Annotated in this window: 37 protein-coding genes; 9 read left to right on the top strand and 28 right to left on the bottom strand. The window is 56.0% G+C overall.

The genetic code is table 11. From position 1 onward, the window contains the following. Positions 1–305: 305 nt before the first annotated feature. The 7 genes from VMY05_00895 to VMY05_00865 all read right to left on the bottom strand — a co-directional run bounded on the left by VMY05_00895 (position 306) and on the right by VMY05_00865 (position 8,862). Complete coding sequence (locus tag VMY05_00895; GenBank protein HUV29634.1) at positions 306–830, bottom strand: T9SS type A sorting domain-containing protein; 525 nt, start codon at positions 828–830, stop codon at positions 306–308. A 152-nt stretch (positions 831–982) separates the two neighbouring features. Then, positions 983–1,828, bottom strand: coding sequence for a type II CAAX endopeptidase family protein (locus VMY05_00890; GenBank protein HUV29633.1), 846 nt, complete (start codon positions 1,826–1,828; stop codon positions 983–985). Positions 1,829–1,963: 135 nt separating this feature from the next. Then, positions 1,964–2,302, bottom strand: a complete 339-nt coding sequence (locus VMY05_00885; protein HUV29632.1) for a helix-turn-helix domain-containing protein — start codon at positions 2,300–2,302, stop codon at positions 1,964–1,966. Positions 2,303–2,631: 329 nt separating this feature from the next. After that, positions 2,632–3,777 carry a C45 family peptidase gene (locus VMY05_00880; GenBank protein HUV29631.1) on the bottom strand — a complete coding sequence of 382 codons (1,146 nt, stop codon included), beginning with the start codon at positions 3,775–3,777 and terminating at the stop codon, positions 2,632–2,634. 585 nt (positions 3,778–4,362) lie between these two features. Then, the gene (locus tag VMY05_00875) at positions 4,363–5,526 is read right to left on the bottom strand and encodes a VCBS repeat-containing protein (protein HUV29630.1); all 1,164 of its coding nucleotides are present in this window, start codon (positions 5,524–5,526) and stop codon (positions 4,363–4,365) included. 304 nt (positions 5,527–5,830) lie between these two features. Further along, the gene (locus VMY05_00870; GenBank protein HUV29629.1) at positions 5,831–6,904 is read right to left on the bottom strand and encodes a hypothetical protein; all 1,074 of its coding nucleotides are present in this window, start codon (positions 6,902–6,904) and stop codon (positions 5,831–5,833) included. Between the two features lie 578 nt (positions 6,905–7,482). Continuing rightward, positions 7,483–8,862: a right-handed parallel beta-helix repeat-containing protein gene (locus tag VMY05_00865; GenBank protein HUV29628.1), complete on the bottom strand. Its 1,380-nt coding sequence runs from the start codon at positions 8,860–8,862 to the stop codon at positions 7,483–7,485. 553 nt (positions 8,863–9,415) lie between these two features. Here VMY05_00865 and VMY05_00860 point away from each other — a divergent pair. Beyond that, positions 9,416–11,932, top strand: coding sequence for a CRTAC1 family protein (locus tag VMY05_00860; protein HUV29627.1), 2,517 nt, complete (start codon positions 9,416–9,418; stop codon positions 11,930–11,932). A 194-nt stretch (positions 11,933–12,126) separates the two neighbouring features. Here the strand turns inward: VMY05_00860 and VMY05_00855 are convergent, their stop codons facing one another. From VMY05_00855 to VMY05_00830, 6 genes are all read right to left on the bottom strand, one after another. Then, a complete protein-coding gene (locus VMY05_00855) occupies positions 12,127–13,875 on the bottom strand; it encodes a T9SS type A sorting domain-containing protein (GenBank protein ID HUV29626.1) in 1,749 nt (582 codons plus the stop codon). A 346-nt stretch (positions 13,876–14,221) separates the two neighbouring features. Then, the gene (locus VMY05_00850; GenBank protein HUV29625.1) at positions 14,222–14,830 is read right to left on the bottom strand and encodes an L-2-amino-thiazoline-4-carboxylic acid hydrolase; all 609 of its coding nucleotides are present in this window, start codon (positions 14,828–14,830) and stop codon (positions 14,222–14,224) included. Positions 14,831–14,906: 76 nt separating this feature from the next. Next, positions 14,907–15,350: a MarR family transcriptional regulator gene (locus VMY05_00845; protein HUV29624.1), complete on the bottom strand. Its 444-nt coding sequence runs from the start codon at positions 15,348–15,350 to the stop codon at positions 14,907–14,909. After that, positions 15,347–15,820, bottom strand: a complete 474-nt coding sequence (locus tag VMY05_00840; protein HUV29623.1) for a pyridoxamine 5'-phosphate oxidase family protein — start codon at positions 15,818–15,820, stop codon at positions 15,347–15,349. Before VMY05_00840 ends, VMY05_00845 begins: the two co-directional genes overlap by 4 nt. 597 nt (positions 15,821–16,417) lie before the next feature. Then, positions 16,418–17,410, bottom strand: coding sequence for a hypothetical protein (locus VMY05_00835; GenBank protein ID HUV29622.1), 993 nt, complete (start codon positions 17,408–17,410; stop codon positions 16,418–16,420). Between the two features lie 201 nt (positions 17,411–17,611). After that, positions 17,612–17,869 carry a hypothetical protein gene (locus tag VMY05_00830; GenBank protein ID HUV29621.1) on the bottom strand — a complete coding sequence of 86 codons (258 nt, stop codon included), beginning with the start codon at positions 17,867–17,869 and terminating at the stop codon, positions 17,612–17,614. Positions 17,870–18,519: 650 nt separating this feature from the next. On the opposite strand from VMY05_00830, the gene VMY05_00825 reads away from it, so the two are divergent. Further along, a complete protein-coding gene (locus tag VMY05_00825; protein ID HUV29620.1) occupies positions 18,520–21,012 on the top strand; it encodes an FG-GAP-like repeat-containing protein in 2,493 nt (830 codons plus the stop codon). 108 nt (positions 21,013–21,120) lie between these two features. Beyond that, the gene (locus VMY05_00820; protein HUV29619.1) at positions 21,121–21,447 is read left to right on the top strand and encodes an MGMT family protein; all 327 of its coding nucleotides are present in this window, start codon (positions 21,121–21,123) and stop codon (positions 21,445–21,447) included. On the opposite strand, the gene VMY05_00815 is transcribed toward VMY05_00820, so the two are convergent. Genes VMY05_00815 through VMY05_00805 form a run of 3 tightly spaced genes read right to left on the bottom strand, consistent with a single transcriptional unit; the run spans position 21,444 to position 22,831 of the window. Next, entirely contained in the window at positions 21,444–21,842 is a 399-nt protein-coding gene (locus VMY05_00815; protein HUV29618.1) for a DUF3795 domain-containing protein, read from the bottom strand. The two genes, VMY05_00820 and VMY05_00815, sit on opposite strands and share 4 nt — an antisense overlap. A 52-nt stretch (positions 21,843–21,894) precedes the next feature. Beyond that, positions 21,895–22,224, bottom strand: a complete 330-nt coding sequence (locus VMY05_00810) for a transcriptional regulator (protein HUV29617.1) — start codon at positions 22,222–22,224, stop codon at positions 21,895–21,897. Next, positions 22,211–22,831, bottom strand: a complete 621-nt coding sequence (locus VMY05_00805) for a hypothetical protein (protein ID HUV29616.1) — start codon at positions 22,829–22,831, stop codon at positions 22,211–22,213. The genes VMY05_00810 and VMY05_00805 overlap by 14 nt, the downstream gene beginning before the upstream one ends. Positions 22,832–23,290: 459 nt before the next feature. On the opposite strand from VMY05_00805, the gene VMY05_00800 reads away from it, so the two are divergent. Beyond that, a complete protein-coding gene (locus tag VMY05_00800) occupies positions 23,291–23,485 on the top strand; it encodes a hypothetical protein (protein HUV29615.1) in 195 nt (64 codons plus the stop codon). A 99-nt stretch (positions 23,486–23,584) separates the two neighbouring features. On the opposite strand, the gene VMY05_00795 is transcribed toward VMY05_00800, so the two are convergent. Then, on the bottom strand, positions 23,585–26,329 hold the full coding sequence (locus tag VMY05_00795; GenBank protein ID HUV29614.1) for a prenyltransferase/squalene oxidase repeat-containing protein: 2,745 nt from the start codon (positions 26,327–26,329) through the stop codon (positions 23,585–23,587). Between the two features lie 905 nt (positions 26,330–27,234). Between VMY05_00795 and VMY05_00790 the strand changes: the two genes are divergently transcribed. Continuing rightward, a complete protein-coding gene (locus tag VMY05_00790) occupies positions 27,235–27,840 on the top strand; it encodes an SCO family protein (GenBank protein ID HUV29613.1) in 606 nt (201 codons plus the stop codon). A 219-nt stretch (positions 27,841–28,059) separates the two neighbouring features. Here the strand turns inward: VMY05_00790 and VMY05_00785 are convergent, their stop codons facing one another. The 11 genes from VMY05_00785 to VMY05_00735 all read right to left on the bottom strand — a co-directional run bounded on the left by VMY05_00785 (position 28,060) and on the right by VMY05_00735 (position 44,748). Further along, on the bottom strand, positions 28,060–28,281 hold the full coding sequence (locus VMY05_00785) for a DUF378 domain-containing protein (GenBank protein ID HUV29612.1): 222 nt from the start codon (positions 28,279–28,281) through the stop codon (positions 28,060–28,062). Between the two features lie 483 nt (positions 28,282–28,764). After that, the gene (locus VMY05_00780) at positions 28,765–29,739 is read right to left on the bottom strand and encodes a DUF523 and DUF1722 domain-containing protein (GenBank protein ID HUV29611.1); all 975 of its coding nucleotides are present in this window, start codon (positions 29,737–29,739) and stop codon (positions 28,765–28,767) included. Positions 29,740–29,747: 8 nt separating this feature from the next. Then, positions 29,748–30,257: an SRPBCC family protein gene (locus VMY05_00775; GenBank protein HUV29610.1), complete on the bottom strand. Its 510-nt coding sequence runs from the start codon at positions 30,255–30,257 to the stop codon at positions 29,748–29,750. A 4-nt stretch (positions 30,258–30,261) separates the two neighbouring features. Continuing rightward, positions 30,262–31,626, bottom strand: coding sequence for a deoxyribodipyrimidine photo-lyase (locus tag VMY05_00770; GenBank protein HUV29609.1), 1,365 nt, complete (start codon positions 31,624–31,626; stop codon positions 30,262–30,264). A gap of 206 nt (positions 31,627–31,832) precedes the next feature. Further along, positions 31,833–34,136: an Ig-like domain-containing protein gene (locus tag VMY05_00765; GenBank protein HUV29608.1), complete on the bottom strand. Its 2,304-nt coding sequence runs from the start codon at positions 34,134–34,136 to the stop codon at positions 31,833–31,835. A gap of 272 nt (positions 34,137–34,408) precedes the next feature. Further along, the gene (locus VMY05_00760; GenBank protein HUV29607.1) at positions 34,409–36,709 is read right to left on the bottom strand and encodes an Ig-like domain-containing protein; all 2,301 of its coding nucleotides are present in this window, start codon (positions 36,707–36,709) and stop codon (positions 34,409–34,411) included. 307 nt (positions 36,710–37,016) lie between these two features. Next, the gene (locus VMY05_00755) at positions 37,017–38,126 is read right to left on the bottom strand and encodes a hypothetical protein (GenBank protein ID HUV29606.1); all 1,110 of its coding nucleotides are present in this window, start codon (positions 38,124–38,126) and stop codon (positions 37,017–37,019) included. Positions 38,127–38,214: 88 nt separating this feature from the next. Beyond that, positions 38,215–39,780, bottom strand: coding sequence for a hypothetical protein (locus VMY05_00750; GenBank protein HUV29605.1), 1,566 nt, complete (start codon positions 39,778–39,780; stop codon positions 38,215–38,217). 11 nt (positions 39,781–39,791) lie between these two features. Continuing rightward, positions 39,792–40,742, bottom strand: a complete 951-nt coding sequence (locus tag VMY05_00745) for a cytochrome c3 family protein (protein ID HUV29604.1) — start codon at positions 40,740–40,742, stop codon at positions 39,792–39,794. Positions 40,743–41,187: 445 nt separating this feature from the next. Beyond that, positions 41,188–43,386 (bottom strand): ATP-binding protein, encoded by a 2,199-nt coding sequence (locus VMY05_00740; protein HUV29603.1) that lies wholly within the window; start codon positions 43,384–43,386, stop codon positions 41,188–41,190. A 552-nt stretch (positions 43,387–43,938) separates the two neighbouring features. After that, positions 43,939–44,748 carry a ZIP family metal transporter gene (locus tag VMY05_00735; protein HUV29602.1) on the bottom strand — a complete coding sequence of 270 codons (810 nt, stop codon included), beginning with the start codon at positions 44,746–44,748 and terminating at the stop codon, positions 43,939–43,941. A gap of 186 nt (positions 44,749–44,934) precedes the next feature. Here VMY05_00735 and VMY05_00730 point away from each other — a divergent pair, with 186 nt between their 5' ends. The 4 genes from VMY05_00730 to VMY05_00715 form a co-directional block, all read left to right on the top strand. Then, positions 44,935–46,071, top strand: a complete 1,137-nt coding sequence (locus VMY05_00730; protein ID HUV29601.1) for a dipeptidase — start codon at positions 44,935–44,937, stop codon at positions 46,069–46,071. A gap of 690 nt (positions 46,072–46,761) precedes the next feature. Then, positions 46,762–50,262 carry a hypothetical protein gene (locus tag VMY05_00725; GenBank protein ID HUV29600.1) on the top strand — a complete coding sequence of 1,167 codons (3,501 nt, stop codon included), beginning with the start codon at positions 46,762–46,764 and terminating at the stop codon, positions 50,260–50,262. 678 nt (positions 50,263–50,940) lie between these two features. Continuing rightward, positions 50,941–54,447 (top strand): hypothetical protein, encoded by a 3,507-nt coding sequence (locus VMY05_00720; GenBank protein HUV29599.1) that lies wholly within the window; start codon positions 50,941–50,943, stop codon positions 54,445–54,447. Between the two features lie 699 nt (positions 54,448–55,146). Continuing rightward, positions 55,147–55,515 (top strand): hypothetical protein (locus tag VMY05_00715; protein HUV29598.1); only part of this gene is annotated, 369 nt, incomplete at its 3' end.

The raw sequence follows: 55,515 nt of genomic DNA, 5'->3' as shown, positions 1-55,515 counted from the left end.
TGACAGCTCCACTTCCGCTTCCCGAAGCTTGCGGACGATACTTTCTACTGTAAATCGTTGCCTGCCCATTAGATCCTCCTTCCTCGATCCAGTCCAACATAATAACTCTCAAACTGGAACGAAATATGGGGGGCAGGTCACCCGCTACCAAATTATTACACCGCAATAGATTACAGACCTATTGTGGTGTTCATATATCCACGAATAATTGACTTTCTAACAGAATTAGTTCAGAGTAGTCTGGTGGATAATAAGAAAGGGACAAGTTTCATAACCTGTCCCTTTTGATTTGCTGCTAATAGTCACTATTTCAACAGAAGCATCTTCTTCGTCTCGACATGGTCTCCGGCCTGGAATCGGTAGAAGTATAAACCTGTCGCCACTGACTTGCCGTTCGTATCGGTTCCATTCCATGTGATAGTGTAGGAACCAGCCGGCTCTTCTCTGTTGACCAATGTCCGCACTTTCTGTCCGAGGACATTGAACACGTCGATCGTGACATGACCTCGTTTCCGCAAGCTGTACTCAATTGTCGTCGCCGGGTTGAATGGGTTGGGGTAGTTCTGCGAGAGCTCAAACCGGTATGGTAGAGCATCACCATACTCATCCTCAACATCAACCGAAGCATCGGTTGTGAAAGCAGCATATACACCAGGCTCAGTGATCGTTTCAACAACTTGATTTAGTACGGTATCAACTGTCCCTCCTTCTTCCCTCAACGATCTCTTCCACTCATAAAATGTTGACATAGGAACATCAAAATCACGATATGACTTTGCATCACTTCCAATCAAATCATCGTATTCCAACACTAACTTCTTGTATGCCACTTTCCACTTACGACCCCCACAAAAACCTCCTTGTCTTCCCATATAATGTGATCAATCTGTCCAAGGAGGCCTGGTGTATCTACAAGCAGGGGAGCGTTTGCCCATCCACAGAAAAGCAGCTTATGCATTGATTACTCAAGTTGAATGACTAGTTATGCAGCGCATTGCCTGGAGCACATCCGGGTTCGGTTAAGAGCTACGACGAAAACTGCTGCAACAACTGCTGAAAGCACACCCACGATGTAAGGCACCCAAGTACCTCCCGCCACAGGTTGTGTGAAAGCTGCAATAGTGTTACCACTGGTTGTGAACGCTGCGTGCATTAGTACAAGTAACCATAAACTCCTATCCGTGGCGTTATATACCCAGGTGAATATTACAGAAAAGGCCGTCAGGACCAACACATATAGCCCGAACTCAACAAGGAAAAGCAAGCCGGTTTGATGCGAGTACCAGCAGATTATTGGTAAGTGCCATAATCCCCAGAAGGCACCGACGATAAGGCTTGATATGAGTGGACTCTTGGTCATCTGCAGTCTTGTCAGAGCATACCCCCTCCATCCCATCTCTTCACCTAAACCGCTGATAAAGATAGCAGAGACGAATAGTAGCAATAAACCCAAGATGCTGAAGCCTGCAATATTTCCCCCGAGAAGCGCGTAAACAATAAGTCCGGGGAGTAGCATTCCAACAGGCAGAAGCAAAACGACAATATACCAAATCAAACTTGCGGGATGAGGGAGTAACCGTCTAAATGCGTCTCTGAGTTCAGTGCGTTTCCCCGAGAAGATCCAAAGCAGAACTGCAGCTATTGCAGGTCCAAAGTTGCCGAGAACCTGCAACAACATAAAGGGTGAGCCTCTCAAATCCGGGTTTGAAGCGATGGCTGTTGAGGAAGGGCCAAAGATCACGAATGGTATCCAGAATGCCCATGTGCTCAGATAGGCCAATGCAAAAAAAGACACAATCGAGTGCTTCTTTTCAGAGATTTCTGACATAATGTGTATTATCCTCTCAGAAGTAAATGATTGTTAAGTCAAGTATCGTTCAGTACACATGATTCTTAACGAATTAGTATTCAGGTGAACCGATGTCACTCATACTTCGGCATAAACTTGCTCAACTGTCTTCAATTAATATATCCTTTGATCGTTTTCTATCAGTGGCAAATCAGCAATTGCATCCGCCAAATTATTCTTACGCTGGTTAAACTTCTTCTCCAGTATATTCAGGACTTCATCAATTGGTATGGCACGATACCGATTATTATCCCCTTTCTCGGCCAACACATATCCTTTTTTCTCCAGAGATTTTAAGATCTTATATGCGTTCGAATATGATGTCCCTATGCCCTTGGCAACTTTATAACCTGTGGAGGGCGAGTGTTGTAATAAGAAAATAAAAGTAGCGGCTTCAAACTTCGAAAATTCGATTTCGATCAGAGTATCTTCACTCTTTCTAATCTGATTCATGTTATATCACTATTCTTCTTCATGTAGTGAAACCACATAAGTAATTACCGCAGTTTTGTCAAGAGTTTTGACATACACCCCGTTCTAACAGTTTTCTAACAAAACGAGCAGGAACAACAGATAATAAGAAAAAACACCAGGCACCTAGTCTGTCGTAACTTATTACCATTATAACAGGTTAGTGTCTGGTGCTTTCTGTTGGTCGGACTATTGAACAGGCTCATAAGCCGAAGGTCGCAGGTTCAAATCCTGCCCCCGCTACCAAATCATGAAACTGGCGCAAGCCGGTTTCTTGTATCGGCCAATCAATAAAAGTGGGCCGGTAGCTGTCACCCTTGCGACACAGAATCACTGAACAAACCTTGTTTGTCTGGGAATATCGCTTCATACTCCCTTACTTCACCCACATTTTCTAACGTAAATGTCCGCCAAGGATTATAACCAGGTGCACCAAAACAAATCTCAACTTCACCAGCGGTCAGATCGAAAATCATCGACCATAGGGTTCCAAATCCGTCAGAGTAGTAAGGGCCAAAACAGCCATTTGGAATCTCTGTGGTCAGTATTCCACGCAGGGTTTCACGAGTAACTGAAGGTTGAGCTCCTTCAATACCAGAGCGAATAGCCTCGGCTCGCGGAGGAGAAGTATCAAGAATGATCTGGTGGTGATTGCGTTCAGCCATACCAGGCAATGTGAAGTGATTAGTAGATACCAAACAGGGCCAATCTGAGGCGTCGTTTATCTCCTTTACTTGCATCTCTCCAGCGTAGATTTCTACTAAAGCGGCTTTGCCATTACGCTCAGCTAATAATATATTGGTATTTGAGGTCGGGGGACACATTCGGAGTTTTTCCAAGGCATCTTTTACATCTCTGCAGTTATCTAAAATTCCACGTTGAATTACCCAATAACCCAGTCCCGTCTTTTTGTTCCATTCGCTTGGATATCCTGCTGCCATACCGGCAGACATAGTAAGGCTCAATCCGTACTCATTCATGCCCTCCTGCCGTCCAAAAAGGAAGACTGAAAAACCGATGTGGCGGGCCTTTCCCTTAACCTGGGTCGTGCATAAACGCAAATCTTCTTCCTCTGGAATCTGTTCATAGCTTCGGCCTACCAGTAAATGTTTATTGAGGGTGAGAGACGGCAATACAACCATATGCGAGCAATTAGCCTGCACAAGATAACTTGCGTCATAGAACATGATCTTTTCAATTGGCGATCCCAACTCGTCAGCAAATCCTTGAATTTCATCATTGATACCTGGACAAACTACTTCGTATTCATTTTGAACTTGCTTGAATGTAGCAAATCCGTACTTTTTGGGATGAACTTCTTCTGATGTGAAGCTGTTCAGCGAGCTTTCATTCGTTGATTTCAGAATCTCTGCCTGCTTACGGCCAATTTCGTAGCTTGTTCCTTCTAACGTAATATGTTGGAAAACACCTTCTCGAATGATGTATTGTTCTGTCACATGTACTCCCTTTGTAACGATGATGTTTTCGATTTATGACATTCCCTTTCAATCCAGTCCTGAACGTTTTCAGGATCATCACGAATCAATATCTGTTTTGCGATTTCGACACCTCCGCTGGGAATTTTTGATATCAACGATATCATTTTATCCCACCGGTTGTCAATCACATACTTGGTTTTCTAACAGTTCTCTAACAAAACTAGCCAAGACAGGCTAAAACAAAAAGAAACACCAGACAACAGGCTCAAGCTAAGTTATTGCTATTATTACCTGTTAGTGTCTGGTGCTTTCCACTGTTTGGACTATTGAACAGGCTCATAACCCGAAGCACCTGTCAGGTGGTTGTCGGCGGTTTACTTCGCTTTGCTCAGCATCTTCGATCCTTCGGCTCGCTCAGGACCTGCGGCAAATCCTCCCCCCGCTACCAAATTTAAGTCCCTGAAGCCGAGAGGCTTCGGGGATTTTTTTTGGGTGGGTTTTCCTTCAGCCGCCAAGTAGCGGCATCGACAATGGGCTCTTCCCTGCAAGTGGCTAATCGACCGGGTTTCCTCTAAGTATATTACTCCCGGATGTACAAACACATTAATACTCGTAAGCATCCTTCACAATCTGATTATACCAGATACTTGCACTGCCTCTTTGGTAGAATATCATGAAAATATCCTGATCGCCATCATTGTCGATATCTTTAATTGTGCAACCTTGGCTCAGGGAGTTTCCCTCCAATCTAATTCCGGAATCATAAAACCTGCCCTTGCGATCATTTATCCAAATCTGAGCCGGCTCGTTCCTATTAGTAATGACGAGGTCTATGTATTCATCATTATTCAAATCTCCGGTGCCGATTTTCCCGTATGTTACCGTGGTCAAACTCTGTCCGATCCTCAGGTTACCTTTTCCGTCATTTTCCAATATACGGGCTAAATGGCTTTCCCGATCGGAGAATACAATATCCATGTCTCCGTCATTATCAAAATCAAAAAACCAAGTCCATCGATTTCCACTTCGAACCAGTTCGGGGACCGAAACGAACGAAAAGTCTTCAAACCTTCCATTGCCATCATTTAAATATAATCGATATCCAACATCGCCCTCTCGATCCGACCACTTTTCTACGCCGCCTGTCTTAACCAACTGCTTTTTGCTCTCCCGAACAATGCAATCAATCGCCCTATCGTTATTTAGATCGCAAAACGACGCATTTGCAGGAAGCTTGAACATACCTTCTTTGAACTGACCACTCCCGTCATTTATCCAACTGATTAGCTGCCCGGTTACACTCTCCGTTACGACATCAAGATCGTCATCATTATCAAGATCAACCAAATGAGCACAATAATCTAGCTGTTCGCTCTTCCTTACAGCAGCATTATCAATGTTTTTGAATTCCCCGCGGCCATTATTCAGGTATATCATCGTGCTTGGGTAAGAAAGCAAGTCGTCCTTTCCATCCATATTAATATCACCGACCAAAACACCATGTAACGATTCAACTTGCTGAACTTCTACGAATCGACCAGCCCCATCATTTTTCAGGACTAACGACTGGCCGAAATTTGAAATTACTGCATCAAAATCCCTGTCGGCATCAATATCCTCCAAAAATACTCCAGTGCTGGCCATGGCAGAAAAAGTCTGATCACTTTTCACGAATCTCAGATCATTGATTGTTTCCTGAGCCTGGCCCGTTGCTGACACTATGATAATCACTATTGCTGGGACGATTATTGATCGTAGAGACACCATACTTTCTATTCCTCCTGTTGGTGTTTGTGATTTATTAATTCCGTCAATATTCTCTTTAAGAGACGCAAATAACCAGGCCTTGTTAAATCGGTAAATGTGATGCCAGTCTTTGGAATCAAGACTTGGATTAAATGGCGCTAATCAAGTCACCAATCTCTTTATCTTACGGCGTGTTTTCTGTAAGCCCGAATAACACCTCTTTCTAACATTTTTCTAACAGAATCAGCCAAAACAGCAGGCCAGAGGATTTAGAATGTGCCAATCTGGCGTTAGAGGATGCATGACCTCTAATGTCAGCGCCAGCTTAATCGCCAAGATATTCTGACCGGAGTCCACGCAGCACATCCTGGTACTGTTTCATCCACAGACTGTCTCTTCTTAACGCTTCCAGATAATACTCCTCGTTCTCAACAACTTCCGGCATCAGGCGGGAATAACTAAGCAAACTACTTGGCCCCATCCACAATACCGCATCGTGTGTTTCTTCCAGCGCCCGCGGGCCGAATGTTTTCAGACTCCCGATCTTTGTGCTTTTCAGATGGACCAGAGAGGGTGTCGGCCATGACAATACTTCGGGGTGTCTGAATTCGAGGCTATCAACGTTTATTATGGAAGTGATACTGACGACCGATCCGGGATGCATGCGCTCCAACTGGTGAACGAAATTCCCCGTGAAATAGGCCCCCATAAACCCCGGCATTTCCGGGTTGAAAGTCGCCCGGTTAAAATGCGCGTCACCGGCAATGGCCAGCGCCTTTCTGCTTTTTGCCAGAACTTCGCGTTCCACGACATCAACTGCATAGCCATCTCGTGCATTAACCTTGCCCCATGCCCTGCTCGGCATGTGATCATAATACCACTGCTCTAATTCTTCTCGTGTTCTTATCCGGCTCCAGTCTATCGGAGGGTCAGCCAGCAGCACACGCAGCCGCTTCCCAGGCGCAAGAGATTGATTCAGATCGCGTACGGCTGCGAAAAACTCAGCATAGACGGGCGCATCCCAGATGACCGGTTGGGTTGTCTCTCTCCAGCAAAGCCGGACACTGTCCATCGGAACCGTTTCCCCGGAAACATAACGATCCATTATGTCCTGATAGCGGCCGGTTCCGAACTCAACGACAATGTCATTGACCTTCTCAGAAAAACGAGGATGCCTGATAAGCTCCAGTCGAAACGTGGCCCCCTGCCAATTCGCGTGAGGTCCCTCCCCAAGCGCAACAATTGAGTAACTGTCGAACAAACCCAGAATAGCGTCGATGGGGTCTAACGGAACGGCATCCTGTTGCATTTCAGTTGCAGCCTGCCCGGCCACAACTGAAACCGACAACATGACGATTAGAACCAGAGCTGAAGCACATTTGAAAGCATCACGGGGCATTTGGTCTTTCTCCTTTGATTAACCTGGGTTGAGATATGTCCTCATGTGTATAGACCAGCTTGTGTCCTTGTGACTACTAATGACGGGCGGGGTCGTTCTTTAGACAAGAATTTCTCAAGACTGTTTGGAGAATTTCGACTCCCTGGCACGGTGGTCCGATCCATGTTTCGCGGTTCTCATACAACCCTGTAAACCTTCTCCTGACAGAGTTCGCCAAGATCACGGTCAGCAATACGAAGCGCCGGGTACGTGGTTTCATGTAGTTTACGGCACCACTGCCGGTTAGTATCTGGCAGTTTCCGCTGTTCGGACGAGCTCGCAGGCTCATGCCCCGAAGGTCAGGGGTTTACTTCGCTGCGCTCAGCATCTGCGATCCTTCTCTGCGCTCAGGACCTGCGGCAAATCCGCCCCCCGCTGCCGAGTTCAAGCTCCTGAAGTTCAAAAGCTTCGGGAGTTTGTTTTTGGGTGGAATTTGCTTTGAAAACGGGATGTTCTAACAACAGATTATATTTGTCTTTTCAAGTAAACAAGAGAAGGACGGACCCACCGTCCATCATCTCAGTCTCCTCGACACCTTCTTATTTCAAAAGCAACATTTTCTTTGTTTCGACAAAATCCCCAGCCCGGAAACGGTATAGGTAAACATCGGCAGCAACCTGCTGGCCATTCTCGTCTTCGCCATTCCAACTCACCCTATATGATCCTGCCGGCTTCACTTCATCTACCAACAATCTAACCCTTTGACCCAGGACATTGAAAATAGAGATCCTGACATGCGATAGGGTTTGAACCGAGTATTCGATCAGAGTTGTGGGATTGAATGGATTGGGGTGGTTTTGATTCAATTCAAAGGTATATGGTAGCGGACCCTCTTCTTCTTCAACATCTACCAGACCACACTCAGCTTCCAGGGCGCCGATAAGCACTCCGCAATTGTTGTTAGTCGGTGCGCACGGCGATGAACCTGAAACTCCAAGATTCCCCAAAGCCGTATCACAAAACTCCGGATTGGCGACAATGTTGCCGTATGCATCGCCATCGTAGTAGTCCAAACCGGCCCAGTCGAGTGTACTATTCCCGTACGAATTATTGCAGAGAAACTCGTATTCCGAATAGCCGAAAGCGTTTTCAAAACCATTCCTGAGATTATAGGCCGCCAGGCAGTTGGAAACGGTAGATGTTCCTACTAAGTCTTCCGGGCTTTTCTTGGGAGGCGTCCACTCGAAATACATCCCGTCACGATTGTTGTAAAAAGTGCTGTTTTCAACGTGGAATTCCATCGGATACATAACAGTAAGACCAGCATTGCCGTTATTGACTATGACGCACCCGGATATTTCTAGAGAATGTGCTCCCCATCCCCAATCTGCGGCAAAGATACCGATATAACCATTCCCATCAATAACCGAACCGGCGATCTTGGCTGATGCACCCTCCACTTGAATACCGAATACACCGTTGTCTTTAAACATGCAGTTCATTATGCGAAGCGGCATGGTATCACAGTCTTGAATTAGCAGACCGGATTGAGAATTCCCGGTTATAATACAGTTTTGCAGCGCCATACCGGCACTATCAAGAAAAACAGCGGCTCCTCCCGTGTAGGTGCCATCATCCCAATATGCCCCCGTGATTGTAAAACCGTCGATGATAGCTGTTGTGTCTTCTCCATTATGAATATCAAACGCTCGGTGCTGATCCAGTTCACTGCCCTGGCAGTCGATAGTCGTAAAGTCTGGTCCTTCTTCGGACATGAGCAGGATGCTCTTGCCTCCAAAGTCGATATCGCGGTTGCCATCGCCGGTGTAAATCCCGGCTGCCACCAAAACGGTATCGCCCTCGGTAGCGCCATTTATTCCGGCCTGGATGGCTGAAGAATCAGCCGGCACATGGATTGTTGTTGCATGGATCGGGATAGCCGGAAATATAATGATGAGTGCGAAAACGAATCTCATCATGGTCCCTCCCGTATCATGGTTTTCTTATCTCAATATAGACAATCAAGTGATTCTGTCAATGGCATCACGTCCTCCCCGTCAGAAGGTCTGCCGCCTCACCTGGTAGAACTATTGACTTTCCGAACCGTTACTTCACACACTCTTACATATACCCCTTTCTAACGTTTTTCTAACATAATTAGCCAAAACAGGAGATAATAAGGGAAAAACACCAGACACTGTGTTTCCCGTAAGTAATTGCTATTACTACAGGTTAGTGTCTGGTGCTTTCTGTTGGTCGGACGATAGAACAGGCTCATGCCCCGAAGCACCTGCGAGGTGGTTGTCAGGGGTTTCCTTCGCTGCACTCAGCATCTGCGATCCTTCTCTGCGCTCAGGACCTGCGGCAGATCCTCCCCCCGCTATCAAGATCTTAGGGCCATCTAATAAACTGGCCTTTTTGTGTCCGTGACACCCGCCGTAAGCGGATGGGCCACCCCGTCAAAAAACCTGAAGAAAAAACTTTATGAGGCGCCCCTTCGTAACGTCATAGTACAAAAGTCATCGAATGCTGATGCGCGAGAAAGAAGGGACCGTAATCATGAGACTTGGATGGTTTCTGCCGATCCTGGCACTAGCGGTGTGCGGAAATCTGCAGGCTGCGACAATTCACGAAGCGATCGGCCAGGCAGACAGCGCGGCAGTGACCCCGGTGCTCAATGCCAAGCTGACAGCAGACCCTTTCACCAGAGTCACCGAAGGACCGCATGTAAATACCAACGCTTCTACCTGGGGCGTATGCTGGGTCGATTATGATCAGGACAATTATCTCGATCTTCTGAATATCGATTACTGGGCAGTTTCGGAAGATCCGCCCCCGGCCTATCACAATCTCTATCATAATAACGGTGATGGTTCTTTTACCGTTGTCGACAAACTGGAAGTTGTTGGAACTGCCCTGGAGTGTTATGCCGCCAGTTGGGCAGATTACAATAGTGACGGCGGTCTGGATTTGCTGTTAGCGAATTTCAAGGCTGATCCGAACTTCCTATACATCAACGATGGCTCCGGCAACTTCGTCATAGACACCGAGAACGTTATAAGCGGTGAGAACGCCGGCTCGACCTCACCGAACTGGGTTGATATTGACCTCGACGGAGATCTGGATTTGTTTATCGGTAATTCGACCGACGACAATGTTCAGGGGTACGATCCCTTTCCCAACTACCTGTATATCAATAACAATGGCGTCTTCACTAAAGTTGACTCTGGAGAAATCGTGACCGATGCAAAGCATACTTACAGCGCTACCTGGTGTGATTATGACAATGACCGTGATCCGGATTTATTCACTTCGAGCATTCAGCGGGAAGGCAACGATTTGTATCGTAACGATGGAAATGGTAATTTTACTTTGATGGCCGAGAGTGTTTTGGGCAGCGACTCGGGTTATTGCTTCTGTAGCAGTTGGGGAGACTACGACAATGACGGTGATCAGGATCTATTTGTGGCGAATAGAGACGGCGAGCCATTCTTGTATCGCAACAACGGCGACGGTACTTTTACAAGCGTAGTAGGACATGGCCTGCAATCGAGTGATGGTTTTGCGTATCAGGGCATCTGGGGTGATTATGATAATGATGGTGACCTGGATATTTTCATCACGCGAATGAATTGGGATTATCCCGTACTTTCGGAAGGGAATCTCTTTGAGAATCTTAGCGATCATACCTTCAATAAGATAACCGAGGGAATCATTGCGGCCGATACTCATATTGTAGTGTCCGCAGTTTGGGGTGATTATGATCGAGACGGCGACGTTGATCTTTATACTTGCCGGTATGATCCCAGTTGGAACAATAACAGCGTATATGCGGTAAACAGACTATACCGCAACAACGGTAATCTCAACCGCTGGATTACAATTAAACCCTATGGTACTATTTCAAATCGCTCAGCCATTGGTGCGAAAGTCCGTCTAAAAGCGAATATCGGCGGAAGTTCAGTCTGGCAAATGCGAGAAATTGTCAGCCAAACAGGAACTAACGCGCAACCTCCGCTCGAGGCGCATTTCGGTCTTGGTGACGCGACCGCCGTCGACTCGATCCTGGTGGAGTGGCCAAGCGGCCTGACCGATGTGCTGGTGAATGTTGATGTGAATCAATTCCTGGTCGTCACGGAGGGTCTTACGCTTGACCAGGATGGAGATGGTGTTCCAGAGGGCGTCGATAACTGCCCGCTCGACTACAATCCCGACCAGAGCGATACCGACGGGGATGACATTGGCGACGCCTGTTGTTGTGTCGGCATCCGGGGGAACATTGATGGTGACCCCGAAGGAATCGTCGATATTGGCGATCTGACGGCTTTGATCAGCTATCTCTTCATCCCGCCAAACGAAGCTCCAGGATGCAAGAAAGAGGCGAACATTGATGGCGACGAGGAAGGCATTGTCGATATTGGCGATCTGACGGCCCTGATCGGCTACCTGTTCATACCGCCTAATCCGTTGCCGGCGGCGTGTCCAACTCCGCTCGGCTCAGTTCTTGAGATACCGTTCGGCGCACCGGTTGTAATGGACGGCACTCTCGACCCCGGCGAATGGAGTGACGCCGTCCTGAGGCAGTTTACTGTCGACAACTGGGTGGATGTCACGGTCATGATCAAGCATGATGGCACTAATCTGCTTGCGGCTTACCACTATGTCTTTCGGCAGGAAGAGAACTTGTGTTTGCCCGAAATGCTGATCGATGTGGGGAATGACAAGACAGAGCATTGGATGAGTGACGATTGGTGGTTCCATGTGTCGGCGTCAGATTGCGAAGCGCACGGTACTTACGACCTCTATAACGACTGCAGCGTTGTTCAGCCCGACTGGGAGGGAATACCGAATTTCCCAATGGTCCCGGACCCGCCGCCACTCGATACCTTTGAGATCCGGATACCGCTGACGAAGATCGGGGTCGCGGTGGGAGACGCGATCGGTCTGGCATTCCGAGCCGAGTGGGTCCCGACAATCTATGGTTACTGGCCTGCGGACGCGGCGGTTGAGTCACCCGCTACCTGGGGAACGGCGATACTGAAACCGTAGACGTCAATAGGGACCAGCTGTAAGATTGCCTTTAACATTCTTGAAACGGGAAACGTCCAATAGTCACAATGTGGCCCACTGCCGGTTAGTGTAAGGTCCCTCCCCAGGGGCGACAGTTGAGTAACTGTCGAACAAATCCGGAATAGCATCGCTGACACATAGTGGAACAGCATCCGGCTGGGTCACAACCCGGACTACTTCAGTAGCAGCATTTTTTTCGTCTCGACATAATCGTCGGACCGGAAGCGATAGAAATAAATGCCGCTTGACACCGTGCTGCCGTGGCAATCAGCACCGTTCCAATAGACGGAATGGCTACCGGCCGTCAGTTCCCGGCTAACCAGAGTATTGATCTGTTGGCCAAGCAGGTTGTAAATCGAAATAGCCACGTTGGACCGGCGGGGCAAATAGAACTCTATCCAGGTTCCCGGGTTGAACGGATTCGGGTAGTTCTGGGACAAATAGTATTGATCAGGTACTGAATTCCCATACTCCCCGCGAACATTTGTATTGTCAGCGGGAACTTTGGCCCATGAAAAATCGAGCAGATTGGAAGTATATTGAAAGGCCGAAGTAATCTCCAATTCCTCCCCTATAACACGTATTGTATCAGTCAACTCTGACACAACCAAGCACATCCCGTGCATCTCAGTGGCGCTTAGAAAGCCGGTGGGTAATGGCTGACGATAAATCGTTTTGATCTCCCAGTCTCCATCCCTAAAAACTCCATACCTTATATTGCCCACATTAAGGCGCTGATAGCCCCAGTGCGACGACGCGATATCCGAGAAGACTAAATGAGGTGTGTTTTCATCGTCGAAAACCAGATGAGATAAGGCACCTGTAAAGTTCCTTCCATCAGTCCCGTAATACCCATCATCGTGTTCCGCGATTACCTCGCACTGCCAGTTGTTGCTACCCAGCCTCTTGAGCAAGAGAAGCTTACAATACACAGCAGAATACGTATGAACGCGATTAACATACATGCAAGAGATATGCGGTACACCATCATTATCCAGGCATAAAGAAGGAAACCATCCGGCATCATCTCTGGGTCCGTAATCATTATTCAAGGCCACCTCTATGTCCCAGGTTCCCGATTTGTTCGTTGCATAAAGCAACCGGGAAGGATCGTCGCTTGCATTTATCTGCTGCGAAAAAGTCACGTGTACGTAGCCGTCGTTATCGACTTTTATATCCTGACGACCGGAGGATTTGATATAGTGATCATAGGTATAGGCCATATCATAATTATGAATGAGCTGCCTTTGCCAGGTACCGTTTGAATTTGTCATATGGTACAAATATGAATTTATCCAAGCATTCCAATAATCATCCGAATCAATATCGGAACGTGTTTTCAAAATCAACAGGTGAAATGAATGATCGGGGCCTGTGTCTGCAGAAAGTTCGTATATGAACCTTCCTCCCAGATTGTTGAAATGCGTAATTGTCTCGCTTTGCCACTTATCAAAATCGTTCTTATAATGATGATCAATGACTTGATCAAGATCATCCGACCGGGCGACAAAAATATGGGGGGAGAACAAGGAATCATACAGCAGGACGGATTTCTCCAGGCGTTGGCCGGTCGTTACTGAGTCTACATCTCCGGAACCGTCAAGATTGATCGTCTTGTAAATCAAAGTCCCTTCATCAGAACTGCCTTCGAACTGCTGAAAGTAAGTGATACCAATGACCCGGTCGCCGTTCGTTTGCACCCAGTTTCTACTGTGACTTTCGTTTAGACCATAAAAGATCTCGTAGTCTATCGGTGAATCATTAGCGAGACTTTCGTTGTTACAACCAGGCCTCTGGCCACTCGAAGCGGTATTTTCAGCGTCGTTTAATGTCTCACAATTACCCGTAAGTGATACGTCCCCTGCAACCAACTGGCTTTGAACAATAAACAGGCAGGCAGTTATGGAATTGATGCTCTTCACGGCCTCTCTCCCAGGTAGCAAGGCTTATGTATCATTACTTATGTTTACTAATATCAGTGACGAGACAACACCGTTTCTTGTTCATATGCACAGTAGCTCTTTTCTAACAGTTTTCTAACAAAACGAGCAGGAACAACAGATAATAAGAAAAAACACCAGGCACCTGGTCTGTCGTAACTTATTACCATTATGGCAGGTTAGTGTCTGGTGCTTTCTGTTGGTCGGACTATTGAACAGGCTCATAAGCCGACACTCGACGGCCTGAATTAGATAATCCGTGATCTGTATTCCAGGCAAATCACTATCGCATCGGCCGCTAATCAATATGGTCTCCTTCGATTGAAACTCAGCCCTCAAAGATCCAGCGATGGTTGCAGTAGCCGTCTCCGTTCATCAGTGTCTTGGTGTGTTTCATACTCAATTTCGGATGAACCGAGCGAGCGTAGGCAAAATCCGAGTAGCAGACTGAAGCATAACCAATATCGGCAGCATTGTGTTTTTGGAAAATCTTACACCACAGGCACTCAGAGACCCTCATTTCGTAGACAGTATCCGTTTGCTCAATGACTTCCCAGGTCATCATGTTTGCGTACATATCATTACCACCCTGAATCCATCTCCTAAGGGAAAAATCAGGATCGCCAACTTTTGCAGGTGGAAGACTATCGTCAACGGCCCGTTTGATCATCTGGACCAGCTCATCCCGGCCAAGATACTTGGCAAACTGTTCCATGTATTCAATGTAGTATCCAAACCGCCACTCGAACGCCTCCTCGTGGGTTTTGCACCAGTTCTTCTGAAACTTGTGTACCATGGGTTCCTCCTGGTCAGCACTCGCGCTGCCACAGATGCCAGCCAAATTCCCAACACCCAGGCATGAGAGACCGCATGCAGGCATGACTGTAGTGATGAATTTCCGGCGATTCACTCTTGGGATAGATTCTTGTTTACCCATGAACAATTCCTTTCTGTATCTACATTTGGTAAGACATCAGGCACATTGTTGTTCGCGCAGCAGTAAGAGCATCATTTCAATGCAGGTCAGAGGCCGTGAGATTGGCTAGTATTTTTTGCAGGTATCCTTCAAATTGACCAATCTCGTGTTTCGAAAAACCACTATAGAATAGCTTAGTCATTTTCTTTGATACCGCCTTATATGTTTCCTCGGCCGCCCTGTCTTTCCTCGTGCGCCTGATTAACAGTTTTCGCCGATCATCCTGCGAAGGAACGCGTTTTAGATGACCTGCTTTCTCCAGACGGTCGAGCATGCTTGTTAAAGTTGATTTGCCAAGTGATGTCTCTCTGGCAAGGTCGCTAATTGAAAGACCATCTTTCCGCCACACCACAAACATTATTCGGCCCTGAGCTGGATTGATAAGATTGATTTGATAGTCTTTGAGTTTCCTTGTGAGTATCCTGTGTGACAGTCGATGTATCTTGCCTATCAGAAATCCGCCTTCAGGTTGCCTCTTCATATTCTTCCAGCCAATTCGAATCTGAAGGTTGCAGACTCCCACCAACCTTGTGCAAATGCGGGTCTGATACGAATGATCGAATAGTCGAGATCGTTCTTGCCATCAGGGAAACATGTTCCCCAATCATCCTGCCATAGCCTATGCTTCATTTTCGAATCTGAGACAATTTCTGCTTGACCTGCCAACATTAAACCCTGGTGCTTTTCAGGGTCGCAATAGTAAATACTGACTGCATTATCAGCTGCGATTTGTTTGATCTTGTTGGAGGAAGTTCTAGTCGAAATGTACACTTGAAAGTCATTGCCATGTCGGTTGAATATTTCGACCAAGTCGGGGTAATTCTTGCTATTTCTCAGATTCATAACGCCTCTTATGTAAGGGAAACCGTCTTCTCCGATAGTTGACAAGTACATAATATCAGTTGCTTCCATTAACTTAAGGCAATCCTGTTTTGCATCACTACCGCTCATTTCTCTTCGCCTTTCCAGTTAGGTGGTTCTATATAGCATAGTACTATATCGTACTATATTTGTCAAGCAGAATAAGGTCCTTTTGGGATTGCGTGAATCAAGGCACGGTGCGCTAAAATGATTAGTAGTCGTTGATTCCTAGCAATGTCCTGATGACGGCGAAGATCTCGGTGCCCACATTAGCTACTCCGAGCAACCTGACAGGACATACCTCAACAAAGTATCAAGTAACTTTGACATACACCTCTTTCTAACATTTTTCTAACATAATTAGCCAAAACAACAGATAATAAGAGAAAACACCAGACAAAAGGCTCAAGTTAAGTTGTTGCTATTATTGCCTCTTAGTGTCTGGTGTTTTCTGTTGTTCGGACAACTGAGCAAGCTCATAACCCGAAGCACCTGCGAGGTGGTTGTCGGAGGTTTACTTCGCTGCGCTCAGCATCTGCGATCCTTCGGCCCGCTCAGGACCTGCGGCAAATCCGCCCCCCGGTGCCAAATTGGGAAACCGGCGAAAGCCGGTTTTTATGAGAGAAACCCACCGCAAGCGGATGGGCCACCCCGTCGCTGAAGGGTTCTGTTCTGCACCGCGCCGGCTCAGTCTTTTTCGCAGTGTTCCTTTATCCACGTAATCCTGTCAGGCGGTCCTTGCAGTTGCTCTTCCCAGTTGGGCGGCGGCTCATCAAAGAAGTGTTCGTAACGAATTGTGGCCGCGTCCGTGATGTCATGAAAATCGCGCTTGGCACCGAACATTTCCCTGAAAAAGATCGGGTAATTATACCGCTGGGAAAGCTCCACCATCTCGCCCCGCTTGAGATTATTCAGAACGGCTCCGGTCAGGGCCACCTGGAAAGTAAAAACCCGTTTCATGCCGTCCTGCACGCTCTCAGCCTTCAGGACCGAGTCCCGGCAGAGGCGTTTGTATATCTCCGCCCATTTCCTGAAAATACTCCGCTCCGGGCGGATCGCCATGCAGCCTGCATTGACATAGGGGCGTATCGTGTCGCCGTCGGCTTGTGTAACCATCGGAAAGACCGCCGCTTCATCGATACCCATAAGATCGTATGCCGTTTTCCAGTAGGTATCGAGCGGTTCCGAATACAATGGGCTGATGTTCTTATGCATCACGGGGCGGTATCCCAAAACCACTGAGTCAGCCAGGATGAACTCGTGCGGTTCCTGCAGCACGATAGTGTCGCTGCCCATAAACACCACGATAACCGCCGCTCCGTCTGCTGCCGCTTCCGCGGAAGCCGCAGAGAACACCATTCCCGAGAGAAAGAACCAGGACGTCTCTTCGGGAATGACGACGCGCCTGATTTCCACTTTCAGCCCTTCGAGCTGCCGCAACGCCGCAGATTCACCCTCCAGGAGTTCCGGAGAAGCGTACACCCATATCGGCGCATCCTTATACCGACCGGCGAAGGTTCGGATACTTTCGGCCAGATTACAGGCACGCTCAAGCTGTGTTTCGTTGCCAGCATAGCTGACAAAAACCACCTCGGTCGGCTGCGCTGCAACCGTGGCTTCACCCTGGCCCCAGGCGGCCTGAGCGACAAGCAGAACCAGCGTTATTGCCACAGCTCTCATGTTCACTCTCCCCTTTCGCATCCGTTCTTTCCGCGGGAATCCCACCATGAATGGTGGGCCACCTTTTATGGTGAGTAACCCCGAGTATCTGTTTATTCCTCCCGCTACTGCGGAATCGGCGACCATTGAGGCCGCCAGTCATGCATCGAGTCATTCGACAAATTCGTCTGGTTGGTTAAAGCGACATCCAGACCGGAAATGTCAACCCCAGTAGCGGTCGAGCTTCCCGAAGCACCCGTTCACGCCGCACGTGCCGTAAATGTGCTTCCCCGAAGAACTCGACGAGTATACGTTGCCGCACTTCTGGCACCTCAGGTCCAGCCGGGCTGACGAGGCCGCGGCTTGCATGGTAGCAAGAACCACCAATTTCCCCGTGCAATTGTCCACCCCGCATGTGCCCCCGACGCTGCGCGACTGGTTCGAGTAGACGTTGCCGCAATGATTACATTTCAGCCACATAAATGCTGCCTCCTTATGGATTGATCAAGCAAACAGGTAACGTTGAAACAGTTTCGAGTTTCTTTGATAACGCGCCGATCCTCCCTGACCGGACCTGTTGTCCCACTTATTTCGGGTAACGCCGGGTTGTCTCCGGCCGTTGCCGGGATCTCAATGACGGCGGATTGATCCGACCGGCCGCTTCACATGTCTGCTCATCAGTGGCATTTCCCATCAGTGCCGGTCGCCTGTAAAGCTAATGATCGCCGGCTGACCTGGCAACTGAAAAACGGGATCCACTGCCACTGCCGCAGCAGAGCCTTTCCCCTCGTGATTTAGAATGAGCGAGAATACCATGCTCCCGGCCCTTCTTCGTCTGACCCCGGTCGTTGCAGCGGCGGACTGCCCTTTTCGACCTTAATGCAATGCCCGGCATCGGGATGGGTCTCTCGGAGTCCGAAATATCGTTGACTTTTTGGTCCACAGTGCGTATATTGATATATCAAATATAGCCCGTCATCGATCTGATATCGCCCCGTGTCCAGACACCGGAATTGATGAGTTCACGCGCGGGGCTGGAGAATACCTGTCGCAGGGGCAGGTGTGTTTCGCAAACGGTGGCCAAATATCTGAGCGGAATTGCAGAAAACAAAACACCAGGGGAGGCAAACATGAAAAGCGTACTCAAATCAGGCTGTATCCTGGCGCTGTGGCTGATGGCGGCAATGACACTGGCCATGCCTGATGCCCTGGCCGACGAACCACTATTCGCCGCAAGGATCGATTATGGTGTGGGAGAATATCCGACCTCAGTCTTCTCGATTGATCTTGATGGTGATGGCGACAATGACCTGGCGGTAGCTAACAATGAGTCCGACAATGTTTCCATTCTGATGAACAACGGTGACGGGACGTTTGAGGCCGCGGTCGACTATGGTGCCGGAGATGAACCATACTCTGTCTTTTCGATCGATCTTGACGGTGATGGTGACAATGACCTGGCGGTAGCTAACGCGTACTCTGACAATATCTCCGTTCTAAAGAATAACGGTGACGGGACATTTCAGGCCGCGGTCAACTATGGCGCGGGAGATGGTCCGCGCTCAATCTTCTCGATTGATCTTGACAAAGATGGTGACAATGACCTGGCGGTAGCCAACTATTACTCTTACAATGTTTCCATTCTGAAGAACAACGGTGACGGGACGTTTGAGGCCGCGGCCGACTATGGCGTGGGAAGTGGCCCGTCCTCTGTCTTCTCGATTAATCTTGATGGTGATGATGACAATGACCTGGCGGCAGCGAACGCGGGCTCTGACAATGTTTCCATTCTGAAGAATAACGGTGACGGGACGTTTGAGGCCGCGGTCGACTATTTGGTGGGAACTAATCCATACTCTGTCTTCTCGATTGATCTTGATGGTGATGATGACAATGACCTGGCGGCAGCGAACTATGGCTCTGACAATGTTAGCATTCTGAAGAATAACGGTGACGGGACGTTTGAGGCCGCGGTCAACTATGGCACAGGAAATGGCGCAGGAAATGGTCCGCGCTCAATCTTCTCGATTGATCTTGACGGTGATGATGACAATGACCTGGCGGTAGCTAATGCGTATTCTGACAATGTTTCCATTCTGATGAACAACGGTGACGGGACGTTCCAGGCCGCGTTCGACTATGGCGCAGGAGATGGTCCGTACTCTGTCTTCTCGATTGATCTTGATGGTGATGATGACAATGACCTGGCGATAGCCAATGGCAATTCTGACAATGTTTCTGTCCTGGTAAATAACGGTGACGGGACGTTTGAGGCCGCGGTCAACTATGGCACAGGAAATGGCGCAGGAAATGGTCCGCGCTCAATCTTCTCGATTGATCTTGACAAAGATGGTGACAATGATCTGGCGGTAGCTAACTATTACTCTTTCAATGTTTCCATTCTGAAGAACAACGGTGACGGGACGTTCCAGGCCGCGGTCGGCTATGGCGCAGGAGATGGTCCGTACTCTGTCTTCTCGATTGATCTTGATGGTGATGATGACAATGACCTGGCGGCAGCGAACGCGGGCTCTGACAATGTTTCCATTCTGATGAACAACGGTGACGGGACGTTTGAGGCCGCGGTCAACTATGGCGTGGGAGATGGTCCGGGGTCTGTCTTCTCGATTGATCTTGATGGTGATGATGACAATGACCTGGCGGTAGCTAATGCGTATTCTGACAATGTTTCCATTCTGAAGAATAACGGTGACGGGACGTTTGAGGCCGCGGTTGAGTATGGCGTGGGAAGTGTGCCGGAGTCTGTCTTCTCGATTGATCTTGACAAAGATGATGACAATGACCTGGCGGTTGCTAATCATTACTCCAACAGTGTTTCCATTCTGAAGAATAACGGTGACGGGACGTTTGCTGCCGCTGTCAACTATGGCGTGGGAGATGGTCCGGGGTCTGTCTTCTCGATTGATCTTGACGCTGATGGTAACAATGACCTGGCGGTAGCTAACATTGAGTCTGACAATGTTTCCATTCTGAAGAATAACGGTGACGGGACATTTCAGGCCGCGGTCGACTATGGCGTGGGAAGTTATCCGGGGTCTGTCTTCGCGATTGATCTTGATGGTGATGATGACAATGACCTGGCGGTAGCTAATTCGTTCTATGGCAATGTCTCCGTTCTGAAGAACAACGGTGACGGGACCTTTGCAACCGCGGTCAACTATGGCGTGGGAAGTGGCCCGTCCTCTGTCTTCGCGATTAATCTTGACGGGGATGGTGACAATGACCTGGCGGTAGCTAATTATTACTCCAACAATGTTTCCATTCTATTTAATCTCAGTGACGTTTACGTGGACGTTGAGGATTATGGGCCGTTGGAACTGCCGCACGGCTTTGAATTGGGCCGGAATTACCCGAACCCGTTCAATCCGTCAACCGCGATCAAGTACGTTCTTCCGCAGCGGAGCCATGTGAGAATCGAGATATTCAACGTGCTCGGTCAGCGGGTGCGGACGCTGGTCGACGGGGAGCAGTCGGCCGGGTCACATGTCATAACCTGGGACGGGAGGTCGTCGACCGGGGGACCGGTCTCCACCGGTGTGTACCTTTACCGTTTGCAGGCCGGAGAGCACGTGCAGACAGAAAAGATGCTGCTGTTGAAGTAGGCTGCTGTAAGTCGCAAACTTAACAGGGCAGGCTGGCCCATCAACCGTTGAATACCCGCGTGGCGTGACGTATCTTGGGGGACAGCGACAAGACCGGCCCTGTAGAGTATGCAAAAGAAACCAGAAAGCTCTTTCCACGAGCGCGTCAAGGCCGCCATAAAGTCAATACCCCGTGGCAGGGTAGCCTCGTACGGACAGATTGCCACCCTTGCTGGAAATCCTCGCGGCGCGCGACAGGTGGTCAGGGTGCTTCACAGTTCGTCGAGCAAGGACAAGCTCCCGTGGCACCGGGTCATCAATCGCTTGGGAAAAATATCTCTAAAGCCGTCACGGGGATATGAGTTGCAAAAGGCGCTGCTTCAGGACGAGGGGATCACCTTCAGCCTCGACGATACCATTGATCTGAACCGCTACCTCTGGTCTCCGGATGGTTAACCTTTCCCCAGTTCCCGGCGAATTTCCAGAAGGAGAGGCTCGCTGACGAACATCCTAATGCAGAGATTGTAGTCTTCCTCGGGAATCTCTCCAAAGCGCTCCTTGAGCCGCTCCTGACTGAGTATGAGCCCCTTGACCTTGTCACACGGGAACTCATCGCAGTGGGCGCAATTGGGAATGCCCTTCTCGATGACGCACGGCCTGACGTCACAACTTTTGTCGGCAAGTCTCCCGTCGCTGAGACATCCGTCGCACCGGACGTTCTCCACGGTGTACATCTGGTGACCGAAGTATTTCCTCCATCCGTCCACCAGCTTTTGCCTGACGGCCGGATCGTCAGAGCGAGCGGCGCACAGGTCACACCTGTATCCGCAGCGGCCAATCATCTCCTGCATCGTGTTGTCCTCCCTTTCCCAAAGTCCGTGCGGCCGCCGGCGCCTTGACCGATCAGCCGGGCAACTCGTCGAGAATCCGTTTCATGTTTCGCCGGTACGTTTCGAACGCATCTCGTCCGACGGCCGTGAGACGAAGCAACGTTCGCGGTATCTTGTCCACGAACTCCTTGCTTATCTGAACATAGCCCGCGCTTTCCAGCCTGCTCAGGTGCGACGACAGGTTTCCCCGGGTAAGGCCCGTCTGGCGCTCCAGGAAAAGGAAATCCGCACTCTCAACGACGTACAGGCAGGCCAGTATGGCTAATCGTGCCGGCTCGTGGATTATCCGATTGATGTCTGCCACGGACCCCGGTCCCCGGTGGCTTTCGTCACGGTCGCTCACCGGCGAACTCCTCCCCCTTGGGCTTCGGGTACTTGCGCAGGAATTGAACCATCATGATCAAACCCGTGAGCAGAATCACGGCCCCGATTGCCGTGAAGTAGAACTTGGGGTGCACGTCAAGCACGTGCCCTCCTGCAAAGCCCACCAGGATTATCACCGCGTAGACGACATAGCGACGAATCCCCCACAGCAGACCGACAGCGCCCACGAGACCAGCCAGTACGATGCCCATGGGCATCAGACCGGCAGCCCGGGCCCATCTGTGAACACCTGAACTTGTGCCCCAGGCCAAGGCGAGAGCGCCCCCGAGCAGCACCGCAACCCACAGCAGGACCATTAGCACCGTCCGGTTACGCCCCTCCAGCGCCTCCCGCTCGGGCGAGAATCGCACGTAGCCCAACCTCGGTTGAGTAAACCGCTTTTTCGCACCAATCGCCACGGCCCAGAGAACTACCACTACAGCCCCGACCAGGTAGTACAGGTCCAGGAACATCAGCACGCCAAACGAAAGTATCCCGAGACCGAAGAGCGTGTCCCAGATGCCATCCTGAAGGTACGACAAGTAGGCTTTACGCTCGAGCTTCTTCAAATCAGCCGCTGATTCCATCGAATATTTCCTCTTTACTAAATTTGTCTGACATATCGGTCTGTCGCACAAACTAATTTACGATAATAATGTCCCAAAGTTTCAGGATGCAAAGGCTTTTTATGAAAAAACCGTTAACCCGCTACCCCTGAACACAATAGCTGTTGTCGAAACAGCCTCGGCAGGGGGCTCGCTGCTGATCGGCTGGCGGCTGCCGCGCGGGGCACATGCCCAGCCGGAAGGCCCGACAATTATTTCCCCGGCTTTTCGCTCTGCGCAGGTTATATTGGCTCGTGATATTCGTGATAGATCATTGGCAGACCCAAGGACGACCGGACTATGCTTATAATTACTGACACGGCCGGCAAGGCCCTCCTGAAGGTGCTTAACTCGGACGAGGCCTCAGGGCGAAAGCTTGTCGTCCATTATCGGGGGCATGGCTGAAACGGGCCGGTTCTCGGTCTGGCTCTGGAGGAGTCAGTGGACGGTCTGGCGGCGCTCGAATCGAACGGCGTTACGGCCTATGTCGATCCCTTCCTCAGGGACTTCGCCACCGACAACGAAGGCCTGCATATCGATTACGTGACGGGCGACTCGGGTCGGCCCGGCTACCTCATCACTATCGGTGGGCCATCGGCCGCAAACTGCTCCCCGGGCGACTGTTGCCCCGGTTAGACAATCCCCGCATAAAGCGGAAAGCCGGTCGGGTTGACCGGCCTTCTCGCAAGACAAACTAATTTCAAATCCCGCTCGCCGCCATGGCGGCTACTCTGCTCATAGGCAGGGTGCCGGATCAGGATTAGGCGAGATGAACAGGTAGGCAATCAGCGCTGTCAGGTCACCGATGTCAATAATGCCTTCCAGATCACCGTCAACATTGGCCTCCTCCGGGCAACACAGCGTCGGAATGGGCGGGATGAAGAGGTAACGGATCAGCGCTGTCAGGTCCCCGATATCCACGACCTCAGCCGGATCGCAGTCTATGTTACCCGTCAGGCCGATACAGCAACTCGGCGTCAGATAATCCTTCTCCAGGGTCAGGAGAGCCCACGTCGTGGTCAGTATGTTATCGCCCCACAGATCCGGACGCCAGGATCCGTCAGGCAACTGGTTAGCCAGGATAAAGCCGGAGATGTCCTCGAACCAGTCGATCCCGTCGATGGCGTCAAGGTGCTGGGCTTTCAGGCCCTTCATAATGCACCACATGGCCATGTAGTTGTTTATCCATCCCGGATCGTTGTTCGGATCATACCAGTGGCGTACCATGTACGCCACGGCTCTCTCCTGCTCGAGGCTGCCCAGATCGCCTGCGAATGCCATTTCCGCCAGCAGGTTACCGGTCTTGAGCGTGTTGACCCAGACACAGGGGGCCGTGTAACCCGAACCCCCGTCATCCGGACCCATAAACACTGTGCATTGGATGTAAGCAATCCAGATATCCAGCTCGGTCTTTACAAAGTCCGGGACAACAAGACCGGCACCCGTCAGGAACGATTCCGCATAGGCGAGACCGCTGACTACAAAGCCGCTGTTGGAGTTGGTGCTCATGCCGACGTGATTCTCGTAGTACCCCCAGCCTCCGCGTTCGAACCCGCCGTCGTTCTGACCGAACGCAAGATACTCCACCACGTCCTGAGCAACCTGAACGTGCGTCAAGCCGTGAACCGGGCTGACCGGCACGTTTATGACCTGCTCCGGTTCGCCGCTGGCTGCTATCGCCATCAACGCTATACCCGTCTCGTAGTTGCGGCGCGTCATGACGCCGCAGGAACCGGTGATGAAGAAGACACCGACTCCGTCACCGTCGTAATCAGGGTTGCCGGCTGGCTGGGGACCGATGGGAATCTTGCAGGCTTCGGAGAAGAGGTAGTCCAGACCGCCAGAAACCTGCAGGTAATATTCGTAGCCGGGGTCCAGCGGCGGAATTTCCTGTTCAAGTGCATAGTGCTCGAACTTCAGGACCGCCAGGCCGGTCCGGCCCACTTTGTCCGTGATTCCCCAGGATCCGTCCGCATTCTGCTGACCCGCCAGCCATACCAGACCCTTCTCAATGGCATCCGGGCTGGGTGGCGCGCAGGGATCCGGAAAGCACGACTCGTCTTCGCACCTGAGAAACCTGCTGCTCTGGCCGATTACCGTCTCAGCTGTAGGACCGTAGCAATCATGATCGATCTGCACCAGACCCGGCGAAGTTGCGAGGCCGTATGGCGGGTGAACCTTCGCCGACCAGCGACCGTCTGCCGTATTGTAGACCTCGGCGCCGATACCTTCCAACCCGAAATCGAGAACCCTCTCGCCAGGTCCCGAGAGATTCGTGAAAACAAATCTCGGCAGGATCGGCAGGCTGGCATCAAAACTCCCGCCCAGGCAGCATTCGCGGCTCAGGTCCATTATCCCGGCCGTCTGTGCATTTTGGGAGAGGCAGACGCGAACATTCCACGCTTCCGTAACCACGCCGCCGTCGTACGTAACCGTGATAGGCTCGACGCTGACGAGCGACAGTGCCACGATTTCAATGCCCACCTGGTCTGAACTGCCATCGGAGGGCAGCGAGGCTGCCGACTTGCGCTCCACAATCCCGTCGACATCCGGCAAGGCCCCAAGGGGGTCGGTTGGCAGCGGGTCGCCGCCCCACACAACGGCACCGTCAAACGGGTCAGAACCCGGGCCGAAAAAGTCCGCCGGGACGGGGTAACTCGCAAATACGTTCGGGGGAATCATGCTGCCGTCGCGTGAGGTCTCCCAGAGATCCACGCCGGGCACCAGCACGATGGCGCAGGTGTCGCAATCGCTCAGATCAGAGTTGGTTCCCTCTGACCAGAGCTTCACATTGCCTGGAAAACCGTACAGGCTGATAAGATCGTCCCAGCTCCCCGCGGAGTTGAAGTAGTTGGCGCAGACGCGGCTGCCCGGCGGCGAGACAGCGCCGTCATCAGTTAAAATGTCCAGGAGGTCTAGGCCGGTGAGGTCGGGGCAGTAGATGCTGGCGAAATACGGGCGGCTCACACAGCAATCCGAGATCGGCACACCCACATCCCAAAGCCCCGGCTCAGGCAGAGTTACGGTGAATTGCGAGCCAAGACATTGAACCACACCCGGTTTGGGGCATTCGGGATCTGTCAGGTCAGCGGTGTAGATGATCGGCTGCATCGTCAGTACAAGCGCGCCAGGGGCTGCACTCCGCACGAGCCAGTGAACGGCTTCAACCTCAAACGGGTATGTGTTCACGCAACCCGTTTCATCCGGGTCCTGGTACACCGCATAATACTCGTTGCCGTAGAACCAGCCCGAAATGGCGTAGGCAGCCGGGCCATGCCACTCACCGTCACAGTTGGCCGCCGGCGCCCGCAATTGCTGATCGACACCCGCCGGGTACACCTCAGCAATCTTTGCTCCGGCCGGAAGCGCAAGGGACTGTACCTCACGGTCCTGTGTGCCGGGATTCACATCGACGGCCTGCATCACGGCCGCCGCCACAAGCACCAGCGACAGCGCTACCACAAGTACCACTCGTTTCATGGAGTAGACCTCCCTAAGCTTGAGATTCTGCGCCACCGGCTCAAAATGGCCGGGTTCGGCGCGTCATATCGTCAGATTTCTGAATGCTGATTCCCGAAGTCCGTCAAGGTGCGTCGACTGCGGCCTGCCGTGCCGCTCGAATAAAACATGCAAGGACCCTGAGTGCGCCGCTTGATAGCAACCGGACAGTACGATGAGAACCTTGCGTGTAAACTGAACTGCTGAAACGTCTAGGGCGCAAGTGCGACATACTAATATACACAGCAGGTAAGAAAACGCAAGCTGCAAAAGCCCACCGGCCGGACCGTAATTGGCCACGATTCCCGCCAGGCGGCCAACACCGCCTGTCGGCGACCGTACCACCTGACAGCCTGTCACCGGCGATACACCGGCCGCCGGTGGACTCAAAAGGTCGATCCGTATTTTGAAGTTGCGCGTGTTTACGTCTCACGCAATTTTGAACGGGCGGAAGCATTATCCCCGGAGAAACACAGACCGATCGCACGAGACGAGCCGGAAGTGAAGTTGATCTCAGGTTTCGTTGAACTCACTAAGCCGACCATAATGGTCCTTGTTCTCACGTCCGGGGCGGCCGGACTTGTCATGGAAGGCAGTCTGATCGGTCGGCCGGGGCCGTGTGGCTTATTCCTCCTGGGCCTCTTTCTGGCCGGCGGCTCGGCCAACGCTCTCAACCAGTATCTTGAGCGCAGGATAGATGCGTTGATGAGCCGCACTTGCGCCCGGAGGCCGTTGCCGCGCGGCAGACTGACCGGAACCCAGGCCTGCTTTTCTTCGCCGTCGGTCTCCCGGCGGTCGCGCTGGTGCTTCACTTGTGGATGGCGAGCCTTCTGGCCGGACTCGTCCTGATCTCGTTCGTGACCCTCAGATACGCAGCGGAGGGATAGATGCTACAACGCAGGACTTACCCAAAGATGCTCATCCTGGTCGTGGTGGCGACGATCCTCCTGGCCGCACTGGCCGCCCTTGTTGTGGATGGGGCCAACAGGTCACGCTCCCGGATCCCCGTGTTGGGCCGGGTGCCGCAGTTCGAGTTTACGGCCCACGACGGGCTGCCGTTCGGCCGCGAGCAGATGATGGGCAGACTGAGCGTCGTCGATTTCATCTTCACCAGCTGCCCGGGGGTCTGCCCGATCATGGCCTCGAAAATGTCCGGACTTTACAGGCTGTATGCAGGCTCAAACAAGGTTCAGTTCGTGTCCATCTCCGTCGATCCCGAGCGTGACAGTATCGCGGCGCTCCAGGCCTACGCGCACAACCAGGGAGTGACCGACTGCCGCTGGCTTTTTCTGCGAGCACCTCTGGAGCAGGTCGTGAGCCTCTCCGAGAACGGTTTCATGCTGGCCGCCGATGACCTCCCGGGCGGCCATGCTACCGCCTTTGTCCTGGTAGATCACCTGGCCAGAATCCGAAGCTACCACGACGGCCTGAACGATGCCGATAGCACGGCGCTGAAGGGACACATCCGGCAGCTGGCGCGAGAGCTTCCGTAGGCCGACTACCCCCCGACAACCGATTCGATCCCCTCAGACCTCCGGGCTTCAGCCGTCCGCCCGTCCGATTACCGGGCAAAGAAATAGGGGCCGACAGTTTGTGGCTCTGTCGACCCCGGCGTACCATAGGGGAGTTGAAGGTCCGATCAGGGGCAATCGGGACCCGCTATCGCAATATGCCCCTTCCCGGGCCGGGTAAGGCCGTAGAGGCGGTCGGGATCAGGCCGCGGCCGGTGCCTTTGTCCAGCGCGCCTGAATCGCTTTCCAGAGCAGCAGCTGATACAGAGCGCTGACCCCCACCAGAATGTAGATTATGCGACTGATAATGCTCATCTGGCCGAAGATGGCGGCGACCACGTCGAAATTGAACACCCCGACCAGGAGCCAGTTTAGTCCCCCGATGACCAGGAGAACCTCGGCAATGATGTCCAGTGTCTTCATCTGTACCTCCTCTTGGATCGACAGTACAACGTCGAAACGTCTAAAGGGCTTGAAACAAACAACCAGTAAATGCTCAATATCAATTCTCGTCTTCTCTGCGAAAATCTCCGTTTCCCCACAACCGGCGTGATCCCTGTCCGGACCGGTCGAACCGGCCGATACCGGTTGCGCACGGCCCGCCGGCAGCCAGGCAGAGGGCCTCTGGAAGCTCTGGTCGTCCGTCTTATCTGATGTATTGGCAAGGTGGAAACGGCAAACACGGACGGCTACCGAAGCTCACCGGCCGCCGGTGTCGGAGCCTCGGCATCCATATGCCATGTTCTTCTAGACAAGCGTATAGTAACCGTGTTGGGGACTTCAACAAAAAACTGCGGCCAAAGACTTCAAATCTTGTCCGGTTTCACTTCCACCCGGAGCGCCGGATTCTCCGCGGACGCGTCCGATTTCCGGGACAAGCCGGACCGTCTCCGGGCCACGAGTGAATCAGGCGTGATTGCGCAGCATCAGCTCTTTAGGATGCGGATTGAGATAGACCTGGTCACGGATGTATTCTACACCGTGTTTGATCACGTAGTGCCTGATCAGCGTCACCGGGACTACAAGGGGCACAAGCTCGTTCCGGTAGTCTTCGATGACCAGCAGAATGTCCTTCTTCTCCGGCGCGCCGATGAGGCCTTTGAGGAATCCCAGTATGTGCAGCAGGACGTTTACGTTTTTCCGGGCCGTCGTCTTAACGCTCAGCGCCTCCATCAGGAGGGCCGCGTAGCCGTCCCTTGCCTTCGGCAGCCCCAACTGCTTGACCTGTGCCACCAGTTGACCCATCAGCTTGTAATGGCTGGCGCTGTGAGCCAGCACCAGATACTTGTGCACGGTGTGGAACTGAACCAGCTTGCCGCGGGTCAGGCCGCCCCGGACCAGCGTCTGCCAGCGGTGGTAAGTGAAAACCCGTTCGATGAAGTTCTCCCGGATACGGCCGTCATTGAGCCGTCCCTCCTCTTCGACCGGCAGCAGGGGGTGATGCTCCATGAGAATTCCAGCGTACAGACCCTTGCCTTTTTTCTCGGGCATCCCGGACTCACGATAGACTTTGACCCGGGCCATTCCGCACGTCGGCGAGTCCTTCTTCAGGATGTAGCCGCTGATCCCGAACATATCCGGTCTGCCGACGCGCGTCCTGGAATACTGCACCATCTTCGAGGTCCAGTCGGTCCCGGACTTGCCGCCGACCATCCGTGGCGCCCCGACATCTCCCACCAGCCTGACCGCCTCTCGCGGCACACCCATGCCGATTTCGAGTTCCGGGCAGACCGGCACAAACTGAAAATACTCACCCAGGATATCGGTGATATAGCGGTCCCGTTTGTGACCGGCATCGAACCGCACCTTCTGGCCAAGCAAACAGGTGCTGATACCGACCCTGATGGGTGCATCGAGCGACTTTTTGACCCCTGCTTTCATATGCTGCCTCACCGGCTAATGCCGCCGACGGCCGCACAGTCGGGTGCGGCGGCCTGATCGCTCTGCAGCGCAAAATTGCGAGCAATCACCTTGGCCCGGTAGTCGAAAATCCTCTCAATCCGCCGCCTCACCAGGAGGGCATGCAGCAGTCGCCCGAGGATGCCGAAAGGAAGAACGTACCGAACCTCGTCGACGATGTTGGTGCCCTTCTCCGATTCATCGAACAGGTGGGTGTGATGCCAGAACGTATACGGGCCCTTGATCTGAACGTCCACGAACCGGTACGGCCGCTGGTAGTCCGTTATCATGGCCATCCAGTGAAACCGTACCCCGAAAACGCGCACGGCAAAATCCATCAGTGTCCCGGCCTTCTTCTCGATCGGACGCGGCGACAGGAGGATGAAGTCCATTGACGGGGGTGTGATAAGCGACAGGTCTTCCGGCCGTTCGAACATCCTGAAAACGTCGTCAAGCGACCGTTGCACAAACTGTTCCCGTCTGATGCTATAAATCTTCATGCTCCTACCTCCCAGCGAGTTTAGCGATCTCGGCGATGTAGCCGCGCACGTCGAATTTACGCTTGCAGCCGCCATAACTCATATAACGAATTTTGCCGAAAATATCACGCTCAAACCACGGCCGGTCATGAATTCCCCCGATGCTCCAGCCGATACCGGCGTACCCGCTGGGGTCATGGCCGTCAAGCTCGTACCTGTCGTTCAGGTGAATAGCGATACCGAGAGCCTCCTCGGGCGAGGCTGTCCACTCGAGTATCTTCTTGGCCCAGTACATGCGCATATAGCCGTGCATCTTGCCGGTCAGCACCATTTGCATCTGCGCCGCGTTCCACAGGTCGTCGTGCGTCCGTCCCCGCTCGAACTCCTCCAGCCCGTACAGGTGCGGCCGGGCATCGGAACGGTGCTCATGCAGCGTTTTTCCCGCCCAGTCGGGAAAGCCTTCGAAGGAATCGTAGTGTGGATTGTACAGGCAGAAGTTGTCCGCAAGCTCCCGCCGCACGATAAGCTCCTCGAGAAACGCCTCCTGCGACTTGATGTTACGGTCCTCGCGCTGGACTTCCAGCGCCACCCGCTGGGCCGAAATCTGACCGAAATGAAGGTACGGCGAAAGCTGCGATTGCGACTGCGCAGTCGGATCATTACGGGTATCGTAATAAGTCGCCAGCCGCTTCGACAGAAACGCTCTCAGCCCTTTGCGCGCCTCGACGGCCCCGGGCCTGAGCGAGGGCGGGACGGGGTATTTCGCCGATGAAGGCAACCTTGCGCCCGGTTCAGCTTCATCCCACGACCATGGATGTTTCCGGACACGCGGGAATTCCGTCAGGAACTGCGGCAACAGCCTCGTGATCTTGGGACGCAGCGTATAGGCGGCGTATTCCAGCTTCGGCGAGGCCACCCGGCAGGGGACGATATTATGTGCATCGACTTCGTAAACCGGTATGCCAGCCCGCTTCTCCAACCCTGCGACGGCCGCCCGGTGGCGGCGAAGGGGGCAAAAGTCGGTGACCAGTGCCGCGACGCCGTGACGGCCCGTGAACCGCGCGAGTTGCTCCTCCGGCTGCCCGGAGAAAAACAGAAGCGGTATGTTCAGCCGGGCCAGCTCTCCCTGCAACTGCCGCAGCCCCTCCAGCATGAAACCGTACTGACGCGGTGCGGCGGCGGCCAGTTGCGGGTCCGGGCAGATGGCTACGGCCAGGGGCTGACGAACCTCGAGCGCCAGTTCCTGCGCCAACAGCAGCGCCCAGTTGTCGCGAGCGCGCTGATCGCGATCCATCCAGTAGAGCACCGGCCCGTCGACCGGCCCGCCGGAGCGAATCGTTGTCACGCGCCGAGGGTCGACGACAGGTCGCTTTTTTGAAAGTCCGCTCATTGCTCGATGAACACCTTCTGCATGTCATGACGGTCCGGCCGATCACGCCCGCACTCTCCCGTAAAAGAACGTCATCGCAGACCGCTTGTGCCGGGAGAAATACATTCACGGGTATCCGTGTTGCACCACTCCGGTGCAAAACAAAACCCGGGCGCGAGATTGTCTCGGCCCGGGTCTTAAGATTCAATATCACTGGTGCCGCAAGATTAGTCGACGACTGCCTCGACACCCTTTTCACCGGCCACTCCCGGGTTGCCGAAACTGCCTCCGCCGGAACCGGCATTGCCAATGGCGAATGAATTGCCGGACATATCCACCAGGCTCACTTTATCCCGCACGATGCCATATGACGGGCCGCCGCCCCCGCCGCCGCCATGAGCGCCCGAGCCGCCGACCCCTCCGTGACCACCGGTACCGCCCGAGCCTGTGTTACAAATAAATAAAGTCGATCCGGCGCCACCCTTTCCGCCCGCACTGCCGCTTGCACCGGGGGCACCGTTGCCGCCGGCACCGCCCTGACCGGCTCCGGCCGTGCTTATGCTGTTACCTTCAAGCTCGGCGAAAGAACTGTTTGTCAGCAGCAGCCCGAAGGAGCCGCCGCCGCCGCCGCCCCCCTGACCTGCTCCACCCCCCTGGCCGCCGGCGCCGCCCCCGCCACCACCGCCACCGGACCGGTAACAGGGAAAACCTATTCCCCCACCACCACCGCCCCCGCCACCGCCACTGCCGTGAACACCGGCAGTACCCGGCTGGCCATCCGAAGGCACGTATTCGCCCGTACTCAGCGTGCCGAAAGCAGTTCCACCGGCGCCATTAATGCCGTTGGCGCCATCCCCTCCCGCGCCGCCCGACTTGCTAGCAGACCCGCCGGCACCGGGATCCGGTCCCTGGCCGGAGGCTCCGGCTTGGCCGGAACTCATAGTACCATTACCACCGCCGCCGCCTGCACGCGCTATATCTGAGGATCCGCTGGCACCCCCAAGAGCTGTCCCGTTTCCTACCCATTGGCTGCCGTTCCCGCCGGCGTTGCCCGGGACGCCCGGCGCGCCGCCTTCACCGGTCAAACCGGCCGCCCCGGATCCCGCCTGGATACGGTTGCGCGAAATGATAATATTCTGACTGTTATTCAAATTGACCCCGACCGAACTCTCGCCGGCCGACGCCGCGTGATCGCTCTGGATCACCAGGCCGTCAAGCGTCAGGCCGGTCACGTCCTTGCCGCGAACAGCCGTCGGCTCACCGCGGATTATCGTCTCTATCGTCCCCACGTCACGCCGCCACGTGCTCGCATCATACCCGCCGTACACACTCACGTTCGTCGCTAACGTCAGACTCCCCCAGTAGATCCCCCCGGTCGCGTATACGTCGCCCGGCGGCGTCAACGCCGCCGCCTGCGCTATGGCCGCCTGGATCGTCGCCAACGGCTCGGCCCGTGTCCCCGCATTGCCGTCAAGGCCCGTCTGCGCATTGACAAACAACGCCCGGTCAATATCCTCCAGCAAAAACACCATTACCGTGTCAGGTTCGCTGTCGTCCGTGCCGTTAGTCACCACCAGCTCGAATTGCAGTGTGCTCACCGTGTCCGGGGCCGTGAACTCAGGTGATTCACCCGTGAAATCTCCCGCCGTCGGACCGTATATCTGCCGCCAATCATAGGTCAACGCCAACCCCCGAGGATCACTGCTGCCACTGCCGTCAAGGATCACCTGCGCCCCCAGCGTCACGTCCTGATCCGGCCCGGCGTCGGCCAGCGGCAGGGCTGTTGTTTCGAAGGTCGATGTAAACTCGCTGACCATGGCGTGACCCGCCGTATCCGTCACATCCGTCGTGATCGTCACCGTGTACGCCGTCCCCGGCTCCAAAAGAGCGTCCGGCGTGAACGTCGCCTCGTTACCGACCGCCGCCACCGTCCCCGTCGCGCCACTGACCAGAAACGTGCTGGTCGTCACCGTGGCGATATCCACCGGCACCGAAAAGGTCGCCGTGACCGTAACGTCCGTCGGCGCCTTGGTCGCGCCATTGATCGGGTCAATCGCCACCACCGCCAGCGGCGCAAACGCCGTCGTAAACGTCGATGTATACTCGCTCGCCAGCGCGTTGCCCGCTTTGTCTTTGATGCCGGTCGTCAACGTCACCGTGTACGCCGTCCCGGCGCTCAAATCCGCGTCAGGCGTAAAAGTCGCCTCGGCGCCGTCCACGCTCACCGTCCCGGTGACGTCGCTCACCTTGAACGTGCTCGTATCCACGCTCGAGGCCGCCACCGCCTCGGAAAACGTCACCGTGATCTTAGCGTCCAGCGCCACTCCCTGGGACCCGTCCACCGGCACGCACGAAACCACTCGGGGGGCGGTCGTATCGGGCTCCGGCCCCGTTGTTTTGTCGTCCGAACAGCCGCCGACCACCAGGCCTGCTATGGCCGCAAGAGCGACGACATAATTCAACCACCGCCCGCCGACCGGCACCCGGCCCGGCCACGGCCTTACTATGATCTCATTACGTTCCGTGAGCATGACATGCTCCTCTTCTGATAACAAATAAGTTTTAGCATCCACTCAGCACGGGAGGGTTCCTCCGTCGATGCTGCTGGATGCGAGTTATTCCTCTTACCGGCGTAACTAAGAAGATTGATCTCTGGCTACCCGAACGCCGGGCGTCGATTGTGCCAACAACTTAGTATCTGTTGTCCGCGATGTCAAGCCCCGGCGAAGCAGGCAAAACAAAACCCGGGCGCGAGATGCCCTCGGCCCGGGTTGAAAAACTCTATTCCACTGGTGCCGGGAGCTTACATGACGACTTTCTCGACACCCCTTTCACCGGCCACTCCCGGGTTGCCGAAACTGCCGCCGCCTGAGCCGGCACTGCCGATGGTAAACGTGTTGTCGGCGGTTTCAACAAGGCTCCCGGCATCACGCACGATGCCATATGAGGAACCGCCGCCCCCGCCGCCGCCATGAGCGCCCGCGCCGCCGCTGCCTCCAGGACCACCCTTACCGCCGTTGCCCGTGTATAGTTCATATTTGTCACCACCGCTTCCGCCGGCGCCGCCGCCTGCGCCCGGAGCACCGCTGCCACTCGCGCCACCCGAGGCGCCGTTTGTCGTGGTGATGTCATTGCTATTCAGCACAACGTAGGAAGAGTTAGTCATAAGCAATCCGAAGGAGCCGCCACCGCCGCCGCCACCTTGGCCTGCTCCTCCCCCTTGTCCGCCGGCACCACCCCCGCCGCCGGCACCACCCCCCACCTGGAATCCATCGCCACTACCACCGCCGCCGCCACCACCACCACTGCCGTGGTCACCGGCACTGCCCGGCTGGCCATTCGAAGCCACGCACTCGCCCATACTCAGCGTGCCGAAAGCGCTACCTCCGGCACCATTAGCGCCGTTGGTGCCGTCTCCTCCTGCGCCACCCGGCGAGCCATCCCCTGCAATACCAGCTGACCCACCGGCTCCACCGCTCGGTCCCTGACCGGCGGCGCCGTCCGACGAGCCGAGCTCGCTGGTGGAGCCTCCAGACCCGCCGGACCTCCCGATGGCCGAGGATCCGCCAGCGCCCCCGGAGGCATTATCCCCCAATGGATGTGCGTCGTCGCCATCACCGCCTGCATTGCCCGGTGTACCTGGCGCTCCGCCTTCACCGATCAAACCCGCCGCCCCGGAGCCCGCTTCGATCCGGTTGCGCGAAATGACAATGTTCTGACTGTTGTTCAGATTGATCCCGACCGAACTCTCTCCCTCGGATGCCCCGTGATCGCTCTGAATTACCAGTCCGTCAAGCGTCAGAGCAGTCACGTCCTTGCCGCGAACGGCGGTCGGCTCACCGCGGATTATTGTTTCCACCGTCTCAACGTCTCGCCGCCACGTGCTCGCATTATATCCGCCGTACACACTCACGTTCGTCGCCAGCGTCAGACTCCCCCAGTAAATCCCCCCGGTCGCGTATACGTCGCCCGGCGGCGTCAGAGCCGCCGCCTGCGCAATGGCCGCCTGGATCGTCGCCAACGGCTCGTCCCGTGTCCCCGCGTTGCCGTCAAGGCCCGTTTGCGCATTGACAAACAACGCCCGGTCTCGATCCTCCAGCAGAAACACCATGACCGTGTCAGGTTCGCTGTCGTCGGTGCCGTTGCTCACCACCAGCTCAAACTCCAGCGTGCTCACCGTATCAGGAGCCGTGAACTCCGGCGACTCGTCCGTGAAGTCCCCCACCGCCGGACCGTATATCTGCCGCCAATCATAGGTCAACGCCAACCCCCGAGGATCACTGCTGCCGCTGCCGTCAAGGACCACCTGTTCGCCCAGCGTCACGTCCTGATCCGCTCCGGCGTCGGCCAGCGGCAAGGCTGTTGTTTCGAAGGTCGATGTAAACTCGCTGACCATGGCGTGACCCGCCGTGTCCGTCACGTCCGTCGTAATCGCCACCGTGTACGCCGTACCGGGCTCCAGGAGAGCGTCCGGCGTGAACATCGCCTCGTTGCCGACCGCCACCACCGTCCCCGTTACGCCACTGACCAGAAACGTGCTGGTCGTCACCGTCGTGACCTGCACCGGCACTGAAAAGGTCGCCGTGATCGTTACGTCCGTCGGCACCTTGGTCGCTAGATTCACCGGGTCAATCGCCACCACCGTCAGCGGCGCAAACGCCGTCGTAAACGTCGATGTATACTCGCTGGCCAGCCGGTTACCCGCTTTGTCTTTGATGCCGGTCGTCAACGTCACCGTGTACGCCGTCCCGGCACTCAGACCGCCATCAGGCGTAAAAGTCGCCTCGGCGCCGTCAACACTCACCGTCCCGGTGACGTCGCTCACCTTGAACGTGCTCGTATCCACGCTCGAGGCCGCCACCGCCTCGGAAAACGTCACCGTGATCTTAGCGTCCAGCGCCACTCCCTGGGACCCGTCCACCGGCACGCACGAAACGACGTGCGGGGCGGTCGTATCAGGCTCCGGTCCCGTTGTCTTGTCATCCGAACATCCTGCCAGCAGCACAACTGTCACTGGGCACATAACCCACGACAGCCACCGGGCCCCGCGTGTAACGGCCGGCAGCAAGCCGCTCACGATCGTCTCACGCCGATCTGCAAACATGGAACTTACCTCCTACGGGAATCGGGACGGGAAGCTTGGGAATCGAGCCAGGCTCCTCCCTGGTGTCATTGCTCAACCATCAGTGATCGCGCCGATACGCGATCTCGGAATGGTGAACCTCCGATGATAATTGCAAAGAGTCTGTTGCTGATTGAAATTACTCAGCCCGCGTTACTTTGTCAAGCACAGTTGCTGGTGACAGGACGTCGACGGGGTTGGTCACGCGACTGGCGAGCGCAAGATCCGCAGCCGCATAAGAAAAAACCCCCTCCCGGGGAGGGGGCTGAAAAGACGCGCGTCCCGGGCGCTAACGCGAAGTCGCGAAGGAGGATCGCCTGTTGGCAGGCAGGCCGCTCGGGTCGCCGGTTGCAATGTAATTGATCGCCGATTGCAGAAGGTCCAGAACATAGTTGGTGTTGTGCACACCCATCGAGCCGTCGTCCAGGACGAACAGGTAGTTGTAAACGGCGCCGGCGGAGTCGGCATCCGGAACGATCAGCGAGTCCTTTGGCTCTACTTCACCTTCATCGGTCGTGTCCACGAGGCCTGCGTCAAGCAGCAGGAACTTCAGGCTGTCGAGCAAGCCGGTGATTTCGTCACGCACAGTCTCTATTTCGGTATCTCCGTCGTAGTCGGCGAAGGCCAGCCGGTTAAGCGAATCGAGGGGCGGGTCCACGTGGCAACCATCCCGGTTGCAGCCGGTCAGGTTTTCAATATGGCGCTCGTGGTTGGCCACGTTCCAGCTATGGCCGCCGACCGAGGCGTGCACGGAGGCGGTCCGCATGTGACATTCCACGCAGCCTTCCGTGACCCCGGTGCTGTGCCAGGAGTTCCTGTAAGCGTACCCGTCATACTCGTACGCGTTGACACCGAGCAGCATGTCACTCTGGACACTGTAGTGGGGACTCCAGCGGGAAGTGAGCATGACACTGTCAACGACGTAGGTCGCCGCGTCGCGCCGTCCCTGGTGGCAGGCGGCACAGAGATTGGACGAACCCCGATCGTACGTCGTCACCTTGTCGGCCAGCGTCGCCGCGGCCTCGAGACGCAGCCCGAAGGCCCCGCTGGAATGCGGCTGGTGGCAGGTGAAGCAATCGATCCGCGTGAAGTAGTCACCGCTGGCGTCCTCACCCGTCACTTCGGCCACGAACCCCTGATGGGTGTGGCACTTTTCACAACTGCCGTAGCTCGACGAATACAGGCGATTCCGATTGGTGTTCTCACCGGTGGCGTGCTGCGAGTGCTTGTACTGTTCCTGGGCGACCTTGAGCACAACGTCCTTGTCGCTGTGACAGCTGAAACAGCCGGTGGAACCGGTATCCGCCAGTTGAACGTCGCCGGTGATTTCCCGGTCGCACCCGGCCCAGACAAGCGCAAGTGCCGCGAGGGCCAGCAGCATCAGCTTGATTCCTCTCATTATTTCCTCCCTTGGCAGTGCTTATTCTCTTTCAAAACCCGTTTCCCTTGTCTTCGCGTCTATCCCGTGGCCGTTCGGCCCGAGTCTGTCAGAGTTCCTTGATCAGGTTGACCTCAACTACGTTGGCCGTGTAATACTGCGTGTAGACGGGTGAGGGATCAGCCAGATCATCGAAGTTGAAAGCGCTGTAGATGACCTCCAGCTTGTGATCGCCGGCGAACGTGAACCTGGCCGTGAACCGCACCGAGTAGCTCTCGACGTCAAGATCCTGCCGGCTGCGCAGGTACGTTCCGCCGATCCCGCCCTGCAGGTGACGGTACCAGGTCGACAGCACTTCGCCGTCGATCACGTGCTCGCTGAAACTGAACTTGCCGCCGGCGTTTTCACACTCTCCGTCGTAGTACATGTACGCAGCCTGCAACTGCCCGTACCGGGACCACACCAGCGTGAGTTGTGACGCGGCCCTGATGAACCCGGCGCTGCTGCCGATGTCATCGTTCTGCGTCTTCCTGTTCTCGACCTGCACCTGAGCGGTGCCGTATTCAAACCGGTAACGCAGCGACCCCCGGTAGCGCGAAAAATCCTCGTCGCCGGTCAGCGTACGACCTTCCTCGACGTTCCTGCTCTGGGCCCCGTATCCGGCCTTGACGGTCAGTTCCGGCAGGACGTTGTACCACCCCGAAAAAGAGTACCCGTTGGTCGAGATCTCGTCGCGCACGTCGTCGTTAACGGCCACGCGATATCCGGCGGAGAATCCGCCCTGACGGGGCCACACTTTGCCGGCATAAACGGCATGGGAGATATTGTCGGTGGCCGAGAGGTCGCCGGTCCGCCGCGCCCGGTCAAACGCAAAACTGTAGCGGAGGCTGTAGCCCTCGCCGTAGTAAAAGCGGGCACCGCCCCAGATCGTATTAGCCGTCAGCGTATCCTGCCGCTCGGTGATTTCCTTCCGGTAATGCTGAAAGCCGACGTTGAGAAGCACGTTTTCGTATGACGGCACCGGAGCCGCGGCCGTCACCCTGAGCCGCTTGGACAGCCGGTCGTTCGTAGCATTGGTGTCATCGTTGAAGTCCGATCCCCGGTACTCAAACTGGGCCATCCTGCGCCCTTGCCGGAATCGGAAACCGGCGTTGAACTGCGTCTGCACGTAATCGATGCCGCGGGCTGCCGGGACACCGCTCGCGGCCGCCAGCTCAACCAGGTCGCCTTTCCTGCAGATGCGGTCGATACCTCCGAACAACCTGACGTATCGATGCGGCTCGACCCAGAACGCGGCCCCGCCGCGACGCCGCCGGGTGAAGCGATCGCCTTCAAAACTGTACGTGCGCCGGTACTGGTCATTCCTGACCGTGACCCCGTACACCCCGGGGCGCGATATTCCGGCGTAGAGATTGCGGTTGTTCAGGGTCAGGTTTTTCAGGGTGCCGAAAACGCGGGTGCCGTTGTCGAACTGATACCGGAACTTCTCCAGGGACAACGACAGTCCCTCATAGAGATTGTAGGTGGGTTGATTTACGCCTCGATTGCCTTCATCGTCAACGAGCACGAACCCCACCCGGACATTTCCACCGTATTCAGAACCAGCCGCGGCAGCGCCCAGGCCGGCAACGATGGCGAGCACCACGGTCAGTCTGCCTGCTGCTTTCAAACTCATGGCTCATCCCCCTACTTGCTGACGTGGTGGCAGAAACACGAGGTCTGGCTGCCGCCGAGTTTCAATCCCAGGAACGGGTCGAGCAGATAGGCATTCTTCGGCTCATTCGACCCGTGAACTTCACTATGGCAATCCACGCAACTAAATCCGGCGTATTGCCCGCCGTGCGCCGTCTGCGCATGCAGGGGGCCCACGAGGTGACACTGCCGGCAGAGCGCGGAGCCGGGCTGATCGAGCAGCCGCTCGTTCGAACTGCCGTGCGGCGAATGACAGGCTACACAGCCCCCGCCCTCCGTCGTAAAGGAGCTTCCGGCCTCGTGCTCCCAAAGGTACGGCCCGCTCTGCTCAGGATGACACCGATAGCAGTTGACGTTTCCGCCGTGCCCGTAGTCCGGCTCGTTCCGGCCGACAAAGTCGTGGCAGTCCAGGCAGGAGATGTTCCCGTCCGTCAGGGGATGATTCGACCGCCGTTGGAACTGGTTGCCGACGCTAACATGGCAATCTTTGCAGAACCGGGCCTCCTCGTCGACCAGCAGGCCCGCCAGGCCGCCGTGCACCGAGTGGCAGGCCGTACATGACAGGTCCGGACCCGCGTGCGGGTCCAGACCGAAAACGCCCGCCTGCCCGTGCGCCTGATGGCACTCAGTGCAAACTTTCTCCACCTCTAATCCGATCTGGCGGATCGGATTGGAAATGTTCTCCACCGACGGATCTTCAGCGTGCACTTCGCCGCCCTCATGACAGTTCACACACGCCACCTGTACCCTGGCCTCTGTCGACTGCGAGCTTAGCCGGTGAGGTCCAGGTCTGAGCGATTCGCCATAGGTAGCGTGGCAGGTCAGACACGTCTCGTCGTCCGGCTCCGGAACTCCCGCCCAGACCTGGAAGGTCCAGACCAGAAAAGCGGTCAGTACGACCATCCAGCCCGACGCATGCCTCTTGTTTCGGTCCCCTCGATTCATATTCTCCCCGTAAATGCTGTGCATTTGGTCGTGGTATGCTTATCGACCGTCTCGGAAAAAAAACAATATTAAAACTGTAGATTTTGTCCCGTAAGCCCTCGATTACGGCTGCAACCGAGCTCGGCCCGCTTAATCTATTGCAAATCTTCGAATTAGAACGGGAGCCAGAAGCCGGCTGCTATCATACTCCGTCACACTGTCCCCTTACCTTCGGCGGCAATTGTCAGGTTTCCGACCTGGGCTCATCTCATCAGCAGCCCTGTTACGGCTGCGGGTCGGCACGTCTAAGTCGGAGTTTGCTCGTGTGATGTCGGGATTGCCGGGGCTGCTTAAATGTCGGCGTCTACCGTGACCATTGTCAAGAGTAAATATCCCCGGTAGCAGGCTCGGCTGGACTTGCGATCAGGATGAATGGGGTAACAGATGGAAACGGCTCTGGACGGGATCATGTCTGCCGGTCCGGCACGGCCCCTCGATCCTGTGGCGCCACCGCTTCGGGGCAAGTGCGATCCAGTTCGAGTCTCACCGCCTCACCGAGCATTTCGCGGGTGAACGGCTTCTCCAGGAACTGACCGGCACACTGGGCCAGGAGTTGCTGCACCCGCCTGGTGGCCGTGAACCCGCTGACGACGACGGCCTTTTGGCCGGGATGATATTTTGCCATCTCCCGGTACGCATCCAGACCGTCAAAGTCTTTCTCAAGAATCATGTCGAGGACCACCAGATCAGGCGGCGTCCGTTGCACGCAGGCTGCGGCCTCCCTCCCGGTGCCGACACCTTCGACCACGTAGCCAAGGCCGGAGAGCAGTCGACAGGTCAACTCAAGCTGTTCGGGGACGTCGTCCACCACGAGAATGGACTCTGTGCCGGTGCGGGCCTCGGCCCGGGCAGCCTGGTCCGCGGCCACATGTGTAATCGGGAAATACATGGTGAAATCGCTGCCCGTGCCGACCTCCGAACGAACGTCGTAATAGCCCTCGTGATCTTTCAGAATGCCGTACACCACGGCCAGCCCAAGCCCGCTGCCGCTTCGTCCCATCTTCTTCTTGGAATAATAGGGTTCGAAGACGTTCGGAATGTCCTGCGGGTTGATGCCAATCCCGCTGTCAGTCACGGTCAGCAGCACGTATTCACCCTTGTCAATCTGGTCATACCCGCTCTGGAGTCGGTCGAGATAGGCCTGCCCGGTGCTGATGTTAAGCGTGCCGCCGTCCGGCATGGCGTCGTATGCGTTAATCACCAGATTCATGACTACCTTGGAAAGGTGAGCCGGTGACCCCATGACGTTGGCAATCGAGTGATCCAGGGGAGTATTCACCGCGACCGCCGGATGCCGCGATCTCTGGTCCCGAAAACCGGCCGAATCAAGGTATTCCTCGACAAGCTCGTTCAGGTTGACCGGTCTCATTTCGTAGCGGCCGCGGCGCGCCATCGCCAGCAGGTCCTGAACGACCTCGGCTGCCCGCCTGGCGGACTTACCGATAATCTCAAGGTCACGGCGAACGGGACTGTCGTCAGGAAGCTCCGAGAGTATGAGTTCCGGGTATGCAACCAGCGGGCCGATCATGTTGTTCAGGTCATGCGCCACCCCGCCCGCCAGCAGCCCAACCGACTCCATTCTGCGCGAGCGCTCGAGCTCCTGCTGGAGCTTCTGACGTTGTGCTTCGGCGCACTGACGTTCACGGACGAACCGGCGCGTATCACCGCGCCTGAGGAGCACCAGGCCGGCCATCAGTGCCAGGACCAGAGCGGTTGCAAGTCCTGCTATTGGAATTACCCAGTGATGAAGATACCCACCCTGTTCCAGGAGCACCGACTCATGGTATTGCACGGCCAGCCACAGCGGCTGCCCGGAGGGCAGAGTGGCCGTCCTCCACAGTATCATCCCCGACCCGATCCTGAACGCGGCGGGACGGTCGGCAAAGACGGAGGCCACCCCATGCTGGCGGAACCGCGAGTTGAACCAGTCATACATGGCCTCCGAACCTTCACCGCAACTTACAATCGTACCGCCTTCACCGGCCAGGAGAACCGAGGGCCGGTAGTCGTTGCTCTGCAGTTCTGCGGCGAGACTGCCGGTCGGAACCACACCGACAATCATACCGTCCAGTTTCCCCCCTGACCTGACCGGCACCGAGTAAAGCACGCACTCCGGACCGACATTCCGGAAAACGGGATCGCTCAAAAGCCCCCTGAGGTCCGGATTGCGGTCAAACGAGCTTCTCTGCATTTCGAGAGCAGATCGCACGCACCCGAGATCCGCAATCTCTGAGCCGTTATGGATACTGTCTCCGACGGGCACGAGCGGCCGCAGAGTCCAGTCCGGTTGATTTTCAAGGACGTACAACCCCTTCAACTCGCCTCGCTTCAGAGGTCCGGCTGCGATATCCTCAACCAGCGGATAAGAATGAAATCCGGACGTTGTCACGCCTGCGTCGTGGCTGATGAACGACAGCACGGTATGAATGCCGTTGAAGAACCCTCGCACGTGCTCGCACGTATCGTCCAGCCTGGCAGACTTCTCGAGCAGGAGTTGTCTTTTCAGCTCGGAGTGATGCGCCAGGTGGTCATACACGAGGAGACTCGTAATGGCCAGGGTCAGTAACATCGTGACCAGCGGCGCCGCCGCTGTCCAACGCTTCATGCCCCCTTGAGAACGAGCGTCCTGGGGAGGTGTGCTTGCAAATCTCCAGTTACCCATTAAGCCGCCTGCCCTACACAGTAGGGTCGTGTGTCCAGGTTCTTTGCAGCAAGACTACTCGTTGCGCAAACCCCTGTCGGACATTGTCACCCCTTTTATCGGCAGGTCATTAGACCCGTTAAGCAAGAAATCGTCACTGACAGATTCTGTCAGTACAACTTGAAGGACGAGTCATGTCCGGGAACATTGCGGGGCTGTCCTGGCGTGAAGAGGACACCCCCGCCTCAGGAAGATCCAATGACATCATCGGCCGACAACCAGGTTTGAGGACAGAATGTCAAGACGGGCGGCCGCAGGCACTGACATGACGAGTGGTGTGACTACCAAGCCCGCAGTCAGACAGCATTGATCCGAAACCACCGCTTGCGGTGACGATCCCTATTGTCCATCATCGTTTCAACGCAGAGACTAATCTCAGCCGCCAACCAGCGCCGGCCACCGTCGGCCGGGCGATCCGGGCTGAGGCTACCGGGCCGGGCGTGCGAGGTCGGTCGGCTATCCCAGGGCGACGTCGAGTACCATCATCACCGTAAATCCGAGCACGGCTCCCATGGTAGCGGCATCGGAGTGACCGCCGGTCTGTGATTCCGGAATCAGTTCCTCTACGACGACAAATATCATGGCTCCGGCTGCGAAGGCAAGTGCATAAGGGAGAATGGGTTGCACTATCAGTACCAGGGCGGCGCCGAGGACGCCCGCCGCCGGTTCCACCACTCCGGAAAGCTGACCGTACCAGAAACATCTCCCCCGAGACAGACCCTCCCGCCGCAGCGGCATTGAAACGGCCAGTCCTTCCGGGAAATTCTGTATGGCGATACCGATGGCCAGAGCAATGGCTCCGGTCAGCGTCGCCGACGGCAAACCGGCTGCAACGGCCCCGAAAGCTACACCCACCGCCAAGCCTTCAGGCACGTTGTGCAGGGTGATCGCCATAACCAGAAGCACGCTCCGCTGCCAACTGGTAGAGACACCTTCCACCCGGCCGTCCGGCATTCTCGGGTGAACGTGAGGCAGTATCCAGTCGACACCGCGCAGGCAAACGCCCCCCGCCAGAAAGCCGATGGCGGCAGGCATCCAGGCAGGCAGTGACTTTCCCTCGGACATCTCAATCGCGGGGGCCAGCAGCGACCAGAAGCTGGCCGCTATCATTATGCCGGCTGCGAATCCGAGCATTATGTCCATGGCCCGCTTTGTGGGTTGTCGAGCCAGGAATACGCCGGCGGCACCCGCCGCGGTGGCGGCCCATGTAAACAGAGTAGCCGCCAGTGCCTGCAAAATCGGATTCAGACCCAAAAACCAGTCCACTATCCCCATACTCGGCACCTCATCAGCTTGCCCACGTTGGTTATCGCCTGGACAAAAGGAACTCAGCCAAAGCGCCGTGACAAGCTTTTTTCTTCGGCGCTGCGAAAAACCACGGCCGCGGGGTTTCGAGACGGTCACAGGGGTGAGTCCCCTTGCGTTCGCTCGGCCACATCAGTAGACTACGGCATGCCGGCGGACCCGTTGGACATTCATCGGCGTGCCTTCGTCGCGGACCTTCACTGTGATACACTCCTGTTTATCAAGACCGGCCTCGACGTATCCATAAGAAACGAGACCGGCCACGTCGATCTGCCCCGGCTGAAGCAGGGCGGCGTCAACCTCCAGGTCTTCGCCTGTTTTCTGCCCGTACAAATCCCGGCCGACGAGGCCGTCGCCTGGGTTGACGAACTGCTCGGCTTGCTCGTTGTCACCACCGCCCGAAATGAACAGGAGGTCGCCATCTGCACGACGACGGCTGAAGCACGGCGGACTGTCGCCGAGGGCCGCATCGCCGCCGTGCTGTCAATCGAAAACGGGCAGGCCATCGCCGGTAACCTGCACAACCTGGAGTACTTCTATCGGCGCGGCGTCAGGTCCATGACGCTTGTGCACGCCGTCTCGCACGACTGGTGCATCTCATCGGCCGACCCCGAACCGGCCTTCGACGGCCTGACTGACTTTGGGCGCGACGTTGTGCGCGAAATGAACGGCCTCGGCATGATCGTCGATATCTCACACCTGTCTCTCGAGGCCGTCAGGCAGGTGCTCGAGGTATCGAAGGCTCCCATTATCGCGTCTCACTCGTGCGTCCACGCGCTCTGCCCCCATCACCGGAACCTGAGCGACGACCAGATTCAGGCCGTGGCCGACACCGGCGGTATGATCGGCGTGAACTTCTGCGGCGCCTTTCTCCTGCCCGAGTTCTTCCTGGTGTCCACTGCCTTCACCGAGGCTCACGAGGAGGAATACGAAGCCGTCCTGGAATTGATGAGCGGCATGCATAAAGACGACGCATATAGACTGCGTTTCAAGAAACTCTCACCCTTTTTGGACGCCTGGAGTACGAAGATGCTGTCCGTTCCGACCGCCGTGACCATGGTCGCAGATCACATCGACTACATTGTCAATTTGGTCGGTCCGGAATACGTCGGCCTCGGCTCCGATTTCGACGGCATAATTCACCCGCCGATCGACCTGGCGGACTGCTCGATGATGCCGAATATCACGCGCGAACTCGTCCGGCGCGGGTACGCCGAGGCTGACATCAGAAAGATTCTGGGCGAGAACTTCATGCGAGTGTTCGCCCAAGTGTGTGACCGGTAGGGGGTTAGCCCCTCGCACGGCCGGCTCGATTTCGACGCGGCGGGCCGGGCCTGAAGAACCACGTGAGTTCGGATCGCAGGCCGGCAGGTCATCGCGGCGCTGGTTCCGGGCGGGCCGGGATGCCGCTTCTGAAGGCGCGGAGACCTTTTCGGGGACCCGATCGAGCGCCCGCCCGGCCTATCAAACCAAACAAAAGCATTGACAATGGCGTCGAAAGTATTAAATTTCAGGTGATATGGTGGGGGTATGTATGCTCCACCGCATCGGTACTACTCTACTTGTCCTGTTTGCTCGCGAGTATTGGTCCCGCTGAAGGGCAGGATCTGCGCTATCTACCCGGATAAGAAGTTGTGCCGGGTGGGAGTGTTCTCTTTTGTGCGCCGGTTCTGTTCCCGTGGCGGCTCCTGCGTACGCAGCACGCAATTGGCACCGGCACAGATAACCTTATCGGACGCGTAAGTATGCACTAAGTTTCGGTCAAACGGGCGCAACGGCGTATTGTGCCGATTTCTGACTGGTCTTGCGCCCGACGAAGGGAGGTGATTTCGCAGAAACGAGTGACACGGACGCAATCTCCAGCTACAATCACGAGGCAAGACTGTTGCGTCGAGCAGGGCGGTGCTGCACATCCGCGCGCTGCTCTCGATTGCTGAGGTTGGGAAGAAATTTTGAGCATTGAAAGGAGCAAAGATGACAAAGAAGCTTTTGTCATTACTGGTCTTGGTTTCGCTGATGGTGGCCCTGATGGCGGCTACCGTGGCTTCCAAGGCCTGGTTTGACCCACGAAATCGCGTGACCAGTGACATATCCGACCGGGTCACCAAGTATAGTTTCCCCAAGGTTGCCTCAAAGCCGGTTGCCTGGGGTGACGTGCCTGACCAGGCTGAGGCGATTACCTCCTATCCATATGCCGGCCGATCGCTCGGCGCGGCAGCCGCTCCGGCGGCGGTGGAATCGCCCGGTTTCCCGGTTATAATCAGCTATAACGACGACCAGTTGTTCCCGGGCGGTAACCATCAGGTGGACTTTCGCGGTCCCGCACCGTCCGTACACTTCGTTTATGGCTGGGCCAGCGGTCCTTTGGTCAACGGTCTGATCGGTTACAACGTGTACGACCCGACGGGCGCCGGTGACTGGCCGCGCGGCGCCGGGGTGGGCTGTTTGATCAATGCGACCGACGAGGAAGGTCTGTGGCCGAATATGGCCGTCTCGCCGGCGGGGTATGTCGTTATAGGCGCCGTCGATAACGCCGGCGGTTCGCGCGACAACCACTTCTACTCGCAGCCTTCACAGCACAGCTGCTTTTTCGGCGCCGGCTGCCTGATCCTCCCGACGCAGTACAATGCGACGTTCCTGACACCGGCCAACTACCTGGGACACCCGAGGATCGAAATCCAGGAGTTCGGCGGCGACACCATTGTCCACTGCATCGCGGTGGAAAGCGAGTTTACGGTCACCCACGCGGGCAACCCGTTTGACATCCGCGGAAACACCATCAACTACTTCCGGAAGTTCGGGGAGAAGATGGATGCGACCTGCGCCTGGGAAGGGCCGTTTCTGATTGACATTATGAACTCTTCGTCCGGCGTGCAGGACATCTCGAACGGCTCTATTGCCGCCTCGAGGGTGTCCGGCAAAGTTGCGGTGGCCTACACCAAGCAGCACGCGCTCGGTATCGTGGAGAACCAGCGGTACGACGTGGAGGTGTACTTCCGAACGTCCACCAATGCCGGTGCGACCTGGGGTCCGCAGACGAACATGACGAACTACTCGCGGATCCTGCCCTCGCAGACGGCCTTTATTAACACCCATTCGATCTACGATTCGGAAGACTACCTGCACATTATCTGGACCGCCGACCAGACGGTGGAGAACGTCTACGACGATCCGATTTACTTCTGGGGCGACTTCTCGGCCAGCCTGTACCACTGGAGTGACCGGGTCCCCGGACCTAACGCCGGTGGTACCATTGTCAGGGCGCACAACGCCAACTGGGGTATCGCCTATAATACGCAGGTATGCGGTTTCGGGGCGCCCGGCGTCAGCTACATCGGTTATGAATCGATCGCCGAGTGTAACGGCCGTCTGTACTGCTTTTTCAGCCAGTGGCTCGATGCCTGGGGCATTTTCGGCCCCGCGCAGGTTGACGACTGTGCGAGCGGTTTCACGGACCGGTACTACGCGGCCAACGGTGAGGCGGCCATGGTGGTCTCAAGCTCTTTGGACGGCCTGCTGTGGGATGCAGCGCGAAACCTGAGCAAGAGCTACACGCCTGGATGCGACTCGGCCGGCTACGGCGGCGTATGCATGAACGATTCGCGTATTACCGTGTCCCGGTACGGGATGGACAGTGCGGCCTACGGCCAGGCCCTGACCTGGCCGGGTGACGAGCTCGTCGTTCCGGACAACGGCACCTGGACCGATCCGTACTATCTGCACGTCTTTTACACCGAGGACCACTACCCGGGCCCCGGTTGGAGAGATCCTGAGACGTACAACATGACCACACCGAATCCGCTGAAGTGGATGCGGATACCGTGTGTGGAACCCATCGAGGCTCCGCAGATAATACTGTCTGCGGATACGATCGGGTACCCGGATTACGTCCAGCACGGCGACACGACGCTCGAGACGATCATTGTCACCAACGACGGCAACGTGCCGCTTACGGTGGACTCGATCAAGGCATTCGAGACTTCCGCGCCGTCCGGTTGGCTCGGCATAACCAAGACCGACATGACGGTCGGGGCCGGCGTTCTCAACACGGAGACCTTCGGCATCATCATCAACAGTGGCGGGATTGTCAACGCCCCGGGGACCATCGTGGCTCTCAACGGCGAGGTCTCAGTGTGGTCCGACGCGGCCAACCGCGACTCCACGGGCGTCGTCATTCAGTACATTGTTGCTGACACCGTCGTCGGCATGGAGTGGGATACGCTCAGCACCTACACCGGTGGCGGCACCGATGACTTCGTGCAACTCGTCCTAGCCAACACGGGCGGCATGGGCCAGAACGGTCTGACTTCGGTAAACCTTGACTATACGGAGTCCGGCAACGAATGCGACGCTGTCGCCACCGTGTACCTTTACAGCGGCGGTCCGCTGGCCATGCGGCGCGACATTGTCGATACCGACACCTCGTTTGTCATGAGCTATTCCATGCACCAGGCGAATTTCGCCACCGACATTTCCTTCAAGCCGGTGCACGACAGGGCGTCGCCCGCACCGATCGCCGGCACCAACTTCGATGGCTGGTTTAGCGGCACCTTTGTCAACCGCGACACCACCATCGCCGCGGAGTGTGAGTGGTACGCGCCCACCGGCGGGGCCGACAGTTCCGACTTCGTTATCGTGCGCACCCGCTTCTTCTCCTACGACGGTAACCCCCATGAAAACATGGTGTTCGGCGAGGTAATCGACTGGGATATCGTCGCCGTGAACGGCACCGGTGATCAGTCCGGGGCGCTGCCGGAGTACAACACCGTCTACCAGCAGGGTACGGACACCACCACGACACCGTGCCAGCCGAACAACAATCGCTTCGGCGCTTCCATGCTGCTGGGATATTACACCAACGAGGAGTTCAACACCGATCCGTGCGCGGGAGTATGCACCCCCTATGGCGTGTACAGCGCCCGCAACGACAGTGATATCTTCGTTACCGACACCTTCCCGGATGGCTCGACGCGCCGCGACGGCAACCTTTACCCGCCGATGCTGTGGGAGAAGACCGACACCCTCGCGGGCATACACGCCATCGATGAGGTCGATGACCTGCATACGGTGTCGACGTGGTTGCACGACTGGACGCTGGGCGGCACCGACACGCTCGAAGTGTACTCGGTCGTGACGTCGGTGCACAATGGCACAGTCGTCGACCTTAAGGCCAATCTCGACGCCGCCTTCGAATGGTACCGCGTCAACCTTCGCGACGGCTGCGAAGATGTGTGCGGCTGCTGCAAGAACGTCGTGGGTAACGTCGACGGCGACCCGGGTGAAGTCGTCGACATCGGCGACCTGACGGCGCTGATCGACTACCTGTTCATCACCAAGCCGGCTCCGGTCCTGCCGTGTCCGGAGGAGGCCAATATCGACGCTGATCCCGCTGGTGTCATCGACATCGGCGACCTGACGGCGCTGATCGACTACCTGTTCATCACCAAGCCGGCACCTCCGCTCAATCCGTGCTAATGGCTGTGCTGAACGGTATTTAGTTAGATGCATAACCACCCTCGGCCCGGGGCCGGGGGTGGTTTTTTTGCCTGCGCGAACCGTCACCGGAACCCGCGCATGGGGTGCTGTACATACATAGCCCTTGACAAGCCGGGCCCGGCCCGGTATTGTATGGCAGGGAGGAGGCGTGTGATCGCAGCGCCCATGACTCGTCCGCAGCGCAGTCATGATCAGACTTCACTCTTTGCTGATCCCGAAATATGAGGGATTTCAGACTCCACCCGACCTGATCACAGCACCACGCATTCCGCCTCCGGGTTTCTTAGAGCCCGTGCGCGGGTGAGTTGCGGGCAGGGCCGCCACCGGTACCCGCAGATTTCCTCCTGACCGGTGCGGCGGCTCGCCGCGTTTTCCGGGCAAGTGGTTCCAAGCCGGATAGACGTCGCAACGACCGGTTCCGGAACAGATTTCCCAGGACCGGTGACGGTCTATACGCCCCCCAGGCAGCTTCTCGCGCTGGCGGAAACGGGGCGGTGAAGGGAGGTGATCCATAAGCGGAGAGTAACACAGTCGGCCTGGCAGAGTCCGTATGTCCGGTCAAGACAGGCGCAACTCCTAATATCCCAAGCTCTTCCAGCCGACAACATGTAGTATACGCTGTCACAAGGGTACTTAAATCGTTCGAGGAGAGTTGAAATGGCAAAACGTTATCTATCCTTGGCAATCCTGGTCTTGATCCTGTGCGCGCTGTTTGTGGGCACGGCCGTATCGAAGGCGGTCTACGACCGGCGTGATCGCGTCCAGGATGACCGGTTGACCAAGATCACAAGGTACGCCCTGCCGAGTGTCCGCGACAATTTGGTGGCGCGGGGCGTTCCGGAGGACTTTTCGGCCTGGCCGGCCGATCCCTCTCGTCGCGATGCCAGAGCGTCGCTCGGGGCCGCCCAGCCAGGCGCGGTTCAGTCGGCCGGTATGGTCGTAGACAACACGTACATGGATGACCAGTACCGCCCGCCGGCCGGGCATATGGTCAGTTTCGGCGGGCCGACCCCGTCGATCCATTTCACGTATTCGGACGCCACCTCCCCCTCGGCCAACTCCCGCTTCGGGTACAACATCTATGACCCGGTCGCTGCGGACTGGCCACGCGGTTCCGGGGTTGGCTGCGAGGTACAGCCCACGGACCAGACCGGCCAGTGGGTGATGAACGACATCGATCCGCGCGGACTGCTGGTTTTTGGTGGTGAAGACGACGCCGGCGGCAGTGCCGACAACCACTTCTATTTCCAGCCCTCACAACACAGTTGTTTCTTCGGCGCCGGCTCGGTGATCCCGGCGGTTCAGTACAACGACGGGCACTTCCTGGACGTCACCAACCACCTCACCTTCTGCAAAATCGAAGTCCAGGAATATAACAACGACACCATCATGCACGTTCTGGCCGGCGAGAGCTCGACCGTAGCGCATCCCACAGCCCGCAACCTGCTCGAGGGTGCCATCTCGTATTACCGCAAGCTGGGAACGGGAGACGCGGGAACGTGGGAAGGTCCGACGGTGATGGACACCACGGCTTTCTACGTCAACGGCAGCATTGCCGCGTCGCGCGTCTCCGGCGACGTAGCCGTGTCGTACACCCACTACCACGACATGGCCTATGCCAACAACCAGGTATATGATGTCGAGGTGTTTTTCAGGCTGTCGGACAACGGCGGGGCCAGTTGGGGTCTGCCTACCAACCTGACCAGTTACCCGCGCACGGGCACGCAGGCGTCCCACGCCGCCTGGGTAGAGACCAGTGCGCTGTACGACTCCGAGGGCGGCCTGCACATCGTTTTTAACGCCGAGCCGATTGTCGCCGACCCGTACAACGACCCGATCTTCTTCTGGGGTGATTTTTCGTCAAGCATGTTCCACTGGACCGATCGCGTCCCGGGTCCTAAAGCCGAAGGCACCATAACGCGCGTACATAACGCGGAATGGGGCATCAATTACAACACCCAGGTCTGCGGGTTCGGAAGCCCCGGGACGATGTACCTGGGTTACTTCTCCATCTCCGAATGCAACAGCCACCTGTACACGGTGTTCACCCAGTACCTTGACGCCTGGGGTAATTTCGGCCTGCCACAGACCGATGACTGCGCCAGCGGTTTTGCCGATCGCACCAGGGCGGCCAACGGTGAGATCGCCATCTGCGTCTCCACGACTCTCGACGGCATCCTCTGGGACGCAGCACGGGATCTGACCAACTCCTACACGCCCGGCTGTGATTCGGCCGGCTACGGCGGCACCTGCATGAACGATACGCGGCCTACGCTCAGCCGCTACGGCATGGACAGCTCCGCCTACGGCGTCGAGTTGAAATGGCCGGGTGCCGATTTCGTGGATCCGAGCGGTGAGTATACCGGCCACCACTATCTGCACGCGTTCTATACCGAGGACCACTATCCCGCCCCGGGCTGGCGGGACCCTGAGGCCAACAACATGCTTACGCTCAACCCCCTCAAGTGGATGCGGCTGGCCTGTGTCGATCCCGTTGACGCGCCCCAGATTGTGGTCGCGCCCGATGAGTTGGGGTACCCGAGCTACTGCAAGCACGGCCAGGCCGACACCATCCCCGTAACCGTCACCAACGACGGCAACGTCCCGCTATCGGTGGATTCGATTAAGGTATTCGAAGACGATACCGGCCCGTCAGACTGGCTTGACGTCTCGGCGGCCAGCCTTGCCGTAGGCGCCGGCGTCTACAACACCGGAACCTTTGACATCATCATCAACAAGGACGGGACCATCGACAGCCCGGGCACCATCGTCGCCCTGGACGGTGAGGTCTGCCTGTTCTCGGATGCGGACAACCGGGATTCCCTGCCCATCATGATCGCGTACATCGTCGCCGACACGGTTATCGGGATGGCTTGGGATACGCTGGCCACCTCGGGGTTGCTGCGCCCGGTCCACGAGGATGACTTCGTGCGGCTGGTCGTTTCCAACAATGCGGAAATGGGTGCCAACGGCGGCACCAACGGGCTCGTCAATCTCGACTTCGTGACTGATGGCGGCGAATGCAACAGCAGCGCCAGCGTGTATCTGTACAGCGGCGGTCCGCTGGTCATGCAGCGCGATATTGTCGATATTGACACGTCGTACGTGCTCAACTATGCCATGCACCAGGCCAGCTTCGCCACCTACCTGGCTTTCAAGCGCGTTGACGGTTTCGCCGCATCCGGCCCCGTTTCGGGAACCAACTTCGACGGCTACTTCACCGGTACCGTGGTCAATGCCGACACGACCATTGCGGTCGAGCGCGAGTATTTCGCCCCCACCGGCGGCGGCGACAGCACCGACTTTATCATTATGCGCACGCGCTTCTCCTCCCTTGACGGCAACCCGCACAGCAACCTCGTGATCGGTGAAGCCATCGACTGGGATATTCCCGCCGACAACGGAGCGAATAACGTCTCCGGCGTTCTTCCGGACCATAACGCGGTCTACCTGAAGGGGACCGACACCGCCACCGTGCCCGGCTGCCAGCTCAACGAGAGACGCTTTGGCTCCCACCGGCTGCTCGGCTTCCACACCGCCCAGGAACTGATCGACGATCCGTGCGCGGGAGTATGCACCCCCTATGGCGTGTACAGCGCCCGCAACGACAGTGACGTCTTCGTGGCCGACACCTTCCCGGACGGCTCGACGCGCCGCGACGGCAACCTCTACCCGCCGATGCTGTGGGAGAAGACCGACACCCTCAGCGGTGCCCTCTCCCCATACGCGGAGCCGGATACTACCGACATGCACATGGTCATGACCTACGTGCATGACTGGACGCTGGAGGCTGCCGACACCCTGACCGTTTACTCGGTAGTAACGTCGGTGCATGACGGTACGGTCGACGACGTCAAGGCCAATCTCGACGCCGCCTTCGAATGGTACCGCGTCAACCTTCGCGCCGGCTGCGAGGAACTGTGCGGCTGCTGCAAGAACGTCGTGGGTAACGTCGACGGCGACCCGGGTGAAGTCGTCGACATCGGCGACCTGACGGCGCTGATCGACTACCTGTTCATCACCAAGCCGGCTCCGGTTCTGCCGTGTCCGGAGGAGGCCAATATCGACGGTGATCCCGCTGGTGTCATCGACATCGGCGACCTGACGGCTCTGATCGACTACCTGTTTATCACCAAGCCGGCACCTCCACTCAATCCGTGCTAGTTATCTCTTTAAACGGTAAATAGTTACGCGCAAAACCACCCCCCGGCCCGGGGGTGGTTTTAGTTACCCCCTTAAGCCGGATGGGGAAATCCACCGCCGGGCACCAAAATCTACATAGGTCTTGACACCGCGCGATTCCCGAGTTATTCTACAGTGGTAAGAGGGGCGTGGCCGATAGGTTGCCGGCTCGTGTGCGGCTCAGTCGGCGCGGGTTGCCTCTGTGAACCGTACCAATGGCGATGGGTTCAGTGAACTTGGCCCGTCTCAAATTCGCCCCTGAAGGCTTGACTTCCAGGGGTTTTTTGTGACTCTTTCTGGGAGGAGTACACGCCAGTCCGCCGCATCGTCCCAAACCCGGGACTCACGGCGAAATTCCACGCATTCCGGCTTGCATCCGGAATGTGGGCGGCATTAATTCCAGCAAGAGCTTGGTTGAACGCGCTTTTTTTGGTATCTTGAACACACGGTCGACACCGGACGATATGCTACCTTTGTCGGCCGGGGCTGCGTCAACGCAGCCTGTGAAGGGAAAGGAGGTGAACCTCAGAAGGAGAGTAACCGCAGCACTTGCGTTGACCTCCGCCCGGTGCCGGCCGGGCACGTAAGGGCTGTCTGGTCTTATGGTTTCAGGTACAGACCCGCTTTCGGAGGGGCGGGCCCGGAATGATGAGTCATTAGGGCTACTGAAAGGAGCCAGGAATGACGAAAAAACTATTCTATCTTCTTCTTCTCACGACGGCGTGTGTTGCTCTGCTGGCCATCTCTGTCTCGGCCAGGGCCGTCTTTGACCAGGCCTCGGGGGACCGGGTGCTTGACAAGCGGACCAACAACATCACACAGTACGGCTTCCCGCGCATCGATCGCGAACCTGTAAGGGCGGTCGGGCTCAAGGATTATGATCCCCTTGCCACCGCACGCAACTGGATGTCGACGCGGTCTTCTCTGGGCACCGCCGGTCTCGCGGAGACTGATCCGTCACCGGGCCTCACGATCAAGCAGACCTGGGATGACTGGCAGTGGAGCTACAACGGCGGGAGAGTGGAGTTCACCAGCGATGTCCCGTCGATT

The organism is Acidobacteriota bacterium, assembly GCA_035529075.1.
GTDB lineage: Bacteria > Zixibacteria > MSB-5A5 > GN15 > FEB-12 > DATKXK01.
This window is presented reverse-complemented; position numbering and strand designations above follow the sequence as displayed.

Bases quoted from the DNA above. Each gene is read 5' to 3' on its own strand.
- VMY05_00820 (HUV29619.1), top strand. From the start codon at position 21,121: ATGCAAAAGAAACCAGAAAGCTCTTTCCACGAGCGCGTCAAGGCCGCC.
- VMY05_00875 (HUV29630.1), bottom strand. From the start codon at position 5,526: ATGGTGTCTCTACGATCAATAATCGTCCCAGCAATAGTGATTATCATA.
- VMY05_00890 (HUV29633.1), bottom strand. From the start codon at position 1,828: ATGTCAGAAATCTCTGAAAAGAAGCACTCGATTGTGTCTTTTTTTGCA.
- VMY05_00745 (HUV29604.1), bottom strand. From the start codon at position 40,742: ATGAATCGAGGGGACCGAAACAAGAGGCATGCGTCGGGCTGGATGGTC.
- VMY05_00785 (HUV29612.1), bottom strand. From the start codon at position 28,281: ATGAAGACACTGGACATCATTGCCGAGGTTCTCCTGGTCATCGGGGGA.
- VMY05_00765 (HUV29608.1), bottom strand. From the start codon at position 34,136: ATGCTCACGGAACGTAATGAGATCATAGTAAGGCCGTGGCCGGGCCGG.
- VMY05_00835 (HUV29622.1), bottom strand. From the start codon at position 17,410: ATGAGAGCTGTGGCAATAACGCTGGTTCTGCTTGTCGCTCAGGCCGCC.
- VMY05_00805 (HUV29616.1), bottom strand. From the start codon at position 22,831: ATGGAATCAGCGGCTGATTTGAAGAAGCTCGAGCGTAAAGCCTACTTG.
- VMY05_00815 (HUV29618.1), bottom strand. From the start codon at position 21,842: ATGCAGGAGATGATTGGCCGCTGCGGATACAGGTGTGACCTGTGCGCC.
- VMY05_00795 (HUV29614.1), bottom strand. From the start codon at position 26,329: ATGAAACGAGTGGTACTTGTGGTAGCGCTGTCGCTGGTGCTTGTGGCG.
- VMY05_00840 (HUV29623.1), bottom strand. From the start codon at position 15,820: ATGAGCGGTAGTGATGCAAAACAGGATTGCCTTAAGTTAATGGAAGCA.
- VMY05_00750 (HUV29605.1), bottom strand. From the start codon at position 39,780: ATGAGTTTGAAAGCAGCAGGCAGACTGACCGTGGTGCTCGCCATCGTT.
- VMY05_00720 (HUV29599.1), top strand. From the start codon at position 50,941: ATGGCAAAACGTTATCTATCCTTGGCAATCCTGGTCTTGATCCTGTGC.
- VMY05_00730 (HUV29601.1), top strand. From the start codon at position 44,935: ATGCCGGCGGACCCGTTGGACATTCATCGGCGTGCCTTCGTCGCGGAC.
- VMY05_00845 (HUV29624.1), bottom strand. From the start codon at position 15,350: ATGAAGAGGCAACCTGAAGGCGGATTTCTGATAGGCAAGATACATCGA.
- VMY05_00830 (HUV29621.1), bottom strand. From the start codon at position 17,869: ATGTGGCTGAAATGTAATCATTGCGGCAACGTCTACTCGAACCAGTCG.
- VMY05_00790 (HUV29613.1), top strand. From the start codon at position 27,235: ATGCTACAACGCAGGACTTACCCAAAGATGCTCATCCTGGTCGTGGTG.
- VMY05_00755 (HUV29606.1), bottom strand. From the start codon at position 38,126: ATGAGAGGAATCAAGCTGATGCTGCTGGCCCTCGCGGCACTTGCGCTT.
- VMY05_00740 (HUV29603.1), bottom strand. From the start codon at position 43,386: ATGAAGCGTTGGACAGCGGCGGCGCCGCTGGTCACGATGTTACTGACC.
- VMY05_00775 (HUV29610.1), bottom strand. From the start codon at position 30,257: ATGAAGATTTATAGCATCAGACGGGAACAGTTTGTGCAACGGTCGCTT.
- VMY05_00760 (HUV29607.1), bottom strand. From the start codon at position 36,709: ATGTTTGCAGATCGGCGTGAGACGATCGTGAGCGGCTTGCTGCCGGCC.
- VMY05_00770 (HUV29609.1), bottom strand. From the start codon at position 31,626: ATGAGCGGACTTTCAAAAAAGCGACCTGTCGTCGACCCTCGGCGCGTG.
- VMY05_00865 (HUV29628.1), bottom strand. From the start codon at position 8,862: ATGATGAGATTCGTTTTCGCACTCATCATTATATTTCCGGCTATCCCG.
- VMY05_00860 (HUV29627.1), top strand. From the start codon at position 9,416: ATGCGCGAGAAAGAAGGGACCGTAATCATGAGACTTGGATGGTTTCTG.
- VMY05_00725 (HUV29600.1), top strand. From the start codon at position 46,762: ATGACAAAGAAGCTTTTGTCATTACTGGTCTTGGTTTCGCTGATGGTG.
- VMY05_00780 (HUV29611.1), bottom strand. From the start codon at position 29,739: ATGAAAGCAGGGGTCAAAAAGTCGCTCGATGCACCCATCAGGGTCGGT.
- VMY05_00850 (HUV29625.1), bottom strand. From the start codon at position 14,830: ATGGGTAAACAAGAATCTATCCCAAGAGTGAATCGCCGGAAATTCATC.
- VMY05_00825 (HUV29620.1), top strand. From the start codon at position 18,520: ATGAAAAGCGTACTCAAATCAGGCTGTATCCTGGCGCTGTGGCTGATG.
- VMY05_00870 (HUV29629.1), bottom strand. From the start codon at position 6,904: ATGCCCCGTGATGCTTTCAAATGTGCTTCAGCTCTGGTTCTAATCGTC.
- VMY05_00885 (HUV29632.1), bottom strand. From the start codon at position 2,302: ATGAATCAGATTAGAAAGAGTGAAGATACTCTGATCGAAATCGAATTT.